The 55,270-nt window shown below is 68.4% G+C and carries 56 protein-coding genes and 1 riboswitch (1 of these 57 cut by a window edge); of the genes, 22 read left to right on the top strand and 34 right to left on the bottom strand.

Features of this window, described 5'->3' with window-relative positions:
• On the top strand, positions 1-34 hold the final stretch of the coding sequence (locus ACFQ36_RS02385) for a sensor histidine kinase (RefSeq protein ID WP_377010230.1). The gene continues 1,472 nt to the left of window position 1, outside the view; the window shows 34 of its 1,506 coding nt (coding positions 1,473-1,506); its start codon lies beyond the left edge, outside the window; its stop codon occupies positions 32-34.
• On the opposite strand, the gene ACFQ36_RS02380 is transcribed toward ACFQ36_RS02385, so the two are convergent.
• Positions 31-582: a helix-turn-helix domain-containing protein gene (locus ACFQ36_RS02380; protein WP_377010228.1), complete on the bottom strand. Its 552-nt coding sequence runs from the start codon at positions 580-582 to the stop codon at positions 31-33. The genes ACFQ36_RS02385 and ACFQ36_RS02380 overlap by 4 nt on opposite strands.
• A 32-nt stretch (positions 583-614) precedes the next feature.
• On the opposite strand from ACFQ36_RS02380, the gene ACFQ36_RS02375 reads away from it, so the two are divergent.
• Both ACFQ36_RS02375 and ACFQ36_RS02370 read left to right on the top strand, forming a co-directional pair.
• Positions 615-1,619, top strand: coding sequence for a DUF2278 family protein (locus ACFQ36_RS02375; protein WP_377010226.1), 1,005 nt, complete (start codon positions 615-617; stop codon positions 1,617-1,619).
• Between the two features lie 442 nt (positions 1,620-2,061).
• Entirely contained in the window at positions 2,062-3,456 is a 1,395-nt protein-coding gene (locus ACFQ36_RS02370; protein WP_377010224.1) for a helix-turn-helix domain-containing protein, read from the top strand.
• 39 nt (positions 3,457-3,495) lie between these two features.
• On the opposite strand, the gene ACFQ36_RS02365 is transcribed toward ACFQ36_RS02370, so the two are convergent.
• From ACFQ36_RS02365 to ACFQ36_RS02330, 8 genes are all read right to left on the bottom strand, one after another.
• Positions 3,496-3,960, bottom strand: coding sequence for a nuclear transport factor 2 family protein (locus ACFQ36_RS02365; RefSeq protein WP_377010222.1), 465 nt, complete (start codon positions 3,958-3,960; stop codon positions 3,496-3,498).
• Between the two features lie 34 nt (positions 3,961-3,994).
• Complete coding sequence (locus ACFQ36_RS02360) at positions 3,995-5,677, bottom strand: FAD-dependent oxidoreductase (protein ID WP_377010220.1); 1,683 nt, start codon at positions 5,675-5,677, stop codon at positions 3,995-3,997.
• A gap of 342 nt (positions 5,678-6,019) precedes the next feature.
• Positions 6,020-6,454 (bottom strand): CBS domain-containing protein, encoded by a 435-nt coding sequence (locus tag ACFQ36_RS02355; RefSeq protein ID WP_377010218.1) that lies wholly within the window; start codon positions 6,452-6,454, stop codon positions 6,020-6,022.
• Between the two features lie 148 nt (positions 6,455-6,602).
• Complete coding sequence (locus ACFQ36_RS02350) at positions 6,603-7,682, bottom strand: MBL fold metallo-hydrolase (protein ID WP_377010216.1); 1,080 nt, start codon at positions 7,680-7,682, stop codon at positions 6,603-6,605.
• 26 nt (positions 7,683-7,708) lie between these two features.
• A complete protein-coding gene (locus tag ACFQ36_RS02345; protein WP_377010214.1) occupies positions 7,709-8,524 on the bottom strand; it encodes an ABC transporter ATP-binding protein in 816 nt (271 codons plus the stop codon).
• 2 nt (positions 8,525-8,526) lie between these two features.
• Positions 8,527-9,333: an ABC transporter permease gene (locus ACFQ36_RS02340; protein ID WP_377010212.1), complete on the bottom strand. Its 807-nt coding sequence runs from the start codon at positions 9,331-9,333 to the stop codon at positions 8,527-8,529.
• Positions 9,330-10,190: an ABC transporter permease gene (locus tag ACFQ36_RS02335; RefSeq protein ID WP_377010250.1), complete on the bottom strand. Its 861-nt coding sequence runs from the start codon at positions 10,188-10,190 to the stop codon at positions 9,330-9,332. The genes ACFQ36_RS02340 and ACFQ36_RS02335 overlap by 4 nt, the downstream gene beginning before the upstream one ends.
• Entirely contained in the window at positions 10,187-11,170 is a 984-nt protein-coding gene (locus tag ACFQ36_RS02330) for an ABC transporter substrate-binding protein (protein WP_377010209.1), read from the bottom strand. The genes ACFQ36_RS02335 and ACFQ36_RS02330 overlap by 4 nt, the downstream gene beginning before the upstream one ends.
• Positions 11,171-11,330: 160 nt before the next feature.
• On the opposite strand from ACFQ36_RS02330, the gene ACFQ36_RS02325 reads away from it, so the two are divergent.
• The 5 genes from ACFQ36_RS02325 to ACFQ36_RS02305 all read left to right on the top strand — a co-directional run bounded on the left by ACFQ36_RS02325 (position 11,331) and on the right by ACFQ36_RS02305 (position 17,240).
• The gene (locus tag ACFQ36_RS02325) at positions 11,331-12,242 is read left to right on the top strand and encodes a LysR family transcriptional regulator (RefSeq protein WP_377010207.1); all 912 of its coding nucleotides are present in this window, start codon (positions 11,331-11,333) and stop codon (positions 12,240-12,242) included.
• Positions 12,239-13,201 (top strand): AraC family transcriptional regulator, encoded by a 963-nt coding sequence (locus tag ACFQ36_RS02320; RefSeq protein ID WP_377010205.1) that lies wholly within the window; start codon positions 12,239-12,241, stop codon positions 13,199-13,201. The genes ACFQ36_RS02325 and ACFQ36_RS02320 overlap by 4 nt, the downstream gene beginning before the upstream one ends.
• Positions 13,202-13,445: 244 nt before the next feature.
• On the top strand, positions 13,446-15,242 hold the full coding sequence (locus tag ACFQ36_RS02315) for an FAD-dependent oxidoreductase (RefSeq protein WP_377010202.1): 1,797 nt from the start codon (positions 13,446-13,448) through the stop codon (positions 15,240-15,242).
• 2 nt (positions 15,243-15,244) lie between these two features.
• Positions 15,245-16,321: a maleylacetate reductase gene (locus ACFQ36_RS02310; RefSeq protein WP_377010200.1), complete on the top strand. Its 1,077-nt coding sequence runs from the start codon at positions 15,245-15,247 to the stop codon at positions 16,319-16,321.
• A gap of 10 nt (positions 16,322-16,331) precedes the next feature.
• A complete protein-coding gene (locus ACFQ36_RS02305) occupies positions 16,332-17,240 on the top strand; it encodes a dioxygenase (protein WP_377010198.1) in 909 nt (302 codons plus the stop codon).
• A 51-nt stretch (positions 17,241-17,291) separates the two neighbouring features.
• Here ACFQ36_RS02305 and ACFQ36_RS02300 read toward each other — a convergent pair whose 3' ends face one another.
• Both ACFQ36_RS02300 and ACFQ36_RS02295 read right to left on the bottom strand, forming a co-directional pair.
• Entirely contained in the window at positions 17,292-18,290 is a 999-nt protein-coding gene (locus ACFQ36_RS02300; protein ID WP_377010196.1) for a D-2-hydroxyacid dehydrogenase family protein, read from the bottom strand.
• Positions 18,291-18,547: 257 nt separating this feature from the next.
• Positions 18,548-18,751 (bottom strand): YegP family protein, encoded by a 204-nt coding sequence (locus tag ACFQ36_RS02295; RefSeq protein ID WP_377010195.1) that lies wholly within the window; start codon positions 18,749-18,751, stop codon positions 18,548-18,550.
• A 321-nt stretch (positions 18,752-19,072) separates the two neighbouring features.
• Between ACFQ36_RS02295 and ACFQ36_RS02290 the strand changes: the two genes are divergently transcribed.
• Together ACFQ36_RS02290 and ACFQ36_RS02285 are read left to right on the top strand one after the other, a co-directional pair.
• Positions 19,073-19,339, top strand: a complete 267-nt coding sequence (locus ACFQ36_RS02290; RefSeq protein ID WP_377010193.1) for a hypothetical protein — start codon at positions 19,073-19,075, stop codon at positions 19,337-19,339.
• 33 nt (positions 19,340-19,372) lie between these two features.
• Complete coding sequence (locus ACFQ36_RS02285; RefSeq protein ID WP_377010190.1) at positions 19,373-20,578, top strand: globin domain-containing protein; 1,206 nt, start codon at positions 19,373-19,375, stop codon at positions 20,576-20,578.
• Between the two features lie 13 nt (positions 20,579-20,591).
• Here the strand turns inward: ACFQ36_RS02285 and ACFQ36_RS02280 are convergent, their stop codons facing one another.
• Both ACFQ36_RS02280 and ACFQ36_RS02275 read right to left on the bottom strand, forming a co-directional pair.
• On the bottom strand, positions 20,592-21,041 hold the full coding sequence (locus ACFQ36_RS02280) for a hypothetical protein (RefSeq protein WP_377010188.1): 450 nt from the start codon (positions 21,039-21,041) through the stop codon (positions 20,592-20,594).
• Between the two features lie 39 nt (positions 21,042-21,080).
• Positions 21,081-21,659: a sugar O-acetyltransferase gene (locus ACFQ36_RS02275; protein WP_377010186.1), complete on the bottom strand. Its 579-nt coding sequence runs from the start codon at positions 21,657-21,659 to the stop codon at positions 21,081-21,083.
• 202 nt (positions 21,660-21,861) lie between these two features.
• Between ACFQ36_RS02275 and ACFQ36_RS02270 the strand changes: the two genes are divergently transcribed.
• Positions 21,862-22,866, top strand: coding sequence for an aldo/keto reductase family protein (locus tag ACFQ36_RS02270; protein ID WP_377010184.1), 1,005 nt, complete (start codon positions 21,862-21,864; stop codon positions 22,864-22,866).
• 143 nt (positions 22,867-23,009) lie between these two features.
• On the opposite strand, the gene ACFQ36_RS02265 is transcribed toward ACFQ36_RS02270, so the two are convergent.
• The 3 genes from ACFQ36_RS02265 to ACFQ36_RS02255 all read right to left on the bottom strand — a co-directional run bounded on the left by ACFQ36_RS02265 (position 23,010) and on the right by ACFQ36_RS02255 (position 25,268).
• Positions 23,010-23,549 (bottom strand): OsmC family protein, encoded by a 540-nt coding sequence (locus tag ACFQ36_RS02265; protein WP_377010181.1) that lies wholly within the window; start codon positions 23,547-23,549, stop codon positions 23,010-23,012.
• A 35-nt stretch (positions 23,550-23,584) separates the two neighbouring features.
• A riboswitch (SAM riboswitch) is annotated at positions 23,585-23,706 on the bottom strand.
• A 175-nt stretch (positions 23,707-23,881) separates the two neighbouring features.
• Entirely contained in the window at positions 23,882-24,580 is a 699-nt protein-coding gene (locus ACFQ36_RS02260) for a dienelactone hydrolase family protein (protein WP_377010179.1), read from the bottom strand.
• A 163-nt stretch (positions 24,581-24,743) separates the two neighbouring features.
• Positions 24,744-25,268, bottom strand: a complete 525-nt coding sequence (locus tag ACFQ36_RS02255; RefSeq protein ID WP_377010177.1) for a metallophosphoesterase family protein — start codon at positions 25,266-25,268, stop codon at positions 24,744-24,746.
• 199 nt (positions 25,269-25,467) lie between these two features.
• On the opposite strand from ACFQ36_RS02255, the gene ACFQ36_RS02250 reads away from it, so the two are divergent.
• On the top strand, positions 25,468-26,286 hold the full coding sequence (locus ACFQ36_RS02250) for a DUF1684 domain-containing protein (RefSeq protein WP_377010248.1): 819 nt from the start codon (positions 25,468-25,470) through the stop codon (positions 26,284-26,286).
• 178 nt (positions 26,287-26,464) lie between these two features.
• Here the strand turns inward: ACFQ36_RS02250 and ACFQ36_RS02245 are convergent, their stop codons facing one another.
• The gene (locus ACFQ36_RS02245) at positions 26,465-26,797 is read right to left on the bottom strand and encodes a hypothetical protein (RefSeq protein ID WP_377010174.1); all 333 of its coding nucleotides are present in this window, start codon (positions 26,795-26,797) and stop codon (positions 26,465-26,467) included.
• A 571-nt stretch (positions 26,798-27,368) separates the two neighbouring features.
• Here ACFQ36_RS02245 and ACFQ36_RS02240 point away from each other — a divergent pair.
• Complete coding sequence (locus tag ACFQ36_RS02240) at positions 27,369-28,646, top strand: hypothetical protein (protein ID WP_377010172.1); 1,278 nt, start codon at positions 27,369-27,371, stop codon at positions 28,644-28,646.
• A gap of 31 nt (positions 28,647-28,677) precedes the next feature.
• Here ACFQ36_RS02240 and ACFQ36_RS02235 read toward each other — a convergent pair whose 3' ends face one another.
• The 14 genes from ACFQ36_RS02235 to ACFQ36_RS02170 form a co-directional block, all read right to left on the bottom strand.
• On the bottom strand, positions 28,678-28,881 hold the full coding sequence (locus ACFQ36_RS02235) for a hypothetical protein (RefSeq protein WP_377010170.1): 204 nt from the start codon (positions 28,879-28,881) through the stop codon (positions 28,678-28,680).
• 103 nt (positions 28,882-28,984) lie between these two features.
• Positions 28,985-29,422, bottom strand: a complete 438-nt coding sequence (locus tag ACFQ36_RS02230) for an SRPBCC domain-containing protein (protein ID WP_377010168.1) — start codon at positions 29,420-29,422, stop codon at positions 28,985-28,987.
• Between the two features lie 131 nt (positions 29,423-29,553).
• Positions 29,554-31,242, bottom strand: a complete 1,689-nt coding sequence (locus tag ACFQ36_RS02225; RefSeq protein ID WP_377010167.1) for an alpha-amylase family protein — start codon at positions 31,240-31,242, stop codon at positions 29,554-29,556.
• Between the two features lie 45 nt (positions 31,243-31,287).
• Positions 31,288-32,244 (bottom strand): TIGR03885 family FMN-dependent LLM class oxidoreductase, encoded by a 957-nt coding sequence (locus ACFQ36_RS02220; protein ID WP_377010165.1) that lies wholly within the window; start codon positions 32,242-32,244, stop codon positions 31,288-31,290.
• A gap of 49 nt (positions 32,245-32,293) precedes the next feature.
• Positions 32,294-33,337: a Gfo/Idh/MocA family oxidoreductase gene (locus ACFQ36_RS02215; protein ID WP_377010163.1), complete on the bottom strand. Its 1,044-nt coding sequence runs from the start codon at positions 33,335-33,337 to the stop codon at positions 32,294-32,296.
• 129 nt (positions 33,338-33,466) lie between these two features.
• The gene (locus tag ACFQ36_RS02210; RefSeq protein WP_377010161.1) at positions 33,467-34,933 is read right to left on the bottom strand and encodes an aldehyde dehydrogenase family protein; all 1,467 of its coding nucleotides are present in this window, start codon (positions 34,931-34,933) and stop codon (positions 33,467-33,469) included.
• On the bottom strand, positions 34,933-35,580 hold the full coding sequence (locus ACFQ36_RS02205; RefSeq protein WP_377010159.1) for an HD domain-containing protein: 648 nt from the start codon (positions 35,578-35,580) through the stop codon (positions 34,933-34,935). Before ACFQ36_RS02205 ends, ACFQ36_RS02210 begins: the two co-directional genes overlap by 1 nt.
• A 19-nt stretch (positions 35,581-35,599) precedes the next feature.
• Positions 35,600-36,922 (bottom strand): NAD(P)/FAD-dependent oxidoreductase, encoded by a 1,323-nt coding sequence (locus ACFQ36_RS02200; protein ID WP_377010156.1) that lies wholly within the window; start codon positions 36,920-36,922, stop codon positions 35,600-35,602.
• Positions 36,923-36,924: 2 nt separating this feature from the next.
• Positions 36,925-37,245 carry a 2Fe-2S iron-sulfur cluster-binding protein gene (locus tag ACFQ36_RS02195; RefSeq protein WP_377010154.1) on the bottom strand — a complete coding sequence of 107 codons (321 nt, stop codon included), beginning with the start codon at positions 37,243-37,245 and terminating at the stop codon, positions 36,925-36,927.
• 12 nt (positions 37,246-37,257) lie between these two features.
• Positions 37,258-38,064, bottom strand: coding sequence for an SDR family NAD(P)-dependent oxidoreductase (locus ACFQ36_RS02190; protein WP_377010153.1), 807 nt, complete (start codon positions 38,062-38,064; stop codon positions 37,258-37,260).
• Positions 38,057-39,931, bottom strand: a complete 1,875-nt coding sequence (locus ACFQ36_RS02185) for a PEP-utilizing enzyme (RefSeq protein ID WP_377010151.1) — start codon at positions 39,929-39,931, stop codon at positions 38,057-38,059. Before ACFQ36_RS02185 ends, ACFQ36_RS02190 begins: the two co-directional genes overlap by 8 nt.
• A 46-nt stretch (positions 39,932-39,977) precedes the next feature.
• Positions 39,978-41,075, bottom strand: a complete 1,098-nt coding sequence (locus ACFQ36_RS02180) for a PEP/pyruvate-binding domain-containing protein (protein WP_377010149.1) — start codon at positions 41,073-41,075, stop codon at positions 39,978-39,980.
• Positions 41,076-41,086: 11 nt separating this feature from the next.
• Entirely contained in the window at positions 41,087-42,367 is a 1,281-nt protein-coding gene (locus tag ACFQ36_RS02175) for a cytochrome P450 (protein WP_377010147.1), read from the bottom strand.
• Positions 42,368-42,472: 105 nt separating this feature from the next.
• Positions 42,473-43,303 (bottom strand): IclR family transcriptional regulator, encoded by an 831-nt coding sequence (locus ACFQ36_RS02170; RefSeq protein ID WP_377010144.1) that lies wholly within the window; start codon positions 43,301-43,303, stop codon positions 42,473-42,475.
• 93 nt (positions 43,304-43,396) lie between these two features.
• Between ACFQ36_RS02170 and ACFQ36_RS02165 the strand changes: the two genes are divergently transcribed.
• A complete protein-coding gene (locus ACFQ36_RS02165; RefSeq protein ID WP_377010141.1) occupies positions 43,397-44,083 on the top strand; it encodes an HD domain-containing protein in 687 nt (228 codons plus the stop codon).
• 59 nt (positions 44,084-44,142) lie between these two features.
• Here ACFQ36_RS02165 and ACFQ36_RS02160 read toward each other — a convergent pair whose 3' ends face one another.
• Complete coding sequence (locus ACFQ36_RS02160) at positions 44,143-45,462, bottom strand: MFS transporter (protein ID WP_377010139.1); 1,320 nt, start codon at positions 45,460-45,462, stop codon at positions 44,143-44,145.
• Positions 45,463-45,620: 158 nt separating this feature from the next.
• On the opposite strand from ACFQ36_RS02160, the gene ACFQ36_RS02155 reads away from it, so the two are divergent.
• From ACFQ36_RS02155 to dmpG, 7 genes are all read left to right on the top strand, one after another.
• Positions 45,621-46,310 carry an IclR family transcriptional regulator gene (locus tag ACFQ36_RS02155; RefSeq protein ID WP_377010136.1) on the top strand — a complete coding sequence of 230 codons (690 nt, stop codon included), beginning with the start codon at positions 45,621-45,623 and terminating at the stop codon, positions 46,308-46,310.
• Positions 46,311-46,451: 141 nt separating this feature from the next.
• Positions 46,452-48,212: a bifunctional 3-(3-hydroxy-phenyl)propionate/3-hydroxycinnamic acid hydroxylase gene (locus tag ACFQ36_RS02150; protein ID WP_377010134.1), complete on the top strand. Its 1,761-nt coding sequence runs from the start codon at positions 46,452-46,454 to the stop codon at positions 48,210-48,212.
• A gap of 58 nt (positions 48,213-48,270) precedes the next feature.
• A complete protein-coding gene (locus ACFQ36_RS02145; protein WP_377010132.1) occupies positions 48,271-49,131 on the top strand; it encodes an alpha/beta fold hydrolase in 861 nt (286 codons plus the stop codon).
• A gap of 87 nt (positions 49,132-49,218) precedes the next feature.
• Positions 49,219-50,157 carry a 3-carboxyethylcatechol 2,3-dioxygenase gene (locus ACFQ36_RS02140; protein WP_377010130.1) on the top strand — a complete coding sequence of 313 codons (939 nt, stop codon included), beginning with the start codon at positions 49,219-49,221 and terminating at the stop codon, positions 50,155-50,157.
• Positions 50,157-50,975 carry a 2-keto-4-pentenoate hydratase gene (locus ACFQ36_RS02135; RefSeq protein WP_377010128.1) on the top strand — a complete coding sequence of 273 codons (819 nt, stop codon included), beginning with the start codon at positions 50,157-50,159 and terminating at the stop codon, positions 50,973-50,975. Before ACFQ36_RS02140 ends, ACFQ36_RS02135 begins: the two co-directional genes overlap by 1 nt.
• Positions 50,976-50,994: 19 nt before the next feature.
• On the top strand, positions 50,995-51,951 hold the full coding sequence (locus ACFQ36_RS02130) for an acetaldehyde dehydrogenase (acetylating) (protein WP_377010126.1): 957 nt from the start codon (positions 50,995-50,997) through the stop codon (positions 51,949-51,951).
• Positions 51,948-52,982 carry a 4-hydroxy-2-oxovalerate aldolase gene (gene dmpG / locus ACFQ36_RS02125; protein WP_377010124.1) on the top strand — a complete coding sequence of 345 codons (1,035 nt, stop codon included), beginning with the start codon at positions 51,948-51,950 and terminating at the stop codon, positions 52,980-52,982. Before ACFQ36_RS02130 ends, dmpG begins: the two co-directional genes overlap by 4 nt.
• 105 nt (positions 52,983-53,087) lie before the next feature.
• On the opposite strand, the gene ACFQ36_RS02120 is transcribed toward dmpG, so the two are convergent.
• On the bottom strand, positions 53,088-53,870 hold the full coding sequence (locus ACFQ36_RS02120) for a TIGR03084 family metal-binding protein (protein ID WP_377010122.1): 783 nt from the start codon (positions 53,868-53,870) through the stop codon (positions 53,088-53,090).
• A gap of 155 nt (positions 53,871-54,025) precedes the next feature.
• Between ACFQ36_RS02120 and ACFQ36_RS02115 the strand changes: the two genes are divergently transcribed.
• Positions 54,026-54,484 (top strand): PaaI family thioesterase, encoded by a 459-nt coding sequence (locus ACFQ36_RS02115; protein ID WP_377010120.1) that lies wholly within the window; start codon positions 54,026-54,028, stop codon positions 54,482-54,484.
• A gap of 83 nt (positions 54,485-54,567) precedes the next feature.
• Here the strand turns inward: ACFQ36_RS02115 and ACFQ36_RS02110 are convergent.
• Positions 54,568-55,270: SDR family oxidoreductase (locus tag ACFQ36_RS02110; RefSeq protein ID WP_377010118.1), on the bottom strand; the 703-nt coding region annotated here is incomplete at its 5' end.

Genomic DNA, 55,270 nt, shown 5'->3' with positions numbered 1-55,270 from the left:
CCGGGGCTGCGCGGCTACGGCTGCTTCCGCTTAGCGCCGGGCAGGTCCCGCAGGTTGCTGCGCGCCATGCTCACGGCGTCGCCCGCGCCCTTGCCGGGGACGATCGTGGACATCGCCGTCGCGAAGCCGAAAACCTGTGCCCACCCGCAGCGTGGACTCGGACTCGATGCCGTCGATGAACTGGATGTTGCCCCCGCGCAGGACCATCAGCTGCACGGTCTCGCCCAGCAGGTTGTGCAGTTCCAGCAGGGGGCGGCGGGCGCATTCGCGCAGCCGGTTGATCGAGAAGGACTCCACGGTGTTCTCCGCCAGCGCCGGGCCGAGCCGGTAGCGCCGTTCCCGGTCCTGGCTGGCGAAGCCGCGGAAGGCCAGCGCGGACAGCAGCCGGTGGGCCGTGGAGGGGGCCACACCCAGGTGCGCTGCCGCGGTCTTGACGGAGACCGGACCGCGCTCGCGCATCAGCAGAATCAGGACCAGCGCGCGGTCCACGGACTCCACGGGCGACATCTCGGCAACGGGCATGTAGGCATTATGCCTGCCGCCGGTGCGGCCGGCGGTTCCAATAACGGTCCGGGTGTTCACTGGGGATATCAGACCACAGCCGGGAGGGCACCATGCCATTGAAGAAATACGGAGTGCTGGCGGCCGCCGCCGTCGGCAGCCGGCGCGAAGGCTCCGCCGATTCGCCGCACTACCAGATCGAGCTGCGCGATGCCGCGGGCACGCACTACCGGGCCGCGGTGAACGTCCTTTCCGCCCAGGCCCCGTCCGAACTGCTCTACCTCGCCGTCGAGGACTTCCGCCATCCGCTGCTCGCCCTGCTGCCGGACACCGCGGCCGGCTGGACGCCGTTGCCGCCGGGTCCGGGGCGCGCCAACCTGGACTTCATCCGCGGCAACCTCTTCGACCGGGCGGACATGCGTACCCTGCCGCCGGACGTGGCCGGTCCGGACAACGACCTGGCGGACAAGCTGGACCACTACGTGCAGCGGGCCATCGCGGACCCCGGGGCGCTGCTCTACGTCTTCGGCGACCGGTGGGGACCCGAGGACCGTACCCGGGACAAGATCTTCGGCTTCCTGCCCGGCAACGGGGTCCACGATGTGCACATGAACCAGGGCAACAGCGGCGAGTATGTGCGCGACGACGGCGTCTGGCAGGACGGCGGCCTGCTGATCCGCTTCCCCGGCGAAGACCGCTGGGTCGCCGTCTTCCTGGCGTTCCAGAGCCAGTCCTGGCATACCGACGACGCTACCGGCCATGCCATCGGCGGAGTCGGCCCGGTGACCGAGGCCGGGGCGATGCGGATCCTGGCCGCCGTGGCCAATCCCGATGGCGGCGCGCCGGAGGACGAAAGCGTGCTGCTGATCAACGCATCCGCGGACCCGGTGGACCTGACCGGCTGGCGGCTGGCCGACCGGCTCAAGAACAGCTGCCCGGTGCCGGCCGCGGGGCCCCTCCCGGCCGGCGAAACCCTGCGCGTGCCCGTCACGGCACCGACCCAACTGGGCAACGGCGGCGGCCAGATCACGCTGCTCGACGCCGCGGGGCTGAAAGCGCACGGTGTGGCCTACACCAAGGAACAGGCACAGCGGGAAGGCTGGACGATCACGTTTTGAGGCAGTGAACGCCGCCGTCCTTACTGCACCGTCTCCCGGCCGTCTTCCACGCCGGCATGCCCCGTCCCGAACGGCTTCGGGCGCAGCGTCAGCGACACGGCCCCGCTCCAGTGATCCCGCTGTCCGCCGGCTCCAGGGCGGTTTCATGGTTTTCCTCCTGTTGCCGGCAGACCGCCTGGCTGCCGGGCGTCCGGGCGGGTCCGTTTTGGGCAAGGACAGCGCCGGCGGCAGCCTCCGGGCCGCCGCGCTGTGCGCCCGTGGCCACGACGGTCCGGTGGTGCTTCCCCGGCGGGAGGCACCGCCGTTTTCGTCTCCCAGCCCCGGGCCGGTGTAAGGACGCTCCCGACGCCGTCATGTTGTTGACAAGTCTCCAACACGGCAGGATGATGTGAAGCACGTCACCATCCAGAGTGCCCGGCGTTTCTCCTCGAGGGGGATCTTGGTGCAAGCTCGGTTCGCCCTCGAGCGGCAGCGCAGCGATTTTTTCGACCGCGGGCTGGCCGGCCCCGGCCTGCGGCCCGAACTGCTCGAATCCTGGCACCGCAGCAAGGCCATGGGCGTGGCCCCCGACCAGGCCGCGCCGCCGGCCGTGCCGGCCGGGAGCCTGGACCGCAGCCTGGAGCGGCTGCTGTCCGGTCCGCTGGACCACTATGCCCAGTCCCTGGCGGACACGGGGCTGTCGCTGCTGCTGGCCGACGGCAACGGAGCGATCCTGTCCCGCTGGTGCACCGAAACGCGGCTGGCCTCGGCCTTGGACCGGATCAATTCCATACCGGGCGCCGTGTTGTCCGAAGCCACCGTGGGCACCAACGGGGTGGGCACGCCGCTGGCCGCGCGGCGGCCGGTGGAGATTTCCCGCGCGGAGCATGTGGCGGACCTGTACCGGTCCATGGCCTGCGCCGGCGCCCCGGTCCGGGACCCGTTCACCGGGGAGATCCTGGGCGTGGTGGCCATTGCCGGCCAGGTGAAGGACGATTCCACCGCGCTGCTGCCGGTGCTTGACCGGCTGCTGGCCGGGCTGAGCCGGCAGGTCTTCGCGGCTCCCCGGCCTCCGGATCCGGATCCGGAGGCCATCCGGTCCACGGCAGGCGGCTTTCCGCTCCGGCCCGAACTGCAGGCCCGTGCCGAACGCCTCCGGCGGGCCGGCGGGCTGGGCCTGGTCACCGGGGAACCGGGCAGCGGCAAGACCGGCCTCGCATCCGGCCGCGGGCAGCCGCTGTCCGTGCCGGTTCGGATCCTGGACGCCCGGCTGGAGCAGCTGTACGGCACCGCCGGCTGGCTGCGCGAAGCCCGGGCGGCACTCTCCGCGCCGGGCAGTGTGGTCATCCGCCACGTCTTCGCGCTATCCGCGCTGCCGGCGCTGAAGGCCCTGCTGGCCGGCCGCCGCCGCGGGTGCGCGGTTTTTCTGACCGCCAATGACGCCGACCTGTCCGGACACGAACAGCTCGGGGCCGTCCGGCTGGAGGTTCCGGCGCTGCGCGGGCGCCCTCGGGAGCTGGAGTCGATGCTGGCCGCCGCAGTGCGCGGGCGGGCCTGGTCGCAACGTCCGTTCGCGCTGGACGCGGCGGCCCGGCGGGCGCTGCTGGATTATCCGTGGCCCGGGAACCTGGCCGAATTCGCCGCCATCATGGATGAACTGTCCGCCTCTCCGCCGGCCGGTCTGGCGGACCTGCCGCGGCAGATCCGCGATCATGCCCGCCCGGGCGGGCTGCTGCAGCGGTCCGAAGCCGAGGCGATCGACCGGGCCATCGCGGCCGCCGGCGGCAATATCAGCGAGGCGGCGCGCCTGCTCGGCATCGGCCGGGCGACCCTGTACCGGAAGCTACGCGGGAAGTGACGACGCCGGCGGGAGCTGTCCGCCGGCGTCGTCCGGTACCTATTTTTCGCCCAGCCAGGGGTAGCGTCCGGTGTCCTTGCCGGCATAGTCCGGGTCCAGGTAGATGAACACCCGGGTGATCTTCCAGTCGCGGATCTCGAAGACGTCGCACCAGCGGCCGGCCGCGGAGTCCGGCACCCCGGCCCGCCAGGGGCCGTCCCGGTGCTCGCCGTAGCTGGTGCCTTCGGCCACGATGGTGTCGGATCCGGAGAAGATCCAGTTGAAGGTGGCGTAGTCGTGCCGGATGGACTTCAGCGTCCCGCCCACGTCGCCGAAGAGCTTGCCGATCTCCTCGTGGCCGTTGGCGATGCCCCACTTGGGGAAGTAGACCTGCGCGTCGGTGCTGAACAGGTCCAGAATGCTGCCGCCGTCGGACGTCACCCCGCCGTTGTCGAAGGCCTTCAGGTACTCCAGCGCCACGGACTTGCGCTGTTCGTCGGTCATGGTCTGTGTGGCCAGGGCCATGTGTCCTCCTTGGTAAGTCCTGATAAGTAGCGGGTCAGACGGCGGCTGCGGTTTCCGGTGTCGCCGCGGTTTCCTCGTGCGCGGCGTTGGCCGCGCGGTAGGCCTGGGCGATGATCGGACCGATGGTCGCCCCGCCGGCCCAGTAGGCCTGGGCGGAGGCCGACGCCGTGCAGTTGCCCACCCCGTACAGGCCCGGGATGGGCTCCTCCTCGACGTCGACAATCCGGCCGTGCACGTCGGTGCGCGGCCCGCCCTTGGTGTCCAGCGTGCCGCCGGTGACCAGCGCCGCGTAGTACGGGCCTTCGGCCGAAATCGGCGCCATGGTCGCGTTGGGCTTGTCCGGGTCCTCCTTGACCGGGCCGTTGAAGACGAACTGGATGGGCTGTCCGCCGCGATGGAAGTCCTCGTCCACGCCGGCTTCGGCGAAGCCGTTGAAGCGCTTGATGCTGGCGCGCAGGTTCGCCACGAAGTCCGGCTCGAGCGCGAGCCCGCCGGTATGGGCCCTGACGGACTCCAGCCGCGCGGCAATGTTGGCGGCCAGTTCCTCGAACGTATCGCCCTTGATCACGTGGTAGTCGGGCGTCCCTTCGGGCACGATCAGCCGGCCGTATTCGTCGCTGGCCGAGTGCTCCTGCGAGCGCCGGTCCCAGATCTGGATCATGACCAGGTTCGGGTATTCGGCCTTGTCCGGATCCCAGCGGAAGAAGTGCTGGGCCAGTTCGTTGTAGGGCAGCTTCTCGTTGACAGTGCGCCGGCCGGCCTTGTTGACGAAGATCGTCGAGTCCCCGGCGACGGAGAACATGCCGGACATTTCCGGGTCGCGGCGCAGCGCCTTCTCCAGCGGGATGGGGCACATCCAGGCGTGGTTCATGTTCCGCAGCTGCACGCCGGAGCGGGAGGTGATCCGGACAATGTCGCCTTCGTTGGTCAGGGCCCCGCAGCCGCCGTAGGCCGGGACGCTGAGGAAGTTGTAGCGCAGCTGGGGATCGTGGGTGAAGCCGCCGGTGGCGAAGACCACGGCCTTCCGCGCCCCGACGCGCACGGTCCGCCCGTCCGGCGTCGTCGCTTCGACGCCCACGACGCGGCCGCCGTCGACGATCAGCCGCTGGACCCGGTGGGACAGGCGCACGTCCACGCCGTCGCGGTAGGCGGCCCTGCTCAGCGAGGCCACGGCGACCTTGCCGCCGTCGGACATGGACTCGCGGGCGCCGGCCGGCACCAGGACCCGGCCCTTGGCCGCCTCGTCCTCGGGGATCTGGGACCAGTAGTCCGGCACCTCCGGGCAGGGGCGGTACACGAGCGCATCCTTTTCGGCCAGCAGTTCGACGGCATCCGAGGCGGTACGGTAGAAGGCCCGGTAGGCGTCGAACTCCCACCGGTCCTTGCCGAGCGTGGGGCTGTCCGGATCGTAGGACTGCGGCCGGGAGAGCCGGGCGACGTAGCGCAGGAAGGCCTCCTCCTCGTCCACGATCCCGGCCTCGCGCATGGGCCTGTTGTTCGGCACCCAGTACCAGAAGGCGGCCTTGTTGGCGGTGCCGCCGAGCTGCGGGGCCTTCTCCAGCAGGATGACGTCGTTGCCCTGCCAGCGGGCGAACAGGGCGGCGGGCAGCCCGCCGGCTCCCCCGCCGGCGACGACGATGTCGGCGACGGTGTCGAAACCGCCCCCGGCGGCGGCCGGGCGGGATGAGGCACGGGCGGCCATGTCGGCTGTATTCACGGTGTACTCCTCAAGCTGTCCTTGCGGTTGCAGTTATGACGGTAGTGACACCGGGACGGCCGCAGCTGTCCCGTTCCGGGACCGGGGTGTCCCATTGCGGGACAGCCGGCAAGATTGGACACAGCCAGAGGGCGGTTCCGCGTCATGGCGCTGTGCCTTGGGCCAGGATTACTCACAAGGCCCTGGCCCGGCCACCGGGCACCGGCGCGAAACGGGCCTGCACAAAGGGAGCGCCACGGAGAAGTCTCCGTGGCGCAAATGCGTTTGTTTATTCGGAGGCGGGCGAGTTCGGCGGCGGCACCGCCCGCCGTCGCCGGGGTCTGCAGAGGCCCCGGACCGTGGCTACATCATCTGCATGGGCTTCTTGGCGGAGATGTGCTCCACCATCTCCCCCACCTTTTGTTCGGTGTAGTTGCGCGCAATATCTCCCTGGCTAATGATACCGACCAGCTTATGGTCGGCGATGACAGGCAGGCGCCGGATCTGGTACTTCTCCATCATCTCGATGGCGGCGTCGATGCTGGCATCGGCGTCGATCCAGTGCGGCTTGCCCTGGGCCAGGTCAATCGCCTTCACTGCCCGGGCGTCCCGGCCCTCGGCCAGGCACTTCACCACGATGTCGCGGTCCGTGATGAAGCCCTTCAGCCTGCCATCGTCGCCGCAGATCGGCAACGAGCCGCAGTCCATGTCCTTCATCATGCGGGCGGCCTCTTCGAGGGTCTGGTCCTCCGCGATACACCGACAATCGGTCGTCATGAATTCACGGACGACACTCATGATTCCTCCTTCATCGATGGGTATCGACGCCGGAGCTTCGGCGCCAGCGCCGATATATCCAGATTACGCCCGGTAGCCGCGAGGGGTGTAGACCGGTCCGGCGGAGCCTCCTTCCTGTTGAAAGAGGCGCCGCCGTCGTTATCCCCGTTCAGCCATCCTGCGGTTCGCCGAGGCCGAAGTGCATCAGGTCCTCGCCGACCACGAGGTTGCCGGAGAATCCGACCTGGGCCTTCTGCCACTTCTCCACCGGGGTGTTCCCGGGCACCAGGTGGGTCAGCACGAGGGTGCTGACCCCGGCCTTTTCGGCCTGCGGGCCCACCTGTTCGATGGCGGTGTGGGCGGCGAGCATGTGCTGCATCAGGTTCGGGTCCGGCTTGGGCGAATCCGGGCCCATCAGTCCGTCGACCCAGTCCAGGTCGATGCACTCGTGCAGCAGAAGGTCCGCGCCGTCGGCGATGGTGACCAGGTTGTCGCAGACTCCGGTGTCCCCGGAGATGACGATGGCACCGTCCGGGGTCTCGAACCGGAAGGCGAAGGCCGGGAAGACCGGGCGGTGGTCGACCAGGATCGCGGTCACGCGCACGTTCTCGTCCCGGTAGATTTCGAAGGGCTCCATGGCCGGGGTGGGGTTCCCGTTCGGGTCATCCCCGGTGCCGGCCGGCAGGGCGATGTCGTGGAACTCGAAGATCTCGCGCAGATCCTGCTTGGCGTTGTCGCGCATGCGGTCATTAATGTCCAGGGCGTAGGCCTGCAGCAGCTTCTCCGAAGACTCCGCCAGCCCGGGGGTCGGGGATTCGGGGTTGAAGACCTCGGGCAGGTGTTCGCGCTTTTCTTCGGCGAAGATCGGCGGCAGCACCCCCCGGTCCCCGGGTCCGTGGACCTGAATGGGCTGCTTCAGGCCGTCCGAGCCGTTGTGCCAGGCCAGCAGCAAAAGGTTCGGGTAGTCGACCATGTGGTCGGAGTGGTGGTGGGTGATGAACACTGCGCGCATGTTGTCCAGGCCCTTCTGGAACCCTGCCGGGCCCAGGCCGGACTTGCGGAACTGGGGGCCCCAGCCCTCGCCGCAGTCGACCAGGTACACCTGGCCGTTGACGGTTACGGCGGTGGAGATGCCGGTGCGGTCCGAGCCGTCCCACCACGGCGGGCCCCCGGCGGTGCCCAGCAGGGTCACGCGTGTGCGGTATTTGGCGGCGTCGGCCGCGGCAAGCGGCAGGTACTTGCGGGTCATGGGGTTGTCTTCCTCTCGGTGCGGGTTCAGCGGATGGTGGCGTGGGATTTGGCGGACTGGATCAGCTCGAACACCTCGGCGCGCAGCCGGGCGTACTCGGGCAGCAGCTTGGTGTCGCGCTGGTCGCGGGGCCGGGGCAGGTCGACGGCGATATTGCGGCTGACCGTGGTCGGGGCGCCGGAGAGCACGATCACCCGGTCGGCCAGGTAGACGGCCTCATCGATGTCATGGGTGACGAACACGACGGTGGTGTCGAACTCGGCCCGCACCCGCAGGACCAGGTCCTCCAGTTCGATGCGCGTCTGGGCGTCGACGGCGGCGAAGGGTTCGTCCATGAGCAGCACATCCGGCTGGTAGGCCAGGCCGCGGGCGATGGCGGCGCGCTGCTGCATGCCCCCGGACATCTGCCACGGATACAGGCCGCCCTTGCCGGCCAGGCCCACGGCCTCCAGCACCGACTCGATCCGGGCGGGCCTTTCGGGTTTGGGAAACTTGTTTTTCATCGGCAGTTCCACGTTCTGCCAAATGGTCATCCACGGCAGCAGCGAGCGGCTGTAGTCCTGGAAGACGACGGCAAGTTTCGCCGGGGGTTCGGTGACTTCCTCGCCCTCGAACACGGTCTTCCCGCCGGAGGGTTCCAGGAGCCCGGCCATGCACTTGAGCAGGGTGGTCTTGCCGGAGCCGGAGGGTCCGACGACGCAGACGAACTCGCCCTTGCGGATTTCGAAGTCGACGCCGGCCAGGATCTGCGCCGGCCCGTAGCTCTTCTGCAGGTCCTGCAACTGCAGCAGCACCGGTGCCGCGGTCTGCGCGGACCCGGCCTGCGGGTAGGTTTCGGTCATTCTCAGGCACCCCTTCCGGAGGCGGCAAGCAGGCCGGCCTGCCAGCGCAGGACGTACCTTTCAATACGGATGAAAACAAGGCTGGCCAGGTAGCCCAGCGCTCCCAGGACCAGGGTGCCGGCCCAGGTTTGGGGCACGGCGAAGGTTTGCTGGGAGTTCAGCAGGTAGTAGCCGATGCCGTTGGTGGAGGCAATCATTTCCGAGACGACGATCAGGATGATCGAGATCTGCAGCGTGGTGCGCAGGCCGGCGAAGATCTGCGGGCCGGCATTGGGCAGGATGACCCAGCGGATCTTTTGGGCCCGGGTGAGCCGGTAGGAGCGAGCCATCTCGGTTAGCTGAGGGTCCAGCGAGCGCACCCCGTCAATGGTGTTCAGCAGGGTGGGCCAGACGGCGCCGAAGGCGATGATCGCAATGTTCATGCCCGCCCCGATGCCGAAGAGCAGCAGCCCCACCGGCAGCAGCACCGGCGGCGGCAGCGACCGCAGGAACTGGATGACCGGCTCGGTTGCCGCGCGCAGCGCCGGGTACATGCCGACCACCAGCCCGGCCGCGATGCCCACGACCGCGGCAATCAGGAACCCGGCCAGGAACTTGCCGATGCTGGGGACCAGGTTGGCGGCAAAGCCGGGTCCGGCCCAGTCATGGACCAGTGTGCCGGCGATGGTCTGCAGCGAGGGGAAGTACAGCGAGGTGCTCGAGGCCGACCCGATCCACCAGGCCGCCGCGATGGTTACCGGAAGCCAGGCCCGCAGCAGGAAGAGCTTCACTCCGCCGTGTCCTCGGGCGGTGGTGTCGATGGTGCTCACAGGTTTCCCTCCTGTCGGACGGACGGGTGCCAGAACAGCAAGGGCTTCTCCAGGCCCCTGAAGGCCGCGTTGATGAGCAGGCCGAGCAGGCCCGCGGCCAGGATCAGCGCGTACATTTCGGCCAGCGCCCCGGCGGACTGGGCCACTACAATGCTCTGGCCCAGGCCCGCCGCCCCGCCGACCATCTCGGTCACCACGGCGACAATGACAGCGATGGAGGCCGAGACCCGCAGGCCGGTCAGCGCGAACGGCAGGATGGAGGGCACCACCAGGCGGCTGATGGTCAGCCACCGGCCCAGCCGGTAGCTGCGCGCCATGTCCGCGCTCACGCCGTTGATCTCCTTGAGTCCGTAGATCAGCTGGGTCAGCAGCGGCCAGATGGCCCCGAACACGATCAGGAACAGCTTCATCCCCGGCGACGGGCCCCAGAGCAGCAGCCCAAGCGGGATCAGCGCCACCGGCGGGATCGGCTTGAGGAACTCCGTGACGAACCAAACCGATTCCTGCACCGGGCGCACCAGCCCGATCAGCAGCGCCAGCGGCGAGGCGATCAGCACGATCAGCAGCAGGCCCGTCAGTGCCACGGACACAGTGTTCCACAGCGTCTGCCAGAATTCGCCCATGCCCAGTTGGGTCACGAACTCGCCCAGCACGGAGGAGCCCGGAGGGATGGAGCCGGGCGGGAAGGCGCCGGTGCGGGCCAGCAGTTCCCAGACCGCGAACACGGCCACCACCGTGCCGGCGCCCAGCAGCGTCCTGCCGGTGCGGCCGGAGGCGAAGCCGCGGCGGGCCGCGGACCTGCGGCCGGCGCCCTTGCGGGCAGGCGCCGGCAACTGCCGGATTTGCGTCGTCGTCATTTCTTCCACACCGCACCTTCCACATCCACGCCGCCGGGCAGGAAACCCAGCCCGCGCATCAAATCGGCAGTATTGGCCAAGGCCGCGGTGTCCAGCTTGTCGCTGTACATCGGCACCCGGATCCTGGCGAAGACGTCCGGCGGCAGCTTGCCGTACTTGGCCAGCACGGCCCCGACCTTCTGCGGATCCCGCGCGGCCTCCACGCTGGCGCGGTTGATGGCCCGGGCGAATTTTTCGACGACGTCGGGATTGGTCTCGATGAACGGCTGCGCGGTGAAGATCACCGTGAAGGTGCCATTGGGCTTGAGCACCGCCGAATACGGGTTGGCCAGGACCCTGGCTCCCTGGGCGACCGACCGGGCGTAGAACGGCTCCACGAGGGAGGCGGCATCCACGGCGCCGCGGGCCAGGGCCGGAATCATGTCCGGGAACGGCATGGCCACGAAGGTGACCTTGGCCGGATCCCCGCCATCGGCCTTGACCGCGGCGGCGGCGGTCACGTGCACGATCGAGCTCAGCGCGTTGACGGCCACGGTGCGGCCTTCCAGGTCCTTGGCGCGGCTGATGCCGCTGCCCGGCGCGGCCACCAGTGCGGAAGGGTCCTTCTTTGGATCCGCGGCGATGGAGGTGCCGTTGGCCACCGCCTCCAGCGGCAAGCCCTTCTGCACGGCGGCCAGGAACGGCGGCGCCGCCGCGGTGCCGAACTGCAGCTGTCCGTTGATCACCGAGGGGGCAATGGCTGCGGCATTCTGCATGACCTGGGTCTTGACGTTCAGGCCCTCGTCCGCGAAATACCCCTCGTCGGCGGCGATGTAGACCGGGGCGAAGTCGGCCACGGGGATCACACCGACCCTGATCGGATCGCCGGACTTGAGCTCCACGGCGCTGCCGCGGCCCACGCCGCAACCGGCCAGCAGGAACACGGCCAGAAGCACCGCCACCGCGGCCAGCCCGGTCCTGGTTTTCGTAGGGACTGTCATGGGACCTGCCTTCCGGGACGGAACACGGCATCGGGCATGGTTCCTCCTTGAACCGGGGAAGGGAATCGTCAGCGTGTGCTGCACATCACTATTCAGGGTCGCCCGAAAGTAGGTAGAGGACAAATATCAATTCGTGCCATACCCCATACAATTTCCGACTATGAATCTGCGTCAGCTCGAGTACTTCCTCACCGTCACTGCCGAAGGGTCTTTTTCCCGGGCCGCAGCAGTGCTGCACATGACCCAGCCGCCGCTGAGCCAGTCGGTCCTGCAACTGGAGAAGGACCTGGGGGCGCAGCTGCTCGTGCGCCACCCCAAGGGCGTGACGCTGACCGAAGCCGGCAGTTTCCTGGCTGCCCAGGGCCGGGAGCTGCTGAGCTGGAGCCGGCACCTGGAGGACCAGGTGCGCAATATGGGGCGGGGCCTGGCCGGACGCCTGCACGTGGCCGCGGTGCCGTCCGTCTCGTGGAGCCACCTGCCGCCGCTGCTGAAGGCCTTCGACCACGCGGCGCCGGGCGTGGAGGTGGAACTGGCCGATCCCGAGCCGGCCGAAGTGCTGCGCCAGGTCGCCGATGGCAGCGCCGACGTCGGCTTCGTAGCCACCGCCGATCCGGCACTGCTCGCTACGGCCCACACCGGCATCACGGTGGATTCGGTGCTGGCCATGCCGCTGGTGGTGGCGCTGCCGCCGCGGCTGGCCCATCTGCCGGAACCGCTGGACCTGGCACTGCTGGCCGGGCAGCCGTGGATCCTGCCCTCCCGCATCCCGGGTTTTCCCGGGCTGATCGAGATCGCCGAACAGGTGTGGCAGGAGGGCAGGATCCGCCCCGGCTCGGTCCGCCATGTCTCCACCCTGCAGACCGCGGTGCCACTGATCAGTGCCGACATGGGCATTGGCCTGATGCCGCGGTCCATCGCCGCCCTCGCCGGTTCCGGCATCCGGTTCCGCGCTCCGGTGCAACCGATCCCGCCGCTGCAGGCGGCCATGGTGCGCTCCCGGCACATGCCGCCCTCGCCGGTGCTGGAGCGTTTCCTCGAGGTTGCGCGGCACACGTACACTGGTGAACTATGACGCAGGGCACAACCGGGACGCGCCCGCACGGTTTGACGCGCTTTTCCACGGCCGGACTGCCCAGGGCGCAGCGGATTGCGCTCTGGGAAGAGCACAATGCCCGCGCCCTGGTCGGGCTGCAGGCCCGCACGCTCACCGGCGGCGTGCTGGAGGCCACGGAGCTGAACCTCATCCTGCCCCGGCTGCAGTTCGCCCAGGTGTCCGGAAACCCGCACGTGGTGGAACGTTCGGCGCGCGAGATCGCCGAGCATCCGGCCGAGGCCGTAGTGGCCTATTTCGCACTGGAGGGCGAAGGCTTTTTCTACCACCGGAACGGCTGCGAAATCCTCAGGCCCGGCCAGGCGATCCTCTACGACGCGGACCAGCCGTTCATGCGCGGGTTCTCGCACGGGCTGAAGGAACTGGCCCTGAAGGTTCCCCGGCGCACCCTGGGCGAACTCACCGGGCAATCCGCGCCGAACCGCCCGAAGGTCTTCAGCTTCCGCGGGCCCGAGGCGGGCTCGGCGCACGCCGAGGCGCTGGCCACGGCGCTGGCGGCAGCACTGTCCGGACGGGCCGGGGACTGGGACCGGCTCGAGGCCACGGCACTGGACCTGCTGGCCGGGATCCTGGGCGAAGGCACGGGCCGGACCGGCCATCTGGCCGCAGCCCAAGCCTTTATTGCCGCCCGGCTGTCCGACCAGAGCCTGTCCGCCGGCCGGATCGCGGCCGCCATCGGCATTTCCGAACGCCAGCTCTCGCGGATCTTCGCCGAGGCCGGCACGAGCGCACCCCGGGCCATCCTGGACGCACGGCTGGACGCGGCACGGCAGCAGCTGCGTTCCCCCGGCACCGCACCCCTGGCCCTGGGCGCGGTGGCCGCGCAGCTGGGCTTTGCCTCGCAGGCGCACTTCTCCCGCAGCTACAAGGACAAGTTCGGCATCTCCCCGCTGCAGGACCGCAAAGCCGCCGCGTCCTGACCGCCGCCCGTCCCCGTCCCTTCATCGATAGAAGAAATGGCGGGGTTCTGAGGGGGTAGTAAGCCCGCTTATTCTTCATTCGGCGAGGAAGGTTGGGCGGCGGTGGGCGTTTTTGCCCGGATCCGCCCGGTTCTTGCCTGTTTCCGCCGTGATGGCCACCACCCCGCCCGCGCGCGGCTGTGAACTGGAACACTCCATAGCAGTCGTCCGGAACAAGACCGGCAACCGAAGTGGAGTACATGCCATGGTGATTTTCAATGACGGGGTCGCCGAGACCAAGACCCCGGATTCCGCCGTCGTCGAGACGGATGTCCTGATTGTCGGCTCCGGCCCGGCGGGTTCATCCGCCGCGCTGTTCCTGTCCTCGCTCGGTGTTCCGAACATTATGATCACCAAGTATCGCTGGACCGCGAACACCCCGCGGGCGCACATCACCAATCAGCGGACCATGGAAATCTTCCGGGACCTGGGCATTGAGGAGCAGGTGCTGGCGGACGCCACCCCGCACCACCTGATCGGGGACACCGTGTTCTGCACCTCGATCGCCGGTGAGGAAATCGGCCGCATCCTGACCTGGGGCAACCACCCGGCCCGCCACGCGGATTACGAACTGGCCTCGCCGTCGCTGAACTGCGACATCCCGCAGACCTACCTGGAGCCGATCCTGGTCAAGAACGCCACGATGCGCGGCACCCAGACCCAGTTCTCCACCGAGTACCTCTCCCACACCCAGGATGCCCACGGCGTCAGCGTCCGGGTGCTCAACCGGCTGCTCGGCACCGAGTACACCATCCGGGCCAAGTACCTGATCGGCGCCGACGGCGCCCGCTCCAAAGTCGCCGCGGACATCGCGCTGCCGTACGAGGGGCAGATGGACATCGCCGGATCGATGAACATCACCTTCAAGGCCGACATCGCCCCGCTCGTGGGGCACCGCCCCTCCGTGCTGTACTGGGTGGTCCAGCCCGGTTCGAACATCGGCGGCATCGGCGCCGGCCTGGTGCGGATGGTCCGGCCGTGGCACGAATGGCTGATCGTCTGGGGCTTCGACATCAGCGAGGGCACCCCCGAAGTCTCCGAGGACGATGCCCGCCGGATCGTGCGCAACCTGATCGGCGTGCCGGACCTGGAGGTGGACATCACCGGCATCTCACTCTGGGGCAACAACGAACAGTACGCAACCCGGCTGCAGGCCGGCCGCGTGTTCTGCGCCGGGGACGCCGTGCACAAGCATCCGCCGAGCAACGGCCTGGGCTCGAACACCTCCATCCAGGACTCCTATAACCTGGCCTGGAAGCTGGCCGCCGTGCTCAAGGGCCAGGCCGGCGAGGAGCTGCTGGAGACCTATTCGGCCGAACGCGCCCCGGTGGCCAAGCAGATCGTGACCCGCGCCAACAAATCCGGCCGCGAGTTCGGCAAGCTGTTCGAGGCCCTGGGCATCGACAAGGCCGAAACCGCGGAGGAAATGCTCGCGCTGATCGAGTCCCGCAAGGACGCCACACCGGAAGGCGCTGCCAAGCGCACCGCGGTGCAGGAGGCCATGGAGCTGAAGAACTACGAGTTCAACGCCCACGGCGTGGAGCTGGGCCAGCACTACGTCTCCACCGCCGTCGTGTCCGACGGCACGGCCAGGCCGGAACCGGTGCGGGACCCGGAACTGTACTACCAGCCGACCACCCACCCCGGCGGCCGCCTGCCGCATGCCTGGGTGGGCGACAACACGCACAAGTATTCCACCCATGACCTGGCCCCCTACGGGGAATTCACCCTCTTCACCGGCATCACCGGCGAAGAGTGGGCGACGGCGGCGCAGAAGGTCGCCGACCAGTTCGGCCTCACCATCAACACCGTGGTGATCGGCCCCGGCCGGGAAATCACCGATCTGTACTTTGACTGGGCAAAGCTGCGGGAAGTGGCCGAAGACGGAGCCGTGCTGGTCCGCCCGGACAAGCACATCGGCTGGCGTTCGCACGCGCTGCCGGCCGACCCCGAAACCGCGCTGCGTACCGCCGTGGCCGCGATCCTGAGCAGGAGCGAATGAGTATGTCGTTGGTTTTTGAGCATGTGACGCTGGGGCAGCGGGTGCTGTTCGGTTCCGGGGAGGCCGCCGGGCACCTGGCCAAGGAGGTCTCCCGGCTGGGAGCGGAGCGGGTGATGGTCATCGCCTCGGAGTTCGAACTGCCCATGGCCCGGCGGGTGGCCGCCGGCATCGACCCGGTCCTGTGGCACACGGACGTGGTGATGCACGTGCCGGTCGAGGTTGCGGAGAAGGCCCGGGCCGCGGCAGCAGAACACAAGGTGGACCTTTTGGTATCCGTGGGCGGGGGCTCGACCACCGGCCTGGCCAAGGCCGTGGCGCTGGAAACCGGGATCCCGATCGTGGCCGTGCCGACCACCTACGCCGGCTCCGAGGCGACGAATGTGTGGGGGCTGACCGAGGCGGCCCGGAAGACCACCGGGACCGATGACCGGGTGCTGCCGGTGAGCGTCCTCTACGATGCGGAGCTGACCGTGTCCCTGCCGGTGGACATGAGCGTGGCCAGCGGGCTGAACGGGATGGCCCACTGCATCGACTCGCTCTGGGCCCCGCGCGCGGATCCGATCAACGCGGCCCTGGCCGCCGAGGGCATCCGCTCCCTGGCCGCCGGCCTGCCGCAGGTGGCGGCGGACCCGGCCGGGCTTCCCGGCCGGGAGCAGGCCCTGTACGGGTGCTACCTGGCCGCCGTGGCCTTCGCCAGCGCCGGGTCCGGGATCCACCACAAGATCTGCCACGTGCTCGGCGGCACGTTCAACCTGCCCCACGCCCAGACCCACGCCACCGTGCTGCCCTACGTGCTCGCCTTCAACGCGCCGGCCGCCCCGGAAGCCGGCAAGCGCATCGCCGCCGCCTTCGGTGCCGGTACCGCACTGGAAGGACTGCAGGCCCTGCGCGAGACCCTGGACGCCCCGCGCGCCCTGGCCGACTACGGCTTCACGCCCGGGGACATCGCCGACGCCGTGCGCATCGCCCTGCCGGCCATCCCGGAGTCCAATCCCCGGAAGGTCACCGAGGCGAACCTCACCGCCCTGCTCGCCGCCGCCACCGCCGGCGAGGACCCCAAGACCCTCACCGATCTCTAAGGACCCCGACATGACCACCATCAAGACCGGCAACGGCGTCAGCGCCGAGCAGGCAGCGATCGAGCAGCAGCTCACCGACCGGGTCCTCGCCAGCTTCGAGAACACCCCGGACCCGCGGCTGAAGCAGCTCATGCAGGCGCTGGCAAGGCACCTGCACGCCTTCATCCGCGAGGTGCGGCTCACCGAGGCCGAGTGGAACACGGCCATCGAGTTCCTCACCGCCGCCGGGCACATCACCGACGAGAAGCGCCAGGAGTTCATCCTGCTCTCGGACGTGCTCGGGGCGTCCATGATGACCATCGCGGTGAACAACGAAGCGGTCGGCAACGCCACCGAGGCCACCGTGTTCGGACCCTTCTTCACCCAGGACGCCCCGGAAATCCCCCTGGGCGGGGACATTGCCGGGGACGCGCACGGGCAGCCCTGCTGGGTCGAGGGCACCGTCACCGACACCGGGGGCACCCCGGTGCCGAACGCCCGGATCGAGGTCTGGGAGGCGGACGAGGACGGCTTCTACGACGTGCAGTACGGCGATTCCCGGGTCGCCGGCCGGGCCCGCCTCTACACCGACGCGGACGGGAACTACCGGTTCTGGGCCCTGACCCCCACCCCGTACCCGATCCCGCACGACGGGCCGGTCGGCAGAATGCTCGAGGCGGTGCGCCGCTCCCCGGTGCGGGCCTCGCACCTGCACTTCATGGTCACCGCCGAGAACCTGCGCACCCTGGTCACCCACATCTTCGTCGAGGGCGACCCGCAGCTCGCGATCGGCGATTCCGTGTTCGGGGTCAAGGACTCCCTGATCAAGCGCTTCGAGCAGCAGGCCCCCGGCACCCCGACCCCCGACGGGCGCGACCTGGGGGACCGCTCCTGGGCCCGCACCCGCTTCGACATCGTCCTGGCCCCCGAAAACACCTGATACGGGACAAGGGCCCGGCCCTCCCGGTCCGCCCTTCATTGACGGCGCCGGTCATCCCGGCGGGTCTGCCGACCTGCCGGGATGACCGGCGCCGTTTTCCATCCAGGTCAGGACATTGACCGGCGTGCCGGCCCGGAAAGCCTGGATGTCCTCAAGCATTTGTGTATAGCCCAGCCGGTGGGCACGTTTGGTCACAAAGCCAATATGCGGGCTGAGGATTACGTTCGGCGCGTCCCGCAGGGGTGAATCGGCAGGCAGCGGCTCGACGTCGTACACATCCAGCGCGGCCGCGGCGATACGCCGTTCCCGCAGGGCCTGTACCAATTCGTTTTCCTGCACGATCGGTCCGCGGGAGGTGTTCACCAGCCGCCCCTCGCTGCCCAGCAGATCCAACTCCTTCCGGCCCACCAAGGCCCTGGTGCTCTCCGAGTGGCGCAGGTGGATGCTGACAATGTCGCTGCGCCGGAACAGGTCCTCCTTCCCCACCGGTACGGCGCCGCCGGCGGCGGCGCGCTCCGGGGTCAGGTTCGGGCTCCAGGCCAGGATGTCCATGCCGAAGGCCTTGGCGTAGCCTGCCATCTTCGTGCCGAACCGGCCGAGTCCGAGCAGCCCCAGCGTGGCTCCTTCCAGGTCGACGCCGATGCGACGCTGCCACAGCCCGGCGCGCACGTCCCGGTCGTTGGCCGGAATGTCCCGGGCCACGGCCATCACCAGTGCCCAGGCCAGTTCGGCGGCGGCGTTTGTGCCGCGGCGTGTTCCGCACACGGTTACCCCGTGCCGTGCTGCGGCGGCCAGGTCGATGGCGGCGTTGGCCATCCCCGTCGTCGTGATCAGCCGCAACTTCGGCAGCCGGGCCAGCAGTTCTGCGGTCACCGGGGTCCGCTCGCGCATCAGCACCAGCACGTCGAAGTCCTGCAGCCGCCGCGCCAGTTCGCCCACATCACGCACATGGTCGGTGAACCGCACCACGTGGACGCCGGCACCCAGCTCAGCCCACGGGGCGCTCACCAAGGCGACGTCCTGATAGTCGTCCAGGATCGCAACCCGCATGCCGCTCCGCCTTTCCCACGCGCCCTCCCTGCCTTACCTGCATCCCTTTGTCCGCCGGGTCCGGCCGGTTTTCCACCCCACGCTCCGCGGCGTCCAGGTCCCGTCCGGCCAAGGAAAACCAAAAAGAGAAAAGCACCCGGCAGGCATAAAGCCTGACCGGGTGCGGCGCCGTCGTCCCGGTGCCCGGCAGCCAGCGCGTCGCGCTTCCCGCCGCTAGCGCTTCCTGCTTTCCGTTGCTCGCAGCGGGGCCCTCAGCGCTAGCTGGTCGAGCCGACCAACTCTTCCGAGAGAGCGGACTTGTCCGCAATCCGCGAGGTGGCAGCATACTCGCGGGCATCGTTGATCGCAGCCACCACCCGCGCCTTCTCGTCGTACCCTTCGGATACGGCGATAACGTTGTTCTTCTCGCCCAGCAGGCGGAAGCGGTACTTCCGGTTGCGGTCCCGGAAAATTTCGAACATAAGTTGTCCCCCTGGATTTACTCGTTCATGGCTCCTCTTCGAGCCCCTGCACGCGCCGGTCTTCCGCAGTCCCCCCTGCTGCCAACCGCCGCTATTGACGACCCTAGGCCCATACTGGCCAGTAGGGAAATACTACTGATGCCACAGACCGCAAAAAACCACAAATTATCCGCAAAAGTCACAGTTTGTCGCAGTTCGCCACTTTTCGAAGGGCCCGACAGTAATGCACGGAGCGGCAATAGAAAGCATGCTTGCAATTGCTGCGGCGGTGCGAAAAACTGGTGCTTCCGGACTTAAGCCACCAATGGAAGCAGGAGTGCCATGAGCACTGAACGCCATGAAGACCAGCGGCCGGAGCAGCCGAATCCCACCCGCGACGAAGAAATCCTGACCCCCGACGAACCGACGAGCGCCTCGCAGGGCCTGGGCAGGATCTGGGGGGATGCGGAACGCTCGGGTTCGGCCGCGGACGAGCCGGTCAAGGAGCCCAACGAGCGCGACGCCGCCGCCATCCAGGACCTGGAAGAGAACTACACCGTCTATGAGGACGCGGAAGGCGAACGCTACATCGAAGAGGACCGCGATTAGGCGCTGACGGGCGTCCGAAGACAGAGGGGCAGGATGATGCTGTCGGATAAAGCGCTTCCCATCGTCAAAGCCACCCTTCCCGTGGTCGGGGAAAACATCCAGGAAATAGCCCGGCGGTTCTACAAGCACATGTTTTCGGAGCATCCGGAACTGCTGGACGGGCTCTTCAACCGCGGCAACCAAGCCGACGGGCGCCAGCAGCAGGCGCTGGCCGCCTCGGTGGCTGCCTTCGCCACCCAGCTGGTGGAGCATCCGGACCGGTTGCCGGATCATTTGATCTCCCGGATCGCCCACAAGCACGTCTCGCTCGGCCTGCATCCGGACCAGTACATGATTGTCCATGACAACCTGATGTGGGCCATCGGGGATGTGCTCGGCGACGCGGTCACCCAGGACATCGCCGATGCTTGGGACGAGGTCTACTGGCTCTTAGCGAATGTGCTGATCAATAAGGAGCGCGGCCTGTACCGCGCGGTCCGGCTCTCCCCGGAGACCATCTGGCGGACCTGGCGGGTGAAGGAAAAGATTCCCGAAACCGAGGACGTCACCACCTTCATCGTGGAGCGCACCGACGAGCGCGAGGTGAAGCCCTCGCTGCCGGGCCAGTATGTGACGCTCAAGATGAAGATGCGCGACGGCGTACACCAGCCGCGCCAGTACAGCCTGACCAGGGCCGACGACGGGCTGCACCGGCAGTTTGCCGTCAAGCGCGTATACGGGCAGGGGAACCCGCCGGGTGAAATGTCCAATCTATTGCATCAGGACGTCAAGGTCGGCGACGAGGTGGTGCTCAGCGCACCCTTCGGCGACGTCGTGCTGGAATATTCGGACCGGCCCGTGGTGCTGGCCAGTGCAGGTATCGGCATCACGCCGATGGCGGGCATGCTCTCCCATTTGGCCAAAGCCGGTGCCCAGCGCACGGTCCGGATGCTGCACGCGGACACCTCGCCGGAGACTTTTGCCCTCCAGAACCAGATCAGCGAAGACCTGCGAAAACTGCCTGATGCCACCCTGACCAGCTGGTTCGAGCAACCTTCCGATCAGCCGGCCGACGGCGAACTGTCCGGGTTCATGGACGTGAACACGGTGGAACTTCCGGAAGACGCCGAGTACTACCTGTGCGGCCCGCTGCCGTTCATGCAGTCTGTGCGCAGCACCCTCATTGCGCGGGGAGTGCCCGCCAAAGACATCCAGTACGAGGTGTTCGGCCCGGACCTCTGGCTGGCGGACTTCGAATGAAGGTGGGAGGTTCCTACCGCGTGCCGGCCGGCAGCCATCTCCTGGCGCCGGCCGCCAGCAGCAGCACCAGCAGGATGATCAACACGCCGTCGGCCGCGATGTAGAACAGATGGGTGGCCGACCCTCCCTGGGACAGGCCCGCGAGCACGCGGTCCGTCTCCTGGTTCAGGAGGGGCCGGATCACTGCCACCTTCACCAGCAGCACGCCCACCGCACCCCAGAGCAGGCCCCGGAACCTGCGGTCCACACCCGCGCGCACGCAGGAGAGCAGCAGCAGCGCGGCGATCACCAGCTCCACGATGTTCATGGCGGTGAAGACCAGCCGCCCGATGCCCAGCCCCAGCGGAATCGTGATGCCCGGTGCCTGGAATTTAAGCGGGGCCTCGATGAGTGAAATGCCGATGATGATGCCCAGCCAGCCGGCCGGGAGAATGAGCCGTGCGGCGGTCCGGGCCCGTTGCATGTGTGCCTCCTTGTCCTCCCTCCAACCTACCCGGCGAAGCTAGAGCCCGCGCTTGACCTGGGCCGGGTTGCCCAGTGCCACCACGTTGGCCGGCAGGTCCCTGGTGACGACGGCGCCGGCGCCCACCACGGTGTTCTCGCCGATCGTCACGCCCGGCAGGACGATGACCCCGCCGCCGAGCCAGACGTTGTTCCCGATGGTGATCGGCTTGCCGGCTTCGAGTTTGTCCCGGCGCTGCTGCGCATCCAGCGGATGGGTGGGCGTGAGCAGCTGGACGTTGGGGCCGATCTGCACGTCGTCGCCGATGGTGATCGCCGCGACGTCCAGGGCGGTGAAGTTGAAGTTGATGAACGTGCGGGCTCCGATGGAAATGTGTTTGCCGTAATCCACGTACAGGGGCGCCCGGATCTCCGTCCCCTCCCCCACCGATCCCAGCAACCGGCGCAGAATACGCTTGGCGGTGTCGGGATGGGCAGGCCAGATCCTCGAGTATTCGGCGGCAATCCGGACGGCGTCCCGGTTGGCGCGGGCCAGCACCGGATCATCGGCAATGTACAGGTCCCCGGCCAGCATCCGCTCCTGCTGGGTCCTTGGATCGTCCTTGAAGTAGTCGGTCATCCCGCTTCCTTTCCCTGTGCCGGCCGGCTCCCCGGTGAAGACCATCCTGCCGCTGCGGACCCGCCGGCGGTAGACCCGGCGCCGCCGGGATGCCGCAGCCCGCTCACCGCCTGCCCGCACGCTGTGCGCGCGGGGACCCCGGGCAGCTCCCCTGACCGCTCACTTCGCTCGCGGCGGGACCCTTGGCTGCTAGCTTGGGGGCATGGAATTCAGGTATCTGGGCAACAGCGGGCTGAAGATCTCGGAAATCACCTACGGCAACTGGCTCACGCACGGTTCCCAAGTGGAAAACGACGTCGCCACCGCCTGCGTGCATGAGGCGCTCGACGCCGGCATCACCACCTTTGACACCGCCGATGTCTACGCCAACGGGGCGGCCGAGACGGTGCTGGGCAATGCGCTGAAGGACGAGCGGCGGGAATCCCTGGAGATCTTCACCAAGGTCTACTTCCCCACCGGGCCCAAGGGCCACAACGACACCGGGCTCTCCCGCAAACACATCATGGAATCGATCAACGGCTCGCTGCGCCGGCTGCAGACCGACTACGTGGACCTCTACCAGGCCCACCGCTACGACGTCGAAACGCCGCTGGAGGAAACCATGCAGGCCTTCGCGGACGTGGTCAGGGCCGGCAAGGCCCTGTACATCGGGGTCAGCGAGTGGACCGCAGACCAGCTGCGCGACGGCCATGCCCTGGCCGCGGACCTGGGCTTCCAGCTGGTGTCCAACCAGCCGCAGTACTCCATGCTCTGGCGGGTGATCGAGGACGAAGTGGTGCCGGCCTCGGAAGACCTGGGCATCTCCCAGATCGTCTGGTCGCCGGTGGCCCAAGGTGTACTCACCGGCAAGTACAAGCCCGGTGCGGCGGTGCCGCCCGGGAGCCGCGCGGCAGACGAGAAGGGTGGCGCAGACATGATCAGGCGCTGGCTCGGTGACGATGTGCTCACCGCGGTGCACCGCCTGCAGCCGGTCGCCCAGGAGGCCGGCCTGACCATGGCCCAGCTGGCCGTGGCCTGGGTGCTGCAGAACCTCAATGTCGCCTCCGCCATCATCGGCGCCTCCCGACCGGAGCAGGTCAGCTCGAACGTCAAGGCCACAGGCGTGCGGCTGGACGCGGAGACCATGGCCCGGATCGACGAGATCCTGGGCGGGCTGGCCGAGCGGGACCCGGCCAGGACCAGGCCGCCTGCAGCCCGCCTCGCCTGACCCCGCCGGCCCCCGGCAAAAAATTGGGCACTGTCTGCTGCCCGCCTGGAAGAATTGGGCAGCAGGCGGGTGGACTCGGCAAAGACCGGCCGGAGTCTGCGTGCAGGCCGGCCGGCAGTATCGGCCGGCCTGCACACGTCCGGCTAGTTCTTGGTTACCTCAATGCTGACCGGGGTCGGATTGGCGAAGAGGTCGAGGACCGGGCAGTGGGCATCCACGGTCCGGCGCAGCTCCTCGTAGCGTTCCCGGGTCTCGGGGCCGGTGATGTTAACCTTCAGGCGCACGGCCTCGAACCCGGGACGGATCTGGTCGTCGACGCCGAACAAGCCCCGTACGTCAAGATCACCCTCGGCAGCGATGCTGATTTCATCAATTTGGATGCCCAGCTGGTGCGCGTACAGCCGGTACACGACCACCTGGCAGGAGATCAGCGCGCCGAGCGCGTACTCCACCGGGCTCGCTGCGGCATCGTCGCCGGCCAACCCGGCCGGCTCATCCACGCTGAATTCGTGCCTGCCGGCGGTGACGCGGGTGGCCACCGCCCCTACGCCGTCGCCGGCCGTCTTGAAGCTCAGCCGGGCATTGGCGGTGTCCTCGGCAATCCTGCGGCTCCAGAACCTGCCGGCCTCGTCCAGTCGTGCGGCGCGGTCTTCGGCCAGGTCCCGTACTGCGGTTTCGGTCATGATGTTCCTTCGTGTCGTGGCGCATGCCAGGCACGGCGCCATACTTACGCGGCCCGGTCCCTCGCCGGGCTGCGCCGAATCGTCACCTGGGGCACCCCACTACAGCGATGAGGGTTGCCGCCCAACCAGCCAGGGCTTGTCGTTGGGACTCTTGATTCCGTTCCCATCTTGGAAGCTGCAGGCAACGGCGGCAAGCAACCGGTAACACGGCGCAATACAGCCGACGCCGGTGCCAGTTCTCAGGCAGCGTCCACTATTTGCCGGGAGGCGGCATCTATTGACCAACTTCCGCCGGGAGGCGACACCAAATGACCAATTTGTGAAGGGGGAGGCTAGCGGACTTTGTCTTTGAGGAACTGGACTGCCCGGCTCCAAGCCAGTCTGGCCTCGGCCGGACGGTAATTGCCGGCAGGGTTCTGGTCATTGTGGAAGGCGTGCGGGGCGTCGTAGAAGTAGTATGTGACTTCGGTGCCGGACTCGCGCCGGATCTGCTCCGCCTGAGCCCGGGCCTTCTCCGCCGGGTAGGACCTGTCCTGCTCCCCGTAGTGGCCTTGGATGGCCGCGCGCACGCCCTTGAAGGAATCCGGCACGCCCCGGCCCACCCCGTAGAACGGCACCGCGGCGCTGATGCGCTCGCCCTGTTGGGCGGCGAGCGCCAGGACGAAGCCGCCGCCCATGCAGAAGCCGATGGCCCCCACCGTCGAGCTGGTCACCGCATCGCTGGAGAGCAGATAGTCCACGGCCCCGGCCAGCAGCCTCGCACCTTCATCCTCCGGCAGCTTGGCCATTATTTCGGCGGCCTCGGCGCGGTCGTGGGCGATGCGGCCGCCGTACAGGTCCGGCGCCAGCGCCACGAATCCCTCGGCGGCCAGCCGGTCCGCGACGTCACGGATGTGGTCCACCAGCCCCCACCATTCCTGGATGACGATCACTCCCGGGCCCTTGCCGGACTCCGGCAGGGCCAGGTAGCCGTGGGCCTCGCCTCCGGCGGAGGGGAAGGTGACGTTCTGGTGCGGGGTCTGCCGGGCCAAGGTTCCTCCTCGAAGATTGGGGCGTTGCCACAGTATCGACTCCGCCGCCGGTGCGGCACTCGCGTCCCGTATCAGGAACCGGCCGGATTTCCCCTTGAAAAGAGATTCTGCTGCCGCTGTGGAATGCAGCGTGGTCCCGATTCGAGGGCAAACCGGCGGGCGGTCAGCCTGGAGCGGGCCGTCCGGCGGCCGGCAGCGGGATCAGTTCCACGTCGCGCAGCTGTCCCGCCTCCGCCACAGCAGTCAGGTAGCTGCAGAACGGCTGCCGCCGCCGGTCGGTGGGCGAACCGGGATTCAGCAGCCTCATCCCACGCGGCGTTACGGTGTCCCACGGAATGTGGCTGTGTCCGAAAACCAGCACGTCCGCATCCGGGAACCGCTCATCCGCGCGGGCTTCCCGCCCGCGGGCCTGCCCGGTCTCGTGCACCATGGCGAAGCGCACGCCTTCGAGTTCCACCCGCGCCACCTCCGGCAGCCGCGCCCGCAGTGCAGCGCCGTCGTTATTGCCGTACACCCCCACCAGCTGCACGGCGCGCAGCCGCAGCTCGTCCAGCAGCTCCACGCACACCCAGTCCCCGGCGTGGAACACCACATCCGCCCGTTTGACGGCGTCCCAGACGGCGGCCGGCAGGCCGCGGGCCCGCTTGGGCACATGGGTATCGGCAAGGAACAGCAGGCGGGCGGACATGCGGGCATTTTCCCATCCGGCCCGAATATTGTCAGCCAACCCCACGTCCCCGCTCCGGGCCAATGCCGGGAAGCGGACGGCCTTCCAATTCCGGTGGGCGTCCGGGACTCCAGCACCGGCGGTGCCCCGGGGCGGCGAAGTTGGGGCGAGGCCCTCCAACCCGGAATAACGCCCGGGCGGCGCCGTGTTATTGCACAGCATGAACCCCGCCGCCCAATCCCCCGATGCCCTCGTCGAACGCTGGAAGCGCTTCCGCGCCGGCCGGGACAAGGCCCTGGCCGCCGACCACGGATGGCTGACCCTGACCTCGCTGCAGTGGCTGCCCGCCAGGCCCTCCGCGCTGGAGCTGGTCCCGGGATTGTGGAGTGCCGACGGTGTCTCCTCCGAGGGCGGTTCGGCTGCCTTAACGGCCGTGGCCGGGGACGGGTTGGTCTTCGTGGACAGCGGAAAACCCGTTGCCGGCACCTTCACTGCCGCCTTGGCGGATGAGGAGTCGCTGAACTGGGTGCGGTACGGCAGCATCGTCGTCGAACTTGCCGTGCGCGGGAACCGCTACGCGGTGCGCACCCGGGACAACGCTTCGCCGGTGTTCACCGGGTTCAACGGCGTTCCGACCTTTCCCTACAACCCGGACCTGGTGCTCACGGGCCGTTTCGAGGCGTACGACCGGCCGCGCCAAGTGGACATTGAAACCTCCAATCCGCTGGTCGGCGGTGTCGCCACCGCCGTCGGCACCGTCGAGTTCAGCCTCGACGGCCGCGCCCATATCCTGGTGGCCGAGCCGGAGAAGCTCGGCACGCTCCGGCTCACCTTCCATGACCGGACCAACGGGGAATCGACGGCCGGCTGGCGCCAGGTGGTGACCAGCCGGCCGGCAGTGGACGGCACCGTGACCATCGACTTCAACCGCGCCATCAATTTCCCCAGCGCCTTCACGGACTTCGGCATCTGCCCGCGCCCGATCGAGGGAAACTTCGTGGACGCCGCGGTGGAGGCCGGGGAACGGCGGTTCCGCTGATGAATCCTGTCCCTCGGGGCGGCGGACGAAGTATTTGGCCGCCGCCGGTACGAAACGGGAGGGGCGAAGAAACCGGCCCTCCCGTTGCTTCCATTACATTAACTGAATTAACGTGAAGCGTCTGCGACCCGGCGGAAAACCCGCTGAGCCGCAGACGTTCAATCTTCCAATCTATTTCCTAAAAAACACCAACTGTGACGCTATAGTCTCCAGCGAAGAAATTGACCTTGGAGCTGTCCCAATCCCGCTTGTGGTGGTGCCGACACTTGTGGTCGCGGTGGCTGTCCCAGTAGTGGTGGTGATGGCACCGGTTATGGTGCTTGTGATGGTGCCTGTGATGCCGGTGATGGCCGTAGTGGTCACCGTAATGGGCCGGCGTCGAAACGCTGGTTACGCTGCTGGCCACGTCCGTGCTTGCACTGGCCGGCGCTGCCAATCCCAGGCCCCCGACAAGGCTCAACAGGGTTCCTGTTACCAGAATCAGCGGGCGCGTAGTAATTGCATTGTTCATGACAGTTGACTTCCATGAATTTCTGAAATTCCCGGCGGCTCCGGACGCGGAAGGCGCGTCCCCCTGGTTCAAAATGAGCGGTTCAGCGGGCCCCGGTATTTCTTCGCCTTTACCGCTCACTGGTGCCGGTACTTTTCCGGGGCTTCCCGGTCCTACGTGCACTGGACTTTCGAGGTTGCCATCCCTCGGGAGTCAATTCGTTTTGCTCCCCTGCGTCCCACCGCGCCCCAACGGTGTGAGTACATCTTAGGGGAAACCCATAAACGCCGGAACCCCTTTTCAAGAAAGAACTTAAAGATGCCGCTGACCTGCGGCGACCGTGCCGACGGGGGCCGTAGGACCGTGGCGGGCGGCTGGGTTAAACGGTTGCCTCACACTTGTCCGAACGGCCGGTTCCGGGCGTCCCCGACGCCTGCCGACCTGCAAATGCGGACAGGCGTGCATGGAGGAATTTTCCCGCCGTGTCAAATTGTTGTCAGCCAGACTCTTGTCAAGTGCCCGGCGGGGACCGATGCTGGGGAAGGGTGCGGCTTAGCCAGCCGATACAACCATGCCTAAGGGGGGCGCAACGGTGCGTGTAGAAGGATCTGATCCGGCCAACAGCGGGCAGCAGCCTGCGGACAGCAACGGCAATCGGGCTCCGGCGGGAGTCCGGGGGGACTCCCGCACCGGCGGCGGAGTCCCCGGGACCAGCGGGGCCCCGCCGCAGGGCAGCACCGGCATTCCCATCGAGACCCCGGCCGGGGTGGAGGGCCACGGCCTGGCCGGTCCAGGGATGGTGGAGCGCAGCTTCAACGGCTACGGGCTGCCCGGCGTGCTCTTTGGCCCTACGGAAGGCAACGGTGCCACCGGCTTTGCCGGCAATGCCACCGGGGTGGGCATTAACGGCTCCAGCAACGGAGTCCGGGCCCAGGGCACGTCCCGGGACGGCGCCCAGAGCCTCACCCTGGCGCAGGGCTGCGGCGTTTATGGCCTGGACCTGTCCACCGGCGGAGGCGTCCAGGACCAAAGCCTCCCGGCCGGCGCGGCGGAGGGCAGTGCCTTCGGATCCGTCCCGGATTCCGCAGGCGTGCTCGGTGAGAATCCGGGCGAGAATCCGCAGGGCTTCGCCAGCCAGGTCCTGGCCACGGCCCGGGTCACCGGGACGCTGATCAAGGGCGGCGGCAGCTTCACCGCGGACCATCCGCTGGACCCGGAACACGAATACCTGTCCCATGCCTTCATCGAGGCCCCCGAGATGCTCAACGTCTCCAGCGGCACGGTGACCACCGGCGACGACGGCGCGGCCCGGGTTGAGCTGCCGGATTACTTCGAAGCCCTCAACAGCGATTTCCGCTACCAGCTCACCGTCCTCGGGCACTTTGCGCAGGCGATTGTGGCCGAGGAGATTGAGGAGAACGCGTTCACCATCCGCACCGACATGCCCCGGGTGAAGGTCTGCTGGCAGGTCATCGGGGTGCGCCGTGATGCCTGGGCCGCGGCGAACCGGATCCCCGCGGAGGAGGACAAGGCGGACGGGGAGCGCGGCCGCTACCTGCATCCGGAGCTGTACGGCAAGGGCCGGGAGGACGGCGTCCACGGCGGTGCCGGACGGGGTGTGCTACCGGAACGGGCCGCCGAACTGGTGCCCGAGGACCTGCGGGAACGGGTGGGAAACCGGCTGCAGTCGCTGATCCAGGACGGACCGGTCGATGACGAGGAATTGCGCCAGCTGCTGTCCGGGATCGGGGGCCGTGCCGAGGCCTCGGCGGCGGCCGCACGGGCGCGGCTGAAGGAACAGTGGGGCAAGGTGCAGGAAAGCATCCACGTGAACCTGCCCGAGCAGCGGCTGCGGCCGGACGAGGGCTGAGCCCGTCCGGCCGCAGGAGAGGCGCTGAACGCTATACCTCCGACAGCGCCTGCCCGTCCAGGGCGGGGTCGCGGTCGTCGTCGACAATCACCAGCCGCTCGGTATCCAGGCCCCGGTCGGAATCGTCCTCGTCCAGGACAGGACGGATGTCATCCACTCCGGCCAGGCCCTCGGCCAAGGCCTCGATGTCGGCCGCATCGATGGTCGGTTCCAAGGAATCGGGAAGCCCGCGCATGACTGTTTCCTCCTCCTCTCGGACCGGCCCGGGCCTGTCCCGGGCCGGATGGTTCATCCACCATAGGTAAAGAACGGCACCGTATCCAGTACCGGCACCGGGATCAGGCCAGCAGGGCGTCCAGCTTGGTGAAGGAGCTCTCCCAGCCTTCGCGGGCCATGGCCTCCATCTCCTCGGTGTAGGGTCCCTGGCGCAGCACCAGCCGGGTGCCGCCGTCCTCGTCCTGGAATTCGAAGCTTAGGTTCATGGTGCCGTCCTCCCAGGTCTCGGTGCCCGCGAGCCGCTCATTCTTCACCACTTCGGTGAAGGTGGCACTGACCTTGGACTGGAAATTCGGGTCCTCGTTGCTGACCATCACGAAATTCTGCTCGCCGCCAGCCCGCATGTCGAAGTCCATGCTCTCGCGCGGAACCGAAAAGCCAACCGGGCCGAACCATTTGGCGAGCGTGTCCGGGTCCGTAAAGGCCTTGTACACCTGCTCCCGCGGGGCCTTGAACACCCTGGTGATGACCAGTTCCCGATCCGCTGCTGACTCTGTCATTTTGCTGTCCTTCCAAGCGGTGGCGGCCTGCGCGGACGGGGCCGTATCCGACCGCTGCCCGCGTCCGCGGCAGCAGACAAGGTTGAACTTAGTCCCTATCCGGGTGCTGTCAAGGCCCGCGGCCCCGGCGTTCAGGGCAGCCGGCGGTCGCTCCGGTTGAGCACGCGCAGCCACCGGTAACCGTAGGCCGGCAGGGCCAGCTCGCAGGTTCCCTCCCCGGACAACTGGATGTCGTCGCCGCCGAGCAGGTCCAGCAGCAGGGTGCCGGCCAGGCCGGCAGCGTCCGGGTCCCCGCCGCCCAGGTCCAGCGGCACGGTGGCCGGCTCGGGGCCGAGGTTGTGCAGCAGGACAATGCAGGCGTCCGCCCAGGTGCAGCGGTGCGCCAGCACCGACGTTACCGGCTGGCTCAGCACCTCGAAGCGGCCCCAGCCCAGTTCCGGACATTCCCGGTAGCGCCGGATGAGCAGTGCCATGAAGTTCCACAGTGAATCGGGGTTCCGCTTGGCCTGGGCCGCGTTAACGTGCTTAGGCCCGAAACCGCCGTCCACCAGCGGTGAAATGAGCTTGGACGCCGGCGCCGCCGAGAAGCCGGCGTTCCCACCATCGGTCCACTGCATCGGGGTGCGCACGGCCAGCCGGCCTTCCGCGTCCAGGTCCTCGCCCATCCCGATTTCCTCCCCGTAGTACAACACCGGGGTGCCGGGCAGGGAAAACAGCAGCGAGTAGACCATCCGCAGCTGCCGTGGATCCCCGCCCAGCATCGGCGGCAGCCGGCGCTTGAGCCCGCGGCCGTAGACCTGCATCCGTTCCTCGGGTCCGAAGGCCGCGAACACCTCCCGGCGCTCGTCCTCGGAGAGTTTATCCAGGGTCAGCTCGTCATGGTTGCGCACGAAGGTGGCCCACTGGTTGTCGGTGTTGATCGCCGGCCGGGCGGCCAGCGCCCCGGCCAGCGGTGCGGCATCCTGCCGGGCCAGCGAGAGGTAGAGGTTCTGCATGCCGATGAAGTCGAACATCACGGTCAGCTCGTCCCCCTCGCTGCCGCCGAAGAACTCCAACTGGTCCTTGTAGGGCAGGTTCACCTCGCCCAGCAGAATGCCGTCACCCGAGCGCCGACCGAGGAAACGCCGCAGGTCCCGCAGCACCTCGTGCGGATCGGGCAGCTGCGTGGCATCCTCGCCCACCGTCTCGAGGTAGAACGGAACCGCGTCCACCCGGAAGCCGTCCAGGCCCAGCTGCAGCCAGAAGCCCATGGCCTTGGCGATATGGTCCCGGACGGCGGGATTGGTGATGTTCAGGTCCGGCTGGTGCTTGTAGAAGCGGTGCAGGTACCACTCCCCGGTGGTTTCCTCCAGCGTCCACAGCGAGTCCTCCTGGTCCGGGAAGACCACCTCCTTGGAGGTGTCCGGGGGCGGATCCGAGCGCCAGACGTAGTAGTCCCGGTACGGGCTGTCCTTGGATTTCCTGGCAGACTGGAACCAGGGGTGCCGGTCCGAGGTGTGGTTTACCACCAGGTCCGCGATCACCCGCAGGCCGCGGTCCCGGGCGGTGCGCAGGAACTCGACCAGCTCTCCGTGGTCCCCCAGCCGCGGGTCCACCCCGTAGAAGTCGGTGATGTCGTAGCCGTCGTCGCGGTCCGGCGTCGGGTAGAACGGCATCAGCCAGATGCAGGTGACACCCAGTTCCGCGAGGTAGTCCACGCGCTGGGCCAGGCCGGCGAAGTCCCCCACCCCGTCGCCATCGGAGTCGAAGAAGGTCTCCACGTCCAGGCAGTAGACCACGGCGGTCTTCCACCACAGGTCCGATGTTTCGGTAATCCGCACCGCTTCTCCTTGCCTCGGTCCTGCCACGGTCGGGATGCCGGCCGTTCAGCGCAGCTGCGGCAGCACCTCGTCGGCGAACGTCTTGATGAACGGTTCCTGGTGCTGGCCCACGAAATGCAGGTAGAGCTCCTCGAAGCCCAGGTCCAGGTATTCCTGCAGCCACTGGACGTGCCGTTCGGTGCTGGCGGAAACGTTGGCGGCGCGGCGCAGCTGCTCCTCGCCCACCTGCCCGGCCGCGGCGTCGAAATGCTCCGCCTTGGCCAGGTCCCACATTGTCGGCGGCTCAAAAACATTGCTGCTCCACTGGTCCCGGGCGATGGCCAGCGCCTCGGCCTCGGTCGGTGCCCAGGACAGGTGCACCTGGAGCACCGCCTTGCCGGCGCCGCCGGCGTCCCGGTAGGCCGCAAGCATCCGCTGCAGGTGGCCGGGGTCCTGGTTGATGGTCACGAGCCCGTCCGCCCAGGCGGCGGACCGGGCTGCCGTTTCCACGCTCACGGCCGGGGCGATCAGCGGCGGCTTGATCTCGGGCAGGTCCCACAGTCGTGCCTGTTCGACGTCGACCAGCCCGCGGTGGGTGACTTCCCCGCCGTCGTGCAGCCGCCGGATCACCTGGATGCATTCCTCCAGCCGCTGCTGGCGCATGTCCTTCGGCGGCCACGGATCCCCCGTGATGTGCTCGTTCAGGTTTTCCCCGCTGCCCAGAGCCAGCCAGAAGCGGCCGGGGAACATCGCCGCCAGGGTGGCTGAGGCGTGGGCGGTGATGGCCGGGTGGTAGCGCTGGCCCGGGGCCGTGACCACGCCGAAGCGCAGCCGGGTGGACGCCAGCGCGGCCCCGAGCCAGGACCAGGCAAATCCCGAATGGCCCTGGCGTACGGACCAGGGTTCGATGTGGTCCGAGCACATGGCGGCGTCGAAGCCGGCCTGTTCGGCCAGCCGGACGTCGGCCAGCAGCTGGGCGGGAGCGATTTGCTCGTGCGATGCATGGAATCCGATGACAGCCACTATCCATCCTTACTGTGCCGCCGCAGGCACCCTGTCGGGCGTTCCCGGCTCAGCCGCCGGCCTGCCAGTGCACTTCCTCGATAATCCGCAGCACCGCGACGGCATCGGCGGGGTCCACAGGTACCGGGCCTTTCCCCTGCAGGGCCGCTGCCAGCTGCCGGTAGAACTCAGGGTAGGCGCCGCGTTGCGCCGGCACCTTGCGCGTGTGTCCGGGCATGCCGAGCGTCCCCCAGGCTTCCTCCGGCTCGGCGCCGTAGCCCGGATTGGTGGGCAGCAGGCCGGCGGCGAGCGCCGCCTCCTGGCTGTCCAGGCCCCACTTCGTGTAGGCGGCTTCGGAGCCGAGCACATGGAAGCGCGGCACGGACAGCGCCGAGATGAGGTTCATGGACAGGTGCGAGCGCACGCCCGACTCGTGCAGCAGGGACACAAACGCATCGTCGTCCGCATCGGAGCCGTCCCCGATGTGCCGGGCCGTCTCGCCGTACACGGTGGAAACCGGGCCGAACAGCTGCAGGGCCTGGTCGATCAGGTGCGAGCCGAGGTCGAAGAGGATCCCGCCGCCCTCGGCGATCCCCGAGGTCCCTTTCCAGCTGCGCAGTCCGTGCGGGGACCAGCGCTCGAAGCGGGACTCGAACAGGTGGACCCGGCCGAGTTCGCCGGCGTCGACCAGCTGCTTCAGCGTCAGGTAGTCCCCGTCCCAGCGCCTGTTCTGGTAAACGCTGAGCACGACGCCGGCCCGCCGGGCCTGCTCGATGAGCGCCTCCCCTTCTGCCGCGGTGGGGGCGAAGGGCTTGTCCACCACCACGTTCAGGCCGTGCCCGATGGCGGTCTCGGCCAGCTCGACATGGCTGGCGGGAGGAGTGCAGACCAGCACCAGGTCCAGCCGGCCGGCCTGGCCAAAGACCTCCTCGGCGCGGGCCGCGACGGCGGTGTCCGGGTAGGCGGCGCGGGCCCGCGCGGCCCGCTCGGGGCTGCCGGTGACAATAAAGTCCAGGGAATAGGCCGGGTCCGCCTGGATGAACGGGGCGTGGAAGTCCCGGCCGGACAGCCCGAAGCCGATCAGGGCGGTGCGAATGGGAAGGGCTGCGGTCATGGAACGCCTCCAACGCGGTATGTCTGTCCGCATCCTACGGGCATTCCCGGAGGCGAGCTATCCCTGCGGCAGCTTAGGCCACGGCGCGCCCGGCCGATCGCCGGGCGCGCCGTGGCCTGCGCACGGGTTTCAGCGGTGCAGCCTGCGGTGGACCGACTGCGGCACCAGGTAGGCGTGCAGGCCCTCCGGACCGAACTCGACGCCAAGACCGGAATCATTCCGGCCCGCGAACGGCGCAGTGTGGTTCGAAGCAAAGAAATTCAGCCCGACGGACCCGGTGTCGATCCGCGCCGCCACCTTGAATGCCGCCTCCTCGTCCGCGGAGAACACGGTGCCGCCCAGGCCGAACCCGGTGTTGTTGGCGATCTGAACCGCCTCGTCGAGGTCCCGGTACCTGATGATGGAAAGCACCGGCCCGAAGATCTCCTCGCGGGCGATCTTCATCTCCGGCCGCACGTCGGCAAAGACCGTCGGCTTGACATAGTAGCCGCGCTCGAAGCCGGAGGGCACGTCCCCGCCGGTGGTGGCCCGGGCACCTTCCTCGAGGCCGGAGCGAATGTAGCCGCGGACAGTGTCCCGCTGTGCGGCCGTGGCCGCCGGGCCGAACACGGTGGCCGGGTCCATCGGGTCCCCCTGCGGGGCGGCTGCGATGGTGGCCGTGACCATGTCCACCAGCTCTCCGTAGCGCGCGGCAGGGGCCAGGATCCGGGTGGAGATGTAGCAGGTCTGCCCGGTATTGCGCATGCAGCTGCGAATCAGCACCTGGCTCATGGCCTCCAGGTCCACGTCCGGCAGCACGACGGCGGAGGATTTGCCGCCCAGCTCCAGCGTCACCGGGCGCAGCAGTTCGCCGCAGGCCGCGGCAATGTGCCGGCCCACCGGCGTCGAGCCGGTAAACGCCACCTTGGCAATGTGCCGGTGGCGCACCAGGGCGTCGCCGAGGGAGCCGCCGCCGGTGACCACGTTCACCACGCCGGCCGGGATGCCGGCCGCGGCGGCCGCATCGACTATCTGCCGCAGCGACAGCGGGGTGGGCGAGGCCGGCTTGATCACCACGGTGCACCCGGCGATCAGCGCCGGGGCCAGCTTGGCCACCACCAGGTTGATCGGGAAGTTCCACGGCGCGATCAGCGCGCACACACCCACCGGATCCTGCCGGACCACGGTTTCGGCGGAGCCGTCGAGGAAGGGCCGGACGTCGGGAGTTTCCAGGTAGCCGGCCAGCGAGGCGTAGTACCTGAAGATGCCGGCGGCGTTGGCGGCGGCCCGGGAGGTCTCGGCCACCGGGGAGCCGTTTTCGAAGGTATTGGTGTGCGAGAGCGGCTCGGCACGCTTTTCGATCTCCTCGGCCAGGCGCAGCAGGTAGGGGGCGCGTTCGGACGGGGCGAGTGCGGCCCAGCCGGCGAACGCCCGGCGGGCGGCGTCCACGGCCTTGTCCAGGTCCGCGGCCGAGGCCACCGGCACCGAGCCCCAGACTTCCTCCGTGGCGGGGTTGGTGACCTGGATGCGGCCGGTGCCCTCCGCCGGCGTCCAGGCCCCGTCAATGAACAGGTCGTTGGTGTGGGTGTAGGGCAGCACCGCTGCGATGGTGCCCATCAGAGCACCGCCGTCTTCAGCAGGGCCTCGGACCGGGCCAGCTCGGCCCCGGCCATCCGGACCGCGGCCTCGGTGATCAGCTGGGGAATGATGTCCGAGCGCAGCCGCCGGCAGTAGACCGACGGTGTCTGGCCGAACCAGCCGGAGGCCAGCGCGATGCCGGCCGGGGTGAAGCGCCACAGCCGGTCCGCATCCCGGACCAGCGAATCCTCCAGTGAGCGGGACTCGGCCCGGGTGTCATGGCCGTCGATGATGGCGGTCACGCGTTCGATGAACTCCGCGCCGTAGCCCAGGCCCGGGAGCACCTCGCGGGCAATGTCGCAGCCGGCGGACTCATGCTCGAAGCGGATGGCCGCCCGCAGGTAGTCCGCGCCGCCGAAGCCCTCGGAGAGGATCCTGGACTCGTCCACCCGGGCCCAGCCGGTATCATGCAGCAGGATGGCCACCCGGACCACCAGCCGGTCCGCCGCCGGGTAGGCGTCGCAGAGCCGCTCCGCGTAGGCAAAGGAGATCGGCACGTGGATGTCGTTGCCACGGACACGCATTTCCTTCGCCACGGCCTGCCAGAGCGGGTCAAGGTCCGTGGGCGAATCCGCCGGCGCGGCGATCGGTGAAGTGTCGATCTCGTTGTCGGTTTGCAGCGTCATAACAGTCTCTTTCCTAGGTCTAGGGGGCTGGGGCGCTGTCCGGCGCGGCGGCCAGCTGCTTCAGCAGCACGGACGTGTCCGCCGCGGCATCGGCGGGGATGTCCAGGCCCTTGGTCAGCGCGCTGCGTACGGCCATGAAGTCCTGCGGGCTGTTGATGCAGTCCGCGGCCAGGATCCGGCCGCCCCGGTAATAGAGCACGGAGAACTTCTCGGTTTCTGGGTCCCCGCGCAGCACCAGCTGGTCGTGGCCGGCGGACAGGCCGGCGATCTGCAGCTTGATATCGGCCTGGTCGGACCAGAACCAGGGCACTGTGCGGTATTCGGCGTCCTGCCCGAGCAGGGTCGCCGCGGCGATCTTGGCCTGTTCGACGGCGTTCTGCACGCTTTCCAGCCGCAGCCGTCCGTTGCCGAAGTCCCGCACAAACGGGTTGGGCATATTGGCACAGTCCCCCGCGGCGACGGTGAGCCCGTCCGAGGCCAGCGCCCGGGAGTCCACCACAATGCCGTTGTCCACCGCCAAACCCAGCTGTTCGGCCAGCTCGGTGCGCGGGATGACCCCGACACCCACCAGCACCACGTCGGCGGGCACCACCGTGCCGTCGGCCAGTTCGACGCCGGTCACCTTGTCGTGCCTGCCGGTGATCCGCACCACCTGGGCATTGAGGATCACTTCGGTGCCGCGGCGGCGGTGCGCGGCCAGGTAGAAGTCGCTGGTGGTCTCGGAGACGGCCCGGCCCACCAGGCGCGGGGCGGCCTCGATCACCGTGACGTTCTTGCCCGCGGCCCGGGCGCCGGCGGCAACCTCGAGGCCGATGAAGCCGCCGCCGATCACGGCGACGTCGCGGGCGCCGCGCAGCTGGTCGGCCAGGATTTCGGCCTCGTTGGCGTCGCGCAGGTAGCTCACGCCCTCCAGCTCGGAACCGTCGAAGGGGATCTTGCGCGCCGCGGCCCCGGTGGCCAGGGCGAGCCGGGCGAAGGGGAAGGCCCGTCCGGTCTCGGACACGGCCTCGCCCCCGCTGTTATCCCGGGTGACCTTGACGATCCGTTCCCGGGTGGCCAGCTCAATGCCCTTGTCCGCATACCATTCGTGGGTGCGGAAGGTCAGCGTGTCCGCCGTCGCCTCCCCCTTCAGGTATGCCTTCGACAGCGGCGGGCGCTGGTACGGGGCGTGCGGTTCCTCGCCGACCAGCACGATCGGGTCGGTGTCCCCGAGCTCGCGCAGGCTGGTGGCCAGCTGCACGCCGGCCTGGCAGGCACCAATGATCAGCGTGCCGCGGGGCTCGGGATGCTTCCCGAGGGCGGCGTCTTCGTCCGGGACGCCCGGGAAAGTCTCGTTGGCCATGGTCAGACCTGCGTTTCCGGGGTCTGCACGTGCAGGTCCACGCCGTCCTTGAGCTTGAGCTGGCAGGACAGCCGGGAATTCTCCTGCCGGTCCACGGCCGTGCCGTACAGCATGTCGTCCTCGACCTCCGCCATCGGGTCCACCGCGTCCTGGCTCTCCGGGCAGACGAAGACATGGCAGGTGGCGCAGGCGAGGCTGCCGCCGCATTCGGCGACAATGCCGGGCACGCCGTTGCGGACCGCCGTCTCCATGACCGAGTCCCCGGCGTAGCCGTTGACGGTGACTTCGCTGCCGTCGTGGGCGGTGAAAGTTACGGTGGGCATTTGTCGAACTCCTTAGATGAACTGCCGGCCGCCGTCGACCACCAGGGTCTGGCCGGTGATGTAGTTGCTGCCGGGACCGGCCAGGAACAGGGCCGCACCGACGATGTCCTCCGGCTCGGAGGCACGCTTGATCGCGCCGCGGTCCACACCGTAGCTTTCGGCCCCCTCAATCAGCCCGTAGCTGGCCTCGGTGAGCGTGAAGCCCGGCGCAATCGCGTTGACCGTAATGTTCCGGTCCCCCAGCTCCTTGGCCAGCACCCGGGTCAGCGCGATCACCCCGCCCTTGGAGGCCACATAGTGCGCCCACTGGGCCGAGCCGCTCATCACGGTGGCCGAGGACAGGTTGATGACCTTCCCGCCGTCGGACAGGTAGGGCGCGCACGCCCGGGTGACCAGCCAGGGGCCCTTGAGGTTGACCGCCATCACCTTGTCCCACTCGTCCACGTCGATCTCGGTGAACGGCGAGCGCGTGATGGTGGCGTAGATCGCCGCGTTGTTGATGACGACGTCGATGCTCCCGCCGCCGAAGGCTGCGGCCTCCGCGGCCATGGCCGCGGCGGATTCCAGCGAGGTGACGTTGACGGCCACCGCGGTGGCCGGGGCGGCGGCCGTGGCGGTGCCCCCGTTGATCAGCGCTGCGGTTTCCCGGGCGCCCTCGAGGTTCAGGTCCGCGGCGACCACCCGGTCTCCCTGGGCGGCGAAGCCGAGGGCGAAGGCCCGGCCCAGCCCTCCGGCTGCTCCCGTGATGAGCACCGTCCGGCCGGTGGGGGGAAGGGGCACGCGGCCGGACGGCGCGGTCGAGGGGGCGCGCTCAGGCATGGCTGCCTTCCAGGGACTCGGTACCGGTTTCGCCTGTTGCCGTCTTATCCAGGACGGTGACGACGCCGTTGTTGCCGTCCACGCGGATGATCTGGCCGGTCCTGATTTCGGCCGAGGCGGTACCCGTGCCGGTGACCGCCGGCATACCGTATTCGCGGCAAACGATGGCGGCGTGGCTCATCATGCCGCCGATGTCCGTGACGGTGGCGCGGATCTTGCCGAAGATCGGGCCCCAGCTCGGCGCGGTGACCGGGGCGACGAGGATTTCCCCGTCCTGCACCTCGGAGAGCTGGTCCGAGTTGCCGATCACGCGGGCCGGGCCCTCGGCCACACCCGCCGAGGCCGCCATGCCCTTGAACTCGCCTTCGACCGTCTCCCCGGCGCCGAGCCAGTTCTGGATCTGGTCATCGGTGATGCCCCAGAGCATCAGGGTGAACGGCTCGGTAATCACCGCCGGCGGCGTGTTCAGGGCCGGCTGCGGGCGTTCCTGGGCCAGGGCGTCCACCATGCCGCGGCGGCGCTCGACCTCGGCCGGCCAGTAGTCCGGGCCGATGGGAGCGGCCCCCACGGACCAGCCGGTGACGTAGTCGAAGAGTGCCTCGCGGACCTCGTCGCGGCGCAGGTAGAACATGTCGTTTTCCTGCGGCCAGAAGCCCTGGTCGTGCAGCATCTTCGAGAGCTGGCGGGCCTTGCGCCAGAACACGCCCATGGTCCAGTGCTCGATGTAGAAGTTGTGGTTCTCCACGTACGGGTAGACGGTGCGGGCCAGGCCCAGCTTGCCCTGGAAGGCTTCCAGGTCCTCCGGGTCCAGCAGCTCCGAATACTCCTCGGTGATGCGGTCCCGTTCGGCCACCAGCTCGGCGACGTTGCGGTCGATGTCCTGGCCGGCCTTGAGCCGGTCGATGTAGCCGGCGATGAAGCCCAGCGGGATCTCCGGGTAGTCCAGCCAGTACTTGTCGTGGGCGTAGAAGCCGTTGCCGGTGGTGAAGTTGAACCACGGGTCCTGGGCCTCGGTCCAGGACCCGATCCAGCGGTCCCCGCCGTCGGCGGCGGCAATGGCGGCCAGCAGGTCCCCGGCAGCCGCGGTGTCCGCCGGGACGTCACGGAAGAGGGCGTCGAGCTCGAGTTCGACGGCGAGCTTGGCCAGCTTCTTCAGCTCGTCGTCCGGGCGGAACAGTTCCATGTCCACGCCCTGGACCATCTTGGCAATGGCCTGGTCCGGGATGCCCGGGAACACGCTCTTGCAGAACATGAACAGGTCCAGGTAGGCCACGTAGCCCAGGTTCAGGAACTCGAAGTGGTACTGCCAGGCGCGGTAGGCCAGCGCGATCAGGGAGTCGTAGGCGGCCAGCAGGTCCGTGTTGGGGCCGGTGCCCTTGCCGGCGAGGATATCCTCCGTGGCCACCTTCTCCGGCAGCGCGGAAAAGTCCAGCGCCTCGATTTCCTTGATGGTGCCGCGGATCTTGCCGTGCCAGTTATCCAGCAGGGAATCCCAGTTCCGGAAGTAGTGGCCGGCCCGCTCCATGAAGTCCGGGACGCGGGCCTCAACCTGGTCCTCGGGGACGGCGACGGGCGACATGAAGACGTAGCCGTTGTGGATGCGGAACTCGATGCCGTTGGCGGTGGGGATGCGCAGGTGCCGGGCGTTGTACTGGCCCAGGCACTTGACCGCGAACTCGAAGCCGATGGTCTCGAAGGGCTTGGTGACCGTGGGCCAGTGCTGGCTGTCGCAGAACCAGAATTTGGCTTCTTCTTCGGCGCGGCGGTTGTCCTGGAAGACCAGGTTGTAGGCGTAGATGTCCTTCCAGCCTTCGGCACCCGGGGCCGGCTGCTGCTCGTACGGGCTGGGGAATGACTTCGCTGTCATAGGGTTCAACCTTCCTGGAAAGCGGTGCGTGGCAGGTGGGGCAGGCTCAGTCCTTGCCGACTTGGGACATCAGGGACTTGGTGATGCTTTCGATGCCGAAGCCCTTGGCCGCGGCCTTGGGCTCCTTCGGCTTGGACGAGTGCACGGTTTCCGGCCGGGACTGCAGCAGGACCAGGTTTTCGCCGTCGGGCAGGTCCGCATCCAGCGCCCACTCGATGTCCTGCGGGGCCTTGAAGTGCTTTTCCGCCCGCTTGGCAATCGTGGCTACGGCCACGACCTCCGCGTCCGAGAGGCAGCGGACGTTCCGCCGCTCCTGCGGCACCTCGCGCTCCACCAGGGACCTGGCCTGCGGATCCGGAACCAGTTCGGCGTGCTTGTCCCCCAGCGCCTCCCTGACCACGGTGAGCATGACCTTGTCCACCATGATGTTGTCCGGGGTCACCTGGCCGGACACCACCATTTCGCCCACCCCGTAGGAGGCATCGATGACGATCTTGGAGCGGTCCCCGCTGGTGGGGTCAATGGTGATGGCCACGCCGGCCACCTTGGCGTTGACCATCTTCTGCACGGCCACGGCCATGGACAGGCCCTCGTTGGGAATGTTGTTCTTCAGCCGGTAGGTGATGGCCCGGGACGTGTAGAGCGAGGCCCAGCAGCGGCGGATGTGCTCGGTCACCTCCTCCAGCCCGCACAGCCACAGATAGGTGTCCTGCTGGCCGGCGAAGCTGGCCTCGGGCAGGTCCTCGGCAGTGGCGGAGGAGCGCACGGCCACCGGGACCGGGGCGCTGAAGCGCGACTGCAGTTTGTGCCAGGCAGCGATAACGGCCTGCCGGGCCGCCTCCGGCACCGGCCGGGAGGTAATCTCCTGGCGGATCTGCGCCGACACCTTGTCGACCGCGGCAACGTCATCGGCGTCGAGCCCCTCCAGCAGCCGCTCGATGTTCGACCGGATGCCGGCCTCTTCGATGAAGGCATCATAGGCGGCGGTGGTGACGGCGAAGCCGGGCGGGACGGGCATGCCTGCGGCGGTCAGCGCCACCAGCGAGGCACATTTGCCGCCAAGCAGTTCGTGGCGCGGTTCGGCGCCGCCGTCGAAGAACTGGACATAGGGTCCGAAGGAGGTATCCGTCTTTTCTGCTTCCATGACCGTCATCATCACTGCTCCCAGGTAACAGGCACCGTCGTCGGCGCCCTGAACGAAAGGTTTTCGCCGAAGGTGATTTCTTCCCCTTCGGCCAGCTTGAGGCCGGGGACGGCCTTGATGGTCTCCTCCACCACGATCTTGTCCTGCAGTTTGGCGAGCATGTTGCCCAGGCAGTAGTGGATGCCGAAGCCGAAGGACAGGTGGCTGCGGGCGTTGGGGCGGGAGATGTCGAACGTCTCCGGGTCCTCGAAGACCGCCGTGTCCCGGTTGGCCGAGCCCATCAGCAGCAGGATATTGGCTCCGGCCGGGATGGGGGTGCCGGCGATTTCGGTGTCCTTGAGCGCCTTGCGGCGCCAGCCGACGATCGAGGGGCTGTAGCGCAGGGTTTCTTCGATGGCGGCCGGGATCTTCGAGGGGTCCGCGACCAGCTGCTGCCACTGTTCCGGGTGGCCCAGCAGCACCCGGATGGTGTTGGAGATCAGGGTGGTGGTGGTTTCGTGGCCGGCGAACAGCAGGCTGTAGCAGACCGAGGCGATCTCGTGGTCGGAGATCTCGGCCCCTTCGGCCTGGGCCTGGACCAGGTCCGCCACCAGGCTGTCGCCGCCGTTGGCGTGCGCGTCGGCGACCAGGTGCCGGCATTCGTTCCAGTAGTCCACCAGGTTGTGCGCGTGCGGGATCTGCTCCTCGTCGCTCAGGTCCCCCCAGGTCATCGCCGCGCGCGAGTCCGACCATTTCTTGTAGGTGGGCACCATTTCCGACCCGACCCCGAGCAGGCTCAGGATGGTGATCGTGGGGATGTCGTAAGCGACGTCCTTGAGGAAATCCCCCTTACGGTCCGGGCGGGCCAGCATCTTCTGCAGCAGCGCGGCGGTGTTTTCACGGATGGTCGGTTCCAGCGCCTTGTACCGCCGGGGCGTAAATGCCTTCTGGACAATGCTGCGGATCCGGGTGTGCTCCGGCGGGATGCGGGCCGACAGCCCCGAATAGGCGGTGAAACCGCCGTCGTTCATGATCTTGGTGGCTGCCGCGCCGCGGGGACGGACCGGCGCCTGCGCGTTCTCGCTGCTGAAGGTCTCCCAGTTGTCGAAGACGGCCTTGATGTCCTCGTAGCGCGACACGATGTAGTAGCCGATCCGCTCGTCGAACATCACCGGTTCCTCGGCGCGAAGCGCCGCGTAGGACGGGAACGGGTCGTTCATCTGGAAGGGCTCGTAGCCGTGGTGGGCCACCGGGCACTTGCCGGCGGGGGCGGTATCCGCCGAGGCAGTGGACGGCGTCGTCTGTGCAGTCACTTCGGATGCTCCTTACGTTGCTCAGCCCCGCGGCCGGGACTGGAACCATCTAACGTGTGAGCGGGCTTACACACCAAGCGGTGGCTTCCACTCAGTGGAATCCAGTTACCCTGTCCCGCCGCCATTGGCCCGCGCCGTCTTCAGGCTTTTTGTCCGGACCGCGGACTGCAAAGTGGAGAGCGGAATCCTGGCCGTGGCCGTCTCGATGCGCCTGGCAATTCCACGCATGGCGGGCAGGTACCGCTCCATCCGGTGCGCATTGGCGGTGGCCACCACCAGGCCCAGGCCGGCGCCGATCTCCCCCGTGCCCTGGAACACCGGAACCGCAATGGAGCAGGACCCGAGCCGGACCTCCTCGCCGGTGACGGCATAGCCCTGTTGCCTGACCTGCTCGAGTTCGCGCCGCAGCAGGGCAGGATCCACATGGGTGAAGGCCGTGCGGCGCTCCAGCAGCCCCTGGAGCACGGAGTCGCGGACCCAGTCCTCCTCGTACGCCAGGATCACCTTGCCGACGGCGGTGGCGTGCATGGGCAGCCGGCCGCCCACCCGGGAGGCCTGCGGCACCCGGCGGGTGCCGTAGATGCGGTCGATGTAGAGCACGTCCGCGCCGTCGCGGATGGCAATGTGGACCGTTTCCTGGGTCAGCGAAAACAGGTCCTGCAGGTAGGGGCGGGCAATCTCGCGCAGCTGGCGGCCGGCGTTCTGGCCCAGCTCCCACAGCCGCAGGCCGATCTGGTAGCGGCCGCGCGCGTCCCGCTGCAGCGCACCCCACTCCTCCAGTTCCTTCAGCAGCCGGTGGGCGGTGCTTTGCGCCAGCCCGGTCTTCGCGCTGATGTCGGCCAGCGACTGCGGCACCAGCGTGCCCTCGAAGACCGCCAGGATGCTCAGCACCCGGGCAGTAACGGACTGGCCCGGATTATTGGTACGCCCGGACATCATGCTCCTTCCCGCGCAGCAAAATCCGCCCCGTCTTCCACTGAGCGGGACGCAGCGGTGGACTGTGCACTGCAGCACATTTTAGATGGGAGCATGAGCCTGCCCACAGAGTCCACCAGCACCCGCTACGCCGCCGACGTATCGGCCAGGATCCCGCCGCGGGACGCCGTGCAGGGCATTGTCGAGCTGGCGCCGCGGGACCGGGCAATCTGGGAGCTGGCGGCGCCGCACCTGGACGTGCGCGACAACGACGTGCACTCGCTCTATGCCTATGGGCTCGCCGCCGCCCTGCAGGCGCTGCTGCCCGGATCCCGGGCGGAGATTGTGCTGCCGGCGATCCTGCTGCACGACACCGGCTGGTCCACGGTTCCGGACAAGCTGATCCTGGCGGCCATCGCCCCGGGCGGCGGCCGGCCGGATCTGGTGCGCCGGCACGAAACCGAGGGCGCACGGATCGCCCGGCAAATCCTGGGCAGCCTGGATTTCCCGGAGACGGACATCGAGGAGATCGCCGCGATCATCGACGGGCACGACTCCCGCCCGGAGGCGCTCTCGCCCGACGACGCCATCGTCAAGGATGCGGACAAGCTCTGGCGGCTGACCCCGCACGGGCTGCGGACCGTGCAGGGCTGGTTCGGCCTTGACGCGGACCAGGCGCTGCGATTGTGCTGCGCCCGGGTGCACGACAGCCTGTTCACCGAGCCGGCCCGGGCGATGGCGCGCGGGCTGGCCGCCGTCGCCTCGCTCGACCTGGCGCCGGAGCGGACGGCGCTGGGCTAAGGTGGCGAGGGAAACGGCGGCGGCAGGATATCCTGCCGCCGCCGTTTCGTTAGGGAAGGTCAGTCTTCGGTTGCCTTGCGGTCCTTGGCCAGGAAGAAGGCCAGCGCGCTGATCACACAGAGCAGGCCGAAGAACGCGGCCAGCAGGGTGGTGGAACCGCCGTCCGCCTGCACCAGTGCGTTGGCGATCAGCGGCGCGAAGCCCGCTCCAAGGGTGGTGGCCAGCTGATAGGACAGCGACAGGCCGGTGTAACGGGTCTTGGTGCTGAACATTTCACCGATCCAGGCCCCCATCGGCCCGTACATCAGCGCCTGGACCAGCGGGTTGCCGATGATGAAGCCGAGCAGCATCAGCCACGTGGACCCGCTGTCAATCAGCGCAAACATCGGCCAGATGCCCGCCACACCCAGGACGGCGCCGGCCACCATGACGTTACGACGGCCCAGTTTGTCCGAGAGCATCGCCGCGGCCGGGATAGTGAAGATGTGGACCGCATTGGCAATGGTGAGCATCAGCAGCGCATCGGAGCGGCCATGCCCCACCTGCACGGCGTAGCCCAGGGCGAAAGTGGCCAGCAGCGATTGCATGAACAGCGGGGCCAGACCGCCGACGACGGACAGCGCGACTTCCGTCGGGTAGCGCCGGAGCACCTGGACCAGCGGAATTCCCCGGTGCTCCGGCTCCGAGGACCGGGCCTTCTCGAAGTCCGGGGATTCCTTCACGCGGATCCGCAGGAAGAGCCCGACGGCCAGCAGCACCAGCGACAGCAGGAAGGGCACCCGCCAGCCCCACGCCATGAAGTCTTCCTCCGGCAGCAGCGCGAAGGCACCGAGGACCAGCGTAGCCAGCACCGCACCGGACGGACCGCCGGAAACGGCGATGGAGGCTCCGAGGCCGCGCCGTTCCGGCTTCGAGTGCTCCATCGACATCAGCGTGGCGCCGGCCCATTCGCCGCCCATCGCAATACCCTGGACGATCCGCAGGGTCACCAGCGCGATGGGCGCAGCGATGCCGATCTGCGCGGCCGTGGGCAGCAGGCCCACCAGGATGGAGACCGCACCCATCATGCCCATCGTGACCACGAGCATCTTCTTGCGGCCGAGCCGGTCGCCAAAATGGCCGAACACGATGCCGCCGACCGGCCGGGCCACGTAGCCGGCGGCCAAGGTGACGAAGGACAGGGCCACGGCTACGGCCGGGTCCACGCCGGCGAAGAACAGGGATGGGAAGACCAGGCTTGCGGCAGTCCCGTAGAGCAGGAAATCGTACATTTCCAGCGAGGAACCGATGTAGCTGGAAACCAGGGCGAGGCGGCCGTTCCGGCGGTGCGCGGCCTCGGCGGACCTGGAGGCAGGAGTCTGGACTGCCGATGGAATCATAGGGACGTACTCCAATTCGTGCAACTATCGCCCATAGATGAGCGATAACTGTTAAAGAGTGATCATCGTCACGGACGGCTGTCAAGTGGGACACACTCCGATCCGGGCCCCCTGGTCCGTGAGCCTTGGCTCGAGCGCCTGACAGTAGGCTTGGGAGCATGTCTTCCGAATCCCCCACCCCCTCGCGCACCGCCGGCTCCCAGACGCTGGCCCGCGGGCTCCGGGCCCTCAAAACCATCGCCGGGTCGCGGGACGGGCTGACAATCCAGGAAGTGGCCGACCAGCTGGGCGTGCACCGGACCATTGCCTACCGGATCCTCAATACCCTCGGCGACGAAGGCCTGGTCCGAAAGAACGAGGACGGCCGCTACCGCGGCGCCTCCGGCCTGCTCGGGCTGGCCACCGCCGCCCACTCGGCCATGCGCGCCGCCGCGCTGCCGGTACTCGAAGAGGTGGCCAACGACCTGCAGGCCACGGTGTCGCTGCTGGTCCAGGAGGGACCCGACGCCGTCGCGCTGGCCGTTTCCGAGCCGCGCGGCACCAGCTACCACATCGCCTTCACCGAAGGCAGCCGCCACCCGCTCGGCCAGGGTGCAGCAGGACGCGCACTACTGGCCTGGCACTCGCCGTCGGACCGGGACCCCGAAGAGATCCGCACCGCCCGAGAGCAGGGGTTCGCCACGACCTTCGGCGAAGTCGAACCGGGCGCCTACGGCGTGGCGGCACCCATTGCCGGGACCGACGCCCCCGCCTGCATCAACCTGATCACCAACCGCAAGGAACTCGCCGAGGGCGCGGCCGAGGCCATCGTCGCCGCGGCCGCCCGCATCGCCAGCCGCCTGGCCTGATTCCGCCCAGGCCAAGCCCGCCGGCACCCGCCGGCGCCCCTTGTGGTGCTTGACACATCCCTGCCCTGCATGCTGTGATGTCGATCAAATAAGTGCAACTATCGCTTTTAGATGTGCGATAAATACACAAAGAAGGCAGCCATGAATCTTCACGCAGCAGCCGCTAATGTCCAGGCCGATGCCTCCGCCGACATCGACACCGAGGTCCTGGTGATCGGCGCCGGCCCCGTCGGGCTGATGCTCTCCAACCTGCTGGGAATGTACGGCCGGAACGTCACCCTGGTGGAACAGCTGCCGCAGCTGATCGACTACCCGCGCGGCGTTGGCCTGGACGACGAGTCACTGCGCTCGATCCAGACCGTTGGCCTGTCCGAACAGGTGCTTCCGCACACCACGCCGCAGCACATCATGCGGCTGGTCAACGGCCGCGGCAAGGTCATCATGACCAACGAGCCCAAGGCGGACGACTTCGGCTGGCCGCGCAAGAACGGCTTCGTGCAGCCGCTGGTGGACCAGGCACTGTGCGACGGCTTGGCGCGTTTTGCCAGCGTTGGCGTCCGCTTCAGCCACAAAGTCGTCGACGTCGCCGAAACCGCAGAACACGTTGTCGCCACGGTGGAGTACGACGACGGCGGCACCACCGCGGTCAAGCGGATCCGTGCCCGCTACCTGGTCGGGTGCGAGGGCGGCAAGTCCGGCACCCGCAAGCGGCTCGGCGTCAGCTTCGAGGGCAAGTCGCCCTCCACCCGCTGGCTCGTGGTGGACGTGAACAACGACCCGCTGGGCACTCCGAACGTTTTCCTCGGTGCCGACCCGAAGCGCCCCTACGTGTCCATCGGCCTGGCCCACGCGGTGAGGCGCTGGGAATTCATGCTCTTCGATGAGGAGACCGACGAGCAGGTGACCGACAAGAAGTTCATCCACCGGCTGCTCCGCGACCACGTCCCGGATCCGGGAAGCCTGAATGTCATTCGCGAGCGCGTCTTCACCCACCACGGCCGGATCGCCGGGTCCTTCCGCAAGGGCCGGCAGATCATCGCCGGCGACGCGGCCCACCTGATGCCGGTCTGGATGGGGCAGGGCTGGAACTCCGGCGTGCGCGATGCGACGAACCTGGCCTGGAAGCTGGCCACGGTGCTGCGCGGCCAGGCCTCCGACGCCCTGCTGGATACCTACGACGTGGAGCGGCGCGATCACGCCAAGGCCATGATCGACCTCTCGCTCACACTCGGGGCCGTCATCAAGCCGACCAACCCCGTGGTGGTCGGGGCCCGCGACGGCATCGCCGCAGCCCTGAACCTGTTCCCGCAGGTGAAGTCCTACTTCTCCGACATGCGCTTCAAGCCGATGCCCCGCTACACCGAAGGCGTGGTGGTCGATCCGACCCACGCCACGCCGGGCAAGGCCGCGGCCAGGCTGGCCGGCAGGCTCGTCCCGGTGCTGACCGCCAACAACCGCACCTCACCGGTGGGCGTGCAGTTCATCCAGCCGCGGGTGAACACCAGGGACGCCGAGAATGTCCGCCTTGACGATGTGGTGGGCAAGTGGTGGACCGTGCTGGCCTGGGGCAACAATCCCAGGGGCATGTTCACTGAGGAACAGCTGGCCAAACTTGAGGCACTCGGGGCGACCTTCACCGCCGTCGTCCCCGAAACGCAGCGCGGCTGGGCCGAGGCTGCATATCCGGCCGATGTCCTGGTGGCCGGCGACGTGACGGGACGGCTGAAGAAGTGGTTCGATGACCGGCCCACCCCGGTGCTGTTCCTCCGGCCGGACCGCTTCGTGGCCGGCGCCTGCCTGGCCCAGGACGCCGGACGCACCCTCGAGGCAATCCTGGCCTCAATGTCCTTCATCCCTGCGCCCGCCGCGCAGGATGCTCGCATCACCGTACCCGCCGCTTAGGCCTGGGACAGGCCCACGCCAGCCCTACCGCCCGCCCTTCGATCCAGGAGCACGCATAATGACCATCCAGATTCCCGATTACAAGACTGATTCCTTCTTCGGCCTCGAGGACAAGTGGCTCGAGACCGCTCCCGGCGAGCTGACGCACTACCACGAGCTCGGCGAGGGTACCCCCATCCTGTTCCTGCACGGCTCGGGCACCGGAGTCACGGCGGCGGCCAACTGGTGGCTGAACCTGCCCGAACTCTCGGCGGGGGGCCGGTGCATTGCGATCGACTCCATCGGCTACGGCCAGACCGTCGTGGCACCGGGCACCGGATACGGGATCCGCGAATGGGTCCGCCACGCCGTGCGCGTGCTGGACGCCCTGGGCATCGAGAAGACCTGGATCGTGGGCAACTCGCTCGGCGGCTGGCTGGCCTTCCAGTTCGCCATCGACTTCCCCGAGCGCCTGCTGGGCATCGTCTCCATGGGCACCGGCGGCGCCCAGCTCACCGGCGCGCTCAAGGGCCACTCCAACCCGGTGCTGACCGAGGAAGGCATCCGGAAGACCCTGGAGATGTTCGTCGTCGACAAGTCCCTGGTCACCGACGAGCTGGTCTCGCTGCGCTATGCCTCCGCGCTCAACGACACCGCCTCCGACCGGCTGGCCGAGGTGGTCGCGGCCCGCGACCGCGACCGCTACGCGCTGCCGCTGGACTTCGACGCCCTGGCGAAGCTGGACATTCCGGTGCTGCTGATCCACGGCACCCAGGACCAGGTCATCCCGGTCTCCCGGACCTGGGAGCTGCTGAACGTCATCCCCAACGCCGACGCGCACATCTTCAGCCAGTGCGGCCACTGGTCCCAGGTCGAGCGCGCCGATGAGTTCAACACCGTCATCAAGCAGTTCCTGGCCGCCCGCGGCGTCGCCCGCTGACCCCGTTCGCAGCCTCCCCCGCACGCTTCGCGCACGGGGACCCCTGGCTGCTCTCTTAGCCCCTATGCCAACCAAAGGAGCACAGCCATGAACCAGGCTTTGGTCTGCATGTCGCACAGCCCGCTGCTGGAGCACACCAACCCGCCGGCCGAGGTCAAGGCCGCCGTCGAGGCGTCCTTCGACCAGGTCCGCCAGTTCGCCCGGGACTTCAACCCGGACCTGGTGGTCAACTTCGGCCCGGACCATTACAACGGCTTCTTCTACGACCTGATGCCGCCGTTCTGCATCGGCTACGAGGCCTTGGGCACCGGAGACTACAACTCCTGGGACGGCCCGATCAACGTCCCCACCCAGATCGCCGAGGATCTGGCCCGCTTCGTCATCGACCGGGACATCGACACCGCGATCTCGCGCCGGATGGAGGTTGACCACGGCGCGGTGCAGCCGATGGAAACCATCTTCGGCGACCTGTCCACCCAGCCGGTCATCCCGATCTTCGTCAATTCCGTGGCCCCGCCCTTCTCCAGGATGCGGCGCATCCGCAAGTTCGGACAGGCCGTGGGCGAGTACTTCAGGAACTCGGACAAGAAGGTGCTGTTCATCGGCTCCGGCGGCCTGTCCCACGACCCGCCGGTGCCGCAGATCGCCACCGCCACCCCCGAGCAGCGCGCCTTCCTGACCAACGGCCGCCGTCCCACCCCCGAGGCGCGTGCGGCCCGCGAGGCCCGCACCATCGCCACCGCCGAGGCGTTCGCCCGCGGCGAGGCGGACATCATGGAGTTGAACCCCGACTGGGACCGGGCCTTCCTTGAGGTCTGCAAGTCCGGCAGGGTCGAGGACTTCGATGCCTACCAGGCCGATGAGATGAACCGGGTGGCCGGGCACTCCTCGCACGAGGTGCGCACCTGGGTCGCCGCCTACTCGGCCCTGCGCGCCTGCGGCGAGTACGAGGTGACCTACGAGTTCTACAAGCCCATCAAGGAATACATCGCCGGCTTCGGCGTGACGACGGCGGTGATCAAGTAATGACCATCCAGGAACAGAGCGGGCAGGCCGTGGCCGGGCGCGAAGCGGTACTGGCCGGATTCGCCGACGAGCTGCTGGCGGCGTCCCGGACGCTGGTGCCGGTGGCGCCGCTGCGCGGCCGGCTGGAGGGCATGAGCGTCCAGGATGCCTACGAGGTCCAGGACGCACAGCTGCGGCACCACCTGACGCAGGGGCGGGTGCTGGCCGGGCGCAAGGTCGGGCTGACCTCGCCGGCGATGCAGGCCCAGCTGGGCGTGGATTCACCGGACTTCGGGTTCTTCTTTACGGACATGGTCCACCGCGATCACGCCCGGATCCCGGCGTCCGGGTTCATCGCCCCGAAGGTCGAGCCAGAGTTCGGCTTCGTGCTCAAGGAAGACCTGGCCGGGCCCGGGGTGACCGTCGAACAGGCCGCCGCGGCGATCGGGGAAATCTACCCGGCGATCGAGATCATCGACTCGCGCATCGCCGACTGGGACATCAGGCTGGTGGACACGGTGGCCGACAATGCCTCCTGCGGGGCGATCGCCGTCGGACACACCCCGCTGAATGTCGCCGTCGCCGACCTGGCCTCGGTGGCCTGCACGCTGCGGATCGACGGCGAGGTGCGCGAGTCCGGCACCGGGGCGGCAGTGATGGGCGATCCGGTAGCCCCGCTGGCCTGGCTGGCCAACGTCCTGGGCGAACAGGGCGTTGCCCTGCAGGCCGGGCAGCTGGTCCTGCCCGGCTCCTTCACCAAGGCCCTGCCCGTGGTGGCCGGGGAATCCGCCACCGCCGACTTCGGGGACCTGGGGTCCCTGACCATCCACTTCAGCTAATAAACGTAAGGACTTTTCCATGACAGCCCAGAAGATGACGGCCGCGATCGTCGGGTCCGGCAATATCGGCACCGACCTGATGTTCAAGCTCATGCGCCGGTCCGAGCACATCGAACCCAGGTACATGATCGGCGTCGACCCGGCCTCCGACGGGCTCGCCCGCGCCGCCCGGCTCGGCCTGACCTCCTCCCACGAAGGCGTCGGCTGGCTGCTGGCGCAGGACGAGTTGCCCGACTTCGTGTTCGAGGCCACCAGCGCGAAGGCCCACGCCGCCAACGCGCCCCGCTATGCCGAGGCCGGGATCACCGCCATCGACCTGACCCCGGCCGCCGTCGGCCCGTACGTCTGCCCGGTGGTGAACCTGGACGCCGTCCCGGAAGCACAGAACGTGAACATGATCACCTGCGGCGGGCAGGCCACCACCCCGATCGTCGCCGCGGTCTCCTCCGTGGTGCCGGTGCCCTACGCCGAGATCGTCGCCTCGATCGCTTCCAAGTCCGCCGGCCCGGGCACCCGCGCCAACGTCGACGAATTCACCGAAACCACCGCCAAGGCCCTCGAGGTGGTCGGCGGCGCGGCCCGGGGCAAGGCGATCATCATCATCAACCCGGTCGAACCTCCCATGATCATGCGCAACACCGTCTACTGCGCGATCCCAGCCGAGGCCGCCGAACCCGGCCGCCTCCAGGATGCCATCCGGGAAGCCATCGCCCGCACGGTCGAGCAGGTGAAGGCCTACGTGCCCGGCTACTCGCTGCGCGTGGACCCGCAGTTCGACCCCGCCCGCGCGGACTGGAACAACCAGGGCCGCGTCGGCGTCTGGATCCAGGTCAAGGGAGCGGCCGACTACCTGCCCGAGTACGCGGGCAACCTGGACATCATCACCGCCGCCGCCACCCGCACCGCCGACCTGCTCGCCGAGCGCAAGGCCGCCGGCACCAGCACAGCCGCCACCACCGCAGGAGCCCACGCATGAACACCACCGACAGCACCAACCCGCAGTACCGGGTCCGCCTGACCGACACCACCCTGCGCGACGGCTCGCACGCGATGAGCCACCGGTTCACCGCCGGGCACGTGCGCTCCACCGTCCGGGCCCTGGACGACGCCGGCGTGCAGGTCATCGAGGTCACCCACGGCGACGGCCTGGGCGGCTCCTCCTTCAACTACGGCTTCTCCCTCACCCCGGAGCTGGACCTGGTGGCCGCCGCCGTCGACGAGGCCAGGAACGCGAAGATCGCCGTGCTCATGCTCCCGGGCCTGGGCACCATCGCCGACCTGAACCAGGCGCACGAGGCCGGCGCCTCCGTGGCCCGCATCGCCACCCACTGCACCGAGGCCGACGTGTCCATCCAGCACTTCGGCCACGCCCGGGACCTGGGCATGGAAACCGTGGGCTTTTTGATGCTCTCCCACCGCGCCACCCCCGAGGAGCTGGCCAGGCAGGGACGGATCATGGCCGACGCCGGCTGCCAGTGCGTGTACGTGGTGGACTCGGCCGGCGCGCTGATCCTCGAGGACGTCTCCGACCGCGTCGCCGCCCTGGTCGCCGAACTCGGGACCGACGCGCAGGTCGGCTTCCACGGCCACCAGAACATGAGCTTCGGCGTGGCCAACTCGGTCTTCGCCGTCCGCGCCGGGGCCAGGCAGATCGACGGGACCCTGGTGGCCCTGGGCGCCGGGGCCGGCAACTCCCCCACCGAGGTGCTCGCCGCCGCGTTCGACCGGCTGAACATCCGCACCGGAGTCGACGTGCAGGCCCTCATGGCCGCCGCCGAGGATGTGGTCAAGCCCTACATCACCCGCATGCCGGTCATGGACCGGGCCTCCATCATGCAGGGCTGGGCCGGGGTCTACTCCTCCTTCCTCATCCACGCCGAACGCGCCGCCGACCGCTACGGCGTCCCGGCCTGGCAGATCCTCGAAGAGGTCGGCAAGGCCGGCTACGTCGGCGGCCAGGAAGACATGATCGTCGACGTCGCCGTCCAACTGGCCAACGCCAAGTAGGAACCGTTTCGAGGCGGCCGGCTTCCGCAGGGAAGCCGGCCCCCCCCCCCGCCTCATGTCTTAAAGTCCGTGCGAGCGCCGCCGGGGCGGAAGCGCTGCAGCGGTTCAGCTTCGCGGCTGCCGCCCGGCGCCGGGGTCGCCCGCGTAGGCCTGGGCGATATCCAGCCACTGGTCCGCGTCCGCCCCCAATGCGCTGACCTGGCAGTCGGCGCGGTGGCGGCGGCGCGTGGCCAGCAGCGCGAAGTCCAGCGCCTCCCCGGCCACGCGCTGCGCCGCGTCCTCCGGGCCCCAAACCCACGACTCGCCGTCGTACCCCAGCTCTATCCGGAACGGTTCGGCGGGAGGTGTGAGCCCCCGGCTGCGGAAGGCGAAGTCGCGGGCCGCAACGGCCAGATGCGCCACGTGCCGAAGCCGCGGCGAAGCGGCGGGTGCAATCCCCAAGGCGTCCCGGATGTCCTGTCCGTGGGCGAACGTCTCCATGATGCGCGCACTGGCGGCCATGGCGGCACCCATTGGAGGGCCGATCCACGGGATCCGCCGGGACGGGGGAAGCCCGGCGAGCGCCGCGGCGACAGCCCGCCGGCCGGCCGCCCAGCGGGCCGACAGTTCGGACACGGAGGCGGCCCCGCGCTCCAGTGCCGCTTTGTCCACGGTGGCCGGAGCCGCCGCCACCTCGGCAGCCAGGCGGGAGAAGCGTTCCGGTTCCCGCAGTGCGGCCAGCAGTGCTTCGTCCGTCCACATCAGGTGTGCGACCTGGTGGCGCACGGTCCAGCCCGGGGCCGGGGTGGGGCGGTCCCAGTCCCTTGGCCCGATCCCCTTGAGCACAACCTCCAGCTGGGTGCCCTCCTGCTCCAGGTCGCGGAGCAGATCCTGCAGGTCAATGGCCATCGGGTCCCGATCTTCCGTTGTTCGTTTTTGAGGATCCTACCGGCCACCGGACTTTGGAAGTCTGTCGGTGACGACTCACAGAGTTCCAGACTAGCGTGGAACCTACGTACGGGCCGGGATCTGCCGGCTGCAGCGGGAAGGGAACCGGGAGTTTCATGAGCATCTGGATTGGCGACGTCAACGTCCAGGAGATGAACGAGAAGAACAAGGCCTGCCTGAACGAGAACCTCGGCATCGAGATTACCGAGGTCACCCCGGGCTCGCTCAAGGGCCGGATGCCGGTAGACAAGCGCACCATCCAGCCCGCGGGGGTCCTGCACGGCGGTGCCTCCGTGGCCTTTGCCGAAACGCTGGCCTCCTGGGCCGGCTACCTGGCCATCGACCGGACGAAGTGCCATGCGGTCGGCCAGGAAATCAATGCCAACCACATCCGCCCGGCCTTCGTCGGCACATGGATCTATGGGGAGGCCACCCCGGCGAGCATCGGCAGGCGTTCCCATGTGTGGGAAGTGCGGATCACCAACGACGAAGGCAAACTGGTGTGCATTTCACGCTGCACGCTGGCCATCATCGACGTTCCCGGCCAGTACACGACCGCCGACCAGCGCGGCTGACCCCGGCAGCGACGCCCCGCACGCAGCGGTGGCCCTTCCGATATGGAAGGCCCACCGCTGCTGTGCATCCGGCAGGGGCCGGATCAGTGGGCCGTCCAGCCGCCGTCCATGGTGTAGCTGGCGCCGGTGACCATCGCGGCGTCGTCGGACGCCAGCCAGGCGACCAGCGAGGCAACCTCTTCCGGCTCCACCAGGCGCTTGATCGCGCTGTTGGTCAGCATGATCCTGCCGAGCACCTCGGCTTCGGGAATGCCGTGGAGGGCGGCCTGGTCCGCGACCTGCTTCTCCACCAGCGGCGTGCGCACGTAGCCCGGGTTGACGCAGTTGCTGGTCACCCCGTGCTCACCGCCCTCCAGAGCGGTGACCTTGGACAGTCCTTCGAGCCCGTGCTTGGCGGACACGTAGGCGCTCTTGAAGGCGGACGCGCGGAGTCCGTGAACCGAGGAGACGTTGATGATACGGCCGAAATTGTTCGCATACATCTGCGGCAGGACCGCGCGGATCAGCAGGAACGGCACCTCGAGCATCAGTGTGAGGATGCGGCGGAAGTCCTGCGGGTCGAAGTCCTCGAGGGGGCTCACGCGCTGGAACCCGGCGTTGTTCACCAGGATGTCCACGCCGTCCAGTGCCGCGGCGAGCCGGCCCCCGGACAGTTGGGCAGGATCCAGCAGGTCCACCTCCCAGCTGGAGCCGTGCACCTCCTCCGCCACCGCGGCGGCGGCCGCCCCGTCCAGGTCGGCGACGACGACGTCGGCGCCCCGCGCCGCCAGCGCATGGGCCACCGCG

Origin of the sequence: Arthrobacter sp. GCM10027362 (assembly GCF_042679445.1) — a bacterium.
In the GTDB taxonomy this organism is placed as follows: Bacteria; Actinomycetota; Actinomycetes; order Actinomycetales; family Micrococcaceae; genus Crystallibacter.
Note: the sequence above shows the minus strand (reverse complement) of the source record. Positions and strands in the feature narration are given on the sequence as shown.

Bases quoted from the DNA above. Each gene is read 5' to 3' on its own strand.
- ACFQ36_RS02145 (WP_377010132.1), top strand. From the start codon at position 48,271: ATGACCATCCAGATTCCCGATTACAAGACTGATTCCTTCTTCGGCCTC.
- ACFQ36_RS02325 (WP_377010207.1), top strand. From the start codon at position 11,331: ATGAATCTGCGTCAGCTCGAGTACTTCCTCACCGTCACTGCCGAAGGG.
- ACFQ36_RS02305 (WP_377010198.1), top strand. From the start codon at position 16,332: ATGACCACCATCAAGACCGGCAACGGCGTCAGCGCCGAGCAGGCAGCG.
- ACFQ36_RS02255 (WP_377010177.1), bottom strand. From the start codon at position 25,268: ATGTCCGCCCGCCTGCTGTTCCTTGCCGATACCCATGTGCCCAAGCGG.
- ACFQ36_RS02295 (WP_377010195.1), bottom strand. From the start codon at position 18,751: ATGTTCGAAATTTTCCGGGACCGCAACCGGAAGTACCGCTTCCGCCTG.
- ACFQ36_RS02250 (WP_377010248.1), top strand. From the start codon at position 25,468: ATGAACCCCGCCGCCCAATCCCCCGATGCCCTCGTCGAACGCTGGAAG.
- ACFQ36_RS02245 (WP_377010174.1), bottom strand. From the start codon at position 26,797: ATGAACAATGCAATTACTACGCGCCCGCTGATTCTGGTAACAGGAACC.
- ACFQ36_RS02315 (WP_377010202.1), top strand. From the start codon at position 13,446: ATGGTGATTTTCAATGACGGGGTCGCCGAGACCAAGACCCCGGATTCC.
- ACFQ36_RS02365 (WP_377010222.1), bottom strand. From the start codon at position 3,960: ATGGCCCTGGCCACACAGACCATGACCGACGAACAGCGCAAGTCCGTG.
- ACFQ36_RS02310 (WP_377010200.1), top strand. From the start codon at position 15,245: ATGTCGTTGGTTTTTGAGCATGTGACGCTGGGGCAGCGGGTGCTGTTC.
- dmpG (WP_377010124.1), top strand. From the start codon at position 51,948: ATGAACACCACCGACAGCACCAACCCGCAGTACCGGGTCCGCCTGACC.
- ACFQ36_RS02300 (WP_377010196.1), bottom strand. From the start codon at position 18,290: ATGCGGGTTGCGATCCTGGACGACTATCAGGACGTCGCCTTGGTGAGC.
- ACFQ36_RS02160 (WP_377010139.1), bottom strand. From the start codon at position 45,462: ATGATTCCATCGGCAGTCCAGACTCCTGCCTCCAGGTCCGCCGAGGCC.
- ACFQ36_RS02185 (WP_377010151.1), bottom strand. From the start codon at position 39,931: ATGACAGCGAAGTCATTCCCCAGCCCGTACGAGCAGCAGCCGGCCCCG.
- ACFQ36_RS02120 (WP_377010122.1), bottom strand. From the start codon at position 53,870: ATGGCCATTGACCTGCAGGATCTGCTCCGCGACCTGGAGCAGGAGGGC.
- ACFQ36_RS02190 (WP_377010153.1), bottom strand. From the start codon at position 38,064: ATGCCTGAGCGCGCCCCCTCGACCGCGCCGTCCGGCCGCGTGCCCCTT.
- ACFQ36_RS02375 (WP_377010226.1), top strand. From the start codon at position 615: ATGCCATTGAAGAAATACGGAGTGCTGGCGGCCGCCGCCGTCGGCAGC.
- ACFQ36_RS02210 (WP_377010161.1), bottom strand. From the start codon at position 34,933: ATGGGCACCATCGCAGCGGTGCTGCCCTACACCCACACCAACGACCTG.
- ACFQ36_RS02235 (WP_377010170.1), bottom strand. From the start codon at position 28,881: ATGCGCGGGCTTCCCGATTCCTTGGAACCGACCATCGATGCGGCCGAC.
- ACFQ36_RS02165 (WP_377010141.1), top strand. From the start codon at position 43,397: ATGAGCCTGCCCACAGAGTCCACCAGCACCCGCTACGCCGCCGACGTA.
- ACFQ36_RS02115 (WP_377010120.1), top strand. From the start codon at position 54,026: ATGAGCATCTGGATTGGCGACGTCAACGTCCAGGAGATGAACGAGAAG.
- ACFQ36_RS02195 (WP_377010154.1), bottom strand. From the start codon at position 37,245: ATGCCCACCGTAACTTTCACCGCCCACGACGGCAGCGAAGTCACCGTC.
- ACFQ36_RS02280 (WP_377010188.1), bottom strand. From the start codon at position 21,041: ATGCAACGGGCCCGGACCGCCGCACGGCTCATTCTCCCGGCCGGCTGG.
- ACFQ36_RS02320 (WP_377010205.1), top strand. From the start codon at position 12,239: ATGACGCAGGGCACAACCGGGACGCGCCCGCACGGTTTGACGCGCTTT.
- ACFQ36_RS02140 (WP_377010130.1), top strand. From the start codon at position 49,219: ATGAACCAGGCTTTGGTCTGCATGTCGCACAGCCCGCTGCTGGAGCAC.
- ACFQ36_RS02290 (WP_377010193.1), top strand. From the start codon at position 19,073: ATGAGCACTGAACGCCATGAAGACCAGCGGCCGGAGCAGCCGAATCCC.
- ACFQ36_RS02350 (WP_377010216.1), bottom strand. From the start codon at position 7,682: ATGACCCGCAAGTACCTGCCGCTTGCCGCGGCCGACGCCGCCAAATAC.
- ACFQ36_RS02180 (WP_377010149.1), bottom strand. From the start codon at position 41,075: ATGGAAGCAGAAAAGACGGATACCTCCTTCGGACCCTATGTCCAGTTC.
- ACFQ36_RS02275 (WP_377010186.1), bottom strand. From the start codon at position 21,659: ATGACCGACTACTTCAAGGACGATCCAAGGACCCAGCAGGAGCGGATG.
- ACFQ36_RS02150 (WP_377010134.1), top strand. From the start codon at position 46,452: ATGAATCTTCACGCAGCAGCCGCTAATGTCCAGGCCGATGCCTCCGCC.
- ACFQ36_RS02345 (WP_377010214.1), bottom strand. From the start codon at position 8,524: ATGACCGAAACCTACCCGCAGGCCGGGTCCGCGCAGACCGCGGCACCG.
- ACFQ36_RS02265 (WP_377010181.1), bottom strand. From the start codon at position 23,549: ATGACCGAAACCGCAGTACGGGACCTGGCCGAAGACCGCGCCGCACGA.
- ACFQ36_RS02285 (WP_377010190.1), top strand. From the start codon at position 19,373: ATGATGCTGTCGGATAAAGCGCTTCCCATCGTCAAAGCCACCCTTCCC.
- ACFQ36_RS02170 (WP_377010144.1), bottom strand. From the start codon at position 43,303: ATGTCCGGGCGTACCAATAATCCGGGCCAGTCCGTTACTGCCCGGGTG.
- ACFQ36_RS02130 (WP_377010126.1), top strand. From the start codon at position 50,995: ATGACAGCCCAGAAGATGACGGCCGCGATCGTCGGGTCCGGCAATATC.
- ACFQ36_RS02215 (WP_377010163.1), bottom strand. From the start codon at position 33,337: ATGACCGCAGCCCTTCCCATTCGCACCGCCCTGATCGGCTTCGGGCTG.
- ACFQ36_RS02230 (WP_377010168.1), bottom strand. From the start codon at position 29,422: ATGACAGAGTCAGCAGCGGATCGGGAACTGGTCATCACCAGGGTGTTC.
- ACFQ36_RS02155 (WP_377010136.1), top strand. From the start codon at position 45,621: ATGTCTTCCGAATCCCCCACCCCCTCGCGCACCGCCGGCTCCCAGACG.
- ACFQ36_RS02200 (WP_377010156.1), bottom strand. From the start codon at position 36,922: ATGGCCAACGAGACTTTCCCGGGCGTCCCGGACGAAGACGCCGCCCTC.
- ACFQ36_RS02205 (WP_377010159.1), bottom strand. From the start codon at position 35,580: ATGACGCTGCAAACCGACAACGAGATCGACACTTCACCGATCGCCGCG.
- ACFQ36_RS02335 (WP_377010250.1), bottom strand. From the start codon at position 10,190: ATGACGACGACGCAAATCCGGCAGTTGCCGGCGCCTGCCCGCAAGGGC.
- ACFQ36_RS02270 (WP_377010184.1), top strand. From the start codon at position 21,862: ATGGAATTCAGGTATCTGGGCAACAGCGGGCTGAAGATCTCGGAAATC.
- ACFQ36_RS02135 (WP_377010128.1), top strand. From the start codon at position 50,157: ATGACCATCCAGGAACAGAGCGGGCAGGCCGTGGCCGGGCGCGAAGCG.
- ACFQ36_RS02330 (WP_377010209.1), bottom strand. From the start codon at position 11,170: ATGACAGTCCCTACGAAAACCAGGACCGGGCTGGCCGCGGTGGCGGTG.
- ACFQ36_RS02355 (WP_377010218.1), bottom strand. From the start codon at position 6,454: ATGAGTGTCGTCCGTGAATTCATGACGACCGATTGTCGGTGTATCGCG.